The sequence below is a fragment of the Paraburkholderia sp. genome, from assembly GCF_028283785.1.
In the GTDB taxonomy this organism is placed as follows: Bacteria; Pseudomonadota; Gammaproteobacteria; order Burkholderiales; family Burkholderiaceae; genus Paraburkholderia.
The window spans coordinates 112644-162511 of record NZ_JAPWKB010000007.1 but is presented as its reverse complement, the minus strand read 5'-3'; the positions used below and the strand labels follow the sequence as shown (position 1 = coordinate 162511).

Sequence of the window (49868 nt, the reverse complement as noted above, 5' to 3'; positions counted from 1 at the left end):
TCCGAAGCGTGGTTTTACCTCGCTGACGAAGGAGTTCGTTGGTGAAGTCCGCTTGGGCGATCTGGAAAAGCTGCCGGTCGACGAAGTCGATCTGCTGGCTCTGAAGCAGGCTGGTCTGGTCGGTGAGATGATCACCAGCGCCAAGATCATCCTGAACGGCGAGCTGAAGCGCAAGATCGTTGTGAAGGGTCTGGGTGCGACGAAGGGTGCGCGCGCTGCGATTGAAGCAGCCGGCGGCTCGTTCGCCGAGTAACGCGCAAGTCGATTGCCGTCACTAGCATTTGCATCGGAGAAGGTACTTGGCTAACAGCCCGAGTCTCGCAAAACCCGGTCGAAGCGCGGCGAAGTTTGGCGATCTGCGTCGGCGGGCAGTGTTTCTGCTGCTGGCGTTGATCGTCTACCGAATTGGCGCGCACATTCCGGTGCCGGGTATTGACCCGGACCAACTGGCAAAGCTGTTCCAAAGCCAGTCGGGTGGCATCCTTGGCATGTTCAACATGTTTTCGGGTGGTGCACTCTCGCGTTTCACGATCTTCGCGCTTGGGATCATGCCGTACATTTCGGCGTCGATCATCATGCAGTTGCTGGCGATCGTCTCGCCGCAAATGGAAGCGTTGAAGAAAGAAGGGCAGGCAGGACAGCGAAAGATTACGCAGTACACGCGTGTCTTTACGGTCTTGCTGGCGACATTCCAGGCATTCGGCATTGCCGTTGCACTTGAGAATCAGCCGGGCCTTGTGATCGATCCGGGTATGGTGTTCCGGTTGACCACGGTCGTGACGCTTGTGACCGGCACGATGTTCCTGATGTGGCTGGGTGAGCAGATCACGGAACGCGGGTTGGGTAACGGAATTTCGATCATTATTTTCGGCGGGATCGCAGCGGGTTTCCCGAACGCGATTGGTGGGCTGTTCGAACTGGTGCGAACCGGCTCGATGAGCATCATCTCCGCGATTATCGTGGTCGCGCTGATCGCCGCTGTGACGTATCTGGTTGTGTTCATCGAACGTGGCCAGCGCAAGATTCTTGTGAACTACGCGAAGCGTCAGGTCGGTAACAAGATTTACGGCGGACAGTCGTCACATCTGCCGCTGAAGTTGAACATGTCGGGCGTGATTCCGCCGATCTTTGCATCGTCGATCATTCTCTTCCCGGCAACCATCCTGAACTGGTTCAGTTCGGGGTCGCGTACCGGTTGGTTCGCAGACACGCTGCATAACGTGGCTGAGGCTCTCAAGCCCGGTCAACCGGTGTACGTGTTGTTGTACGCGTTGGCGATCGTGTTCTTCTGTTTCTTCTACACCGCACTGGTGTTTAACAGCAGAGAGACGGCCGACAACCTGAAGAAAAGCGGCGCTTTTGTCCCAGGCATTCGTCCGGGCGATCAAACGGCGCGATATATCGACCGTATCCTCACGCGTCTGACGCTGGCTGGTGCGATCTACATCGTGTTTGTTTGTCTGCTGCCTGAATTTCTGGTGCTGCGCTGGAATGTGCCGTTTTATTTTGGTGGAACGTCGCTGCTGATCATTGTCGTCGTCACAATGGATTTCATGGCGCAGGTGCAGTCGTACGTTATGTCGCAACAGTATGAATCGCTGCTTAAGAAGGCCAACTTCAAGGGCGGCGGCGTCCCGATGCGTTGAAAGGACTTATGGCCAAAGACGATGTTATCCAGATGCAGGGTGAGGTCATCGAAAACCTGCCTAACGCTACCTTTAGGGTGAAGCTGGAAAACGGCCATGTCGTATTGGGACACATATCCGGCAAGATGCGGATGCACTACATCCGAATCCTGCCGGGCGACAAGGTGACGGTTGAATTGACGCCTTACGATCTGTCGCGTGCGCGGATCGTGTTCCGGGCGAAGTGATTTGAAAAAAGGGTAATATCATGAAAGTGATGGCATCGGTTAAGCGCATTTGCCGCAATTGCAAGATCATCAAGCGCAAAGGCGTTGTGCGCGTGATTTGCAGCTCTGATCCGCGCCACAAACAGCGTCAAGGCTGAACGCCGCGCTTTTGCTTGCGCTTTTTGTTTGAGGAAAAACAATGGCTCGTATCGCAGGGGTTAACATCCCGAATCACCAGCACACTGAAATCGGCCTCACGGCTATTTACGGTGTAGGCCGCACGCGCTCGCGCGACATTTGCGTCGCTGCTGGTGTGGCATTTTCGAAGAAGGTCAAGGACCTGAACGACGCAGACCTCGAAAAGCTGCGTGAAGAAGTCGGCAAGTTCATCGTTGAAGGCGATCTGCGCCGTGAAACGACGATGAACATTAAGCGTCTGATGGATCTCGGCTGCTACCGTGGCGTGCGTCATCGTAAGGGCTTGCCCCTGCGTGGCCAACGCACGCGTACGAATGCCCGTACGCGTAAGGGTCCGCGTCGTGCAGCGCAATCGCTGAAGAAGTAAGCGGAACTGACAGTTACAGGAAAACGTAATGGCTAAGGCTTCGAACAACTCCGCGGCGCAACGCGTTCGCAAGAAGGTCAAGAAGAACGTCGCCGAGGGCGTGGTTCACGTTCACGCGTCGTTCAACAACACCATCATCACGATCACCGATCGTCAAGGCAATGCGCTCGCATGGGCAACGTCGGGTGGCCAGGGCTTCAAGGGTTCGCGTAAATCGACCCCGTTTGCAGCTCAGGTTGCCGCTGAATCGGCTGGTCGCGTGGCGATGGAATACGGCGTAAAGAACCTCGAAGTGCGGATCAAGGGCCCCGGTCCTGGCCGTGAATCGGCGGTGCGCGCGCTGCATGGTCTTGGCATCAAGATCACCGCGATCTCCGACGTGACGCCGGTCCCGCACAACGGCTGCCGTCCGCCGAAGCGTCGTCGTATCTAAGACGCCGTTTTTGCTAGCGCCTGTTGCCGCCTCGCGCGGCGGCAGGCTGCTTTGCGTTATTGCATTGACTAAGCCCACCGTTCGCCCCAAAGGGTGCGGACTAGCGTGAGTTGTTATCTCACGTGATCAAATATTGAAGGAAGTAACGTGGCACGTTATATCGGCCCTAAGGCCAAGCTGTCCCGCCGTGAAGGCACTGACCTCTTCCTGAAGAGCGCCCGTCGTTCGCTCGCTGACAAGTGCAAGCTTGACAGCAAGCCTGGCCAACATGGCCGCACCTCGGGCGCCCGTACGTCCGACTATGGCACGCAGCTGCGCGAAAAGCAAAAAGTGAAGCGCATCTACGGCGTGCTGGAACGCCAGTTCCGCCGCTACTTCGCTGAAGCTGATCGTCGTAAGGGCAACACCGGCGAAAACCTGCTGCAACTGCTGGAATCGCGTCTCGACAACGTCGTGTATCGCATGGGCTTCGGCTCGACGCGCGCTGAAGCGCGTCAGCTGGTGAGCCACAAGGCGATCACCGTGAACGGTCAAGTCGCGAACATTCCGTCGTTGCAGGTTAAGTCGGGTGACGTGATCGGTGTTCGTGAACAGTCGAAGAAGCAGGCTCGTATCCTCGAAGCGCTGTCGCTCGCTGAACAAGGCGGCATGCCGAGCTGGGTTGCTGTCGATTCGAAGAAATTCGAAGGCACGTTCAAGCAAATGCCGGAACGCAGCGACATTGCTGGTGACATCAACGAAAGCCTGATCGTCGAATTGTATTCGCGGTAATCGGATTAACGGCCGGGGTGCCCGATTGCGTTACGCAAGGGGGAACCTCGGCTGTTTATTTTCAGGTTGTTACCGGTCAGCCTTATCGGTGTAACGAGCCGAGGGTATTGAAAAGGAAAACCTATGCAAACCAGTTTGTTGAAGCCCAAGATCATCGCAGTTGAATCGCTTGGCGACAGCCATGCGAAAGTGGTCATGGAACCGTTCGAACGCGGTTACGGCCACACCTTGGGTAACGCGCTCCGGCGCGTGCTGCTGTCGTCGATGGTTGGCTACGCGCCGACCGAAGTGACGATCGCAGGCGTCGTGCACGAGTATTCGACGCTCGACGGTGTGCAAGAGGATGTGGTCAACCTGCTGTTGAACCTGAAGGGCGTGGTCTTCAAGCTGCATAACCGTGACGAAGTGACGGTTACGTTGCGTAAAGACGGCGAAGGCGTTGTCACCGCTGGCGACATCGAACTCGCGCACGATTGCGAAGTGATCAATCCGGATCACGTGATCGCGCATCTGTCGAAGGGCGGCAAGCTCGACGTGCAGATCAAGGTCGAAAAGGGCCGCGGTTATGTGCCGGGTAACGTGCGTCGTTACGGCGAAGAATCGGCCAAGATCATCGGCCGTATCGTGCTGGACGCGTCGTTCTCGCCGGTTCGCCGCGTGAGCTACGCCGTCGAAAGCGCGCGTGTCGAACAGCGTACCGACCTCGACAAGCTCGTGATGAACATCGAAACCAACGGTGTGATTTCGCCGGAAGAAGCGATCCGTCAATCGGCCCGCATTCTGGTTGATCAACTGTCGGTGTTCGCTGCTCTGGAAGGCACGGAAGCCGCTGCTGAGGCACCGTCGCGCGCGCCGCAGATCGATCCGATCCTGCTGCGTCCGGTTGATGATCTCGAACTCACGGTTCGTTCCGCGAACTGCCTGAAGGCTGAGAACATCTACTACATCGGCGACCTGATCCAACGCACGGAAAACGAGTTGCTGAAGACGCCGAATCTGGGTCGCAAGTCGCTGAACGAGATCAAGGAAGTGCTCGCTTCGCGCGGTTTGACGCTCGGTATGAAGCTCGAAAACTGGCCGCCGGCTGGTCTCGACAAGTAAGCCCAAAGAAATTCGCAGCTGTACCGCGACTGGCAAAGACGCGGATTTTCCTTTAAAATCCGCGTCTTGCTTTTTTAATACCGGCCCGTGCGTCGGACAACTTCGGTTGATCCAGGCGCGATAGAAGAGCTGGACCAAAACTTTGAAACGAAGGAATTAACATGCGTCACCGTCATGGTCTGCGGAAACTGAACCGCACGAGCAGCCACCGTCTGGCAATGCTCCGTAACATGTCCAACTCGTTGATCGAGCACGAAGTCATCAAGACGACGCTGCCGAAAGCGAAGGAACTCCGTAAAGTCGTCGAGCCGCTGATCACGCTTGGCAAGAAGCCGTCGCTGGCAAATCGTCGTCTGGCGTTCAACCGCCTGCGCGATCGTGACTCGGTCACGAAGCTGTTCGAAGTGCTGGGCCCGCGCTACGCAACCCGTCCGGGTGGCTACCTGCGTATCCTGAAGTTCGGTTTCCGCGTTGGCGATAACGCACCGATGGCACTGGTTGAACTGCTCGACCGTCCGGAAGTTGAAGAAACTGAAGTGCAAGAAGCTGAATAAGCTTTGATGCGCGAATGAAAAAGCCAGGCAAATGCCTGGCTTTTTTGTTTTCTGCGCGTCCAGCCTAGGCCGTTTGGCTAGCCTGCGGGGCAACACGTGCAGGTGATACGATTACGGCATCTGAAATGGATTCGCTGGAGCCGTCGTTGTACCTGAACGTGACCTTGATGTTGACGACGGTCCCCGACGCCGACACGGCCAAAGCGCTCGCTGCGGCCGCACTGAACGCTCGCCTGGCCGCCTGTGTTACGGAGTTGGGCGCAGTGCACTCCAGTTACCATTGGCAAGGCAAGATCGAATCCGGTGACGAGATTCAATTGCTGTTCAAAACAAGCGTCGCGCGGGCGTCCGAACTCGAGCAGTTCATTCAAACCCAGCATCCGTACGACACGCCTGAAATCCTCTCCTGGCAAGCCACGGCTTCGGCGGCGTATGCCCAGTGGATTACCGTCGAAACTCAACGTCCTATCCATGTTTAACCGTCCAGATCGGCGCGTATTCGCCATGCTGCGTGCCGTTGCCATTCTCCTGTCCAGCGTATTCGTGATGCTGGCCGCCACCGGCGTCGCTCGCGCGGCGGATGATTTTCTCGATCCGTCGGATGCATTCAAGTTCAGCGCGAGTGAGCAGCCTGGCGAAGTGCTGATCCACTACAAGATCGCGGACGGCTACTACATGTATCGCGAGCGCTTTGCGTTCGAGACGCGGAACGGCACGGCGACCGTTGGCGATCCGCAAATCCCGCCCGGGCACGTGAAGTTCGACGATACGTTCCAGAAGAACGTCGAGACGTATCGCGGTGACCTGACAATTCGTGTGCCGGTCAAGCAGGCTGCCGGTCCGTTCGATATCGCGGTGACGTCGCAAGGCTGCGCGGACGCGGGCATCTGCTATCCGCCGATGGAGCGCGTGTACCACGTGACCGGCGCGGCGCTGCACGCGGCGTCGGCGGCTCCGGCCCCGGCTCCGGCAACGCAATCGCCGAAAGCATCCACGCCGTCGGCCAACACCGCAGCCCCTTGGTATGAGCGTGCCACGAGCGCGGATTACGCGCAGTCGTTGCTCGAAGGCGGCGGCTTTTTCGCGATTGTCGGCTTGTACTTCGTCGCCGGCATGGTGCTTAGCTTGCTGCCGTGTTCGTATCCGATGATCCCGATCCTGTCGGCGATCATCATCGGTGAAGGTGCTCGGGTCACACGTGTCCGGGGTTTCACGCTGTCGCTGGCGTACGTGGTCGGGATGGCGCTCGTCTATACCGCGCTGGGCGTGGCGGCGGCGCTGGTCGGACAAAGCCTCGGCGCATGGTTACAGAACCCGTGGGTGCTCGGCGTGTTCGCCGTGTTGCTTACCGCTTTCGCGATCACGTTGATCGCCGGGATGGACCTGGCGTTGCCGCAACGTTGGCAGGACGGCGTGTCGCGCGCATCGCAAGGCCGTTCCGGCGGCAAGTTCGTGGCGGTGGCTGTGATGGGCGCGCTGTCGGCGCTGGTGGTCGGTGCGTGTATGACGGCGCCGTTGTTCGCCGTGCTCGCGTTTATCGCGCACACCGGCAATGCGTGGCTCGGCGGTGCAGCGCTGTTCTCGATGGGCATCGGGCTTGGCGTGCCGCTACTGATCATCGGCTTGGGCGCGGGCACGTTGTTGCCGCGCGCAGGCGTCTGGATGGACGGTGTGAAGGTGTTTTTCGGCGTCGTGCTGCTGGCGGCCGCGCTGTGGATCGTGTGGCCCGTGCTTGGAGCGGCCGCGCAAATGCTGTTGAGTGCGCTCTGGCTGTTGGTTGCGGCGGCCGGGCTTGGCCTGTTCTCGACCAACGCGACGGCGATCTCGATCTCGCGACGCCTCGGTCGCGGTTTGGGCGCAGCATTCGCTATCTGGGCCGCGGTACTGCTGGTCGGGCTTGCGGCCGGATCGTCGGATCCATTGCGTCCGTTGGCCGTGCTTGCCGCGTCGCGGGGCGACGCGGCGGGTGCCGGGAACGCGTCCACGGGCGCGTCAGCCAATGATTTGACCTTTGCTCCGGTACGCTCATCGAGTCAGCTCGACCAGGCCGTCAAAACGGCGGCGAAACCCGGCTTGCTCGATTTCTATGCAGACTGGTGCGTCAGCTGTAAAGAGATGGAGAAGTTCACCTTCAGCGACCCGCGTGTGCATGCGCGCTTGCAAGCGCTCAACCTGCTTCGCGCGGATGTGACAGCGAACAACCCGGACGATCAGGCGCTCCTGAAGCGATTCAAGCTGTTCGGGCCGCCAGGCATCATCTTCTTCGATCACAGCGGCAACGAGGTATTGCGTGTGGTCGGGTATGAATCGGCGGACACGTTCCTGCGCACGCTCGATCGCGCGGTCGCGACGGCGCCGTCATCGACTTCGACACCCGTGCCTCAGTCGTAACCCGCGCCGGCTATCCGCGCGGAAATAAAAAAACGGAGGAGCCGTTACCGGCCCTCCGTTTTTTTATGCGCATGTCGAAGCGGCACGTGGCCGCCTGGCCAATGCCTACTTTTGCGAACGCAACAACCGGGCGGCGTCGAGTGCGAAATAGGTCAGCACGCCATCGGCGCCGGCGCGCTTGAACGCGAGCAGCGATTCCATCATCACCTTGTCGTGATCCAGCCAGCCGTTTTGCGCGGCCGCCTTCAGCATCGCGTATTCGCCGCTGACCTGATACACGTAGGTCGGGAAACGGAATTCGTCCTTCACGCGACGCACGATGTCCAGATACGGCATGCCCGGCTTGACCATCACCATGTCCGCGCCTTCTTCGATGTCGGCGGCGACTTCGCGCAGCGCTTCGTCCGAGTTCGACGGGTCCATCTGATACGTCATCTTGTTGCTCTTGCCGAGGTTCGTCGCCGACCCTACCGCGTCGCGGAACGGGCCGTAGAACGCCGATGCGAACTTCGCCGCGTACGCCATGATCCGCGTGTGGATCAAGCCGTCGCTCTCGAATGCCTCGCGGATCGCGCCGATGCGGCCGTCCATCATGTCCGACGGCGCCACGATGTCCACGCCCGCTTCCGCCTGTACGCGCGCCTGGTCGACCAGAATCTCGACCGTCACATCGTTGATCACGTAACCGGTTTCGTCGAGCACGCCGTCCTGGCCGTGGCTCGTGTACGGATCGAGCGCGACATCGGTCAGCACGCCGAGATCGGGGAAATGCTTCTTCAGCTCGCGAACGGCGCGCGGAATCAGACCGGCTTCATTGGTCGCTTCGCGGCCGTCCGGGGTTTTCAGCGAAGGTTCGATAGCGGGAAACAGCGAGATCACCGGCACGCCGAGTTCGACGCATTGCGCGGCAACGCCCATCAACAGATCCACCGACACGCGCTCGACGCCCGGCATCGACGGCACGGCTTGCCGCACATTCGTGCGTTCGACGACGAAAACCGGGTAAATCAGGTCGTTGGTAGTGAGAATATTTTCCCGCATCAGGCGACGCGAGAAGTCGTCGCGGCGCATGCGGCGCGGACGGTAATGAGGATAGATGCTCATGGTCGATATTCGTGGAGATGAGAAAAAAACGCCTGCCTCCGCCTCCCAAAAAAACTTTTCGAGACAATGGTATATCATACCGATCGAGCAAGGCGCTCTGCGCTGACCTCCCCGCTTCTCCTCCCTGAGCGGGTGCCTGTCGTTTTTCGATTAGGCTGTTTGGCCCGCCGTCATAAGCGGCGGGTTTTTTTATGCGCGTTCGAAACGCATGTTTCGGCTTTTGAGAGTCGGTAAATTTGACCGGTTCCAGATTTACTGCGCTTCGTCCGAATCCGCTGCCTCGCCCGCGTCTTTGGGGATCAACCAGCCTTCGATCAACGCGTGTGCGTCGTCGAGCCCGACGCGCTTGAGTGCCGAAAACAGCTGCGCCGTCAGTTCGCCCTGGTATCCAGCCGCGCGATATTCCGCCAAACCCTTCTGCGTCGTGCGCAACGCGTTGATGCTTTCTTGCCGCGTCAATTTGTCGCTTTTGGTCAGCAGCGTGTGGATCGGTTTGCCTGTCGGCGCAAACCATTCGATCATCCGGCGATCCAGATCCGTCAGCGGGCGACGCGAATCCATCATCAGGATCATGCCGCGCAGCTGCGAACGCGTTTGCAGGTAACTAGACAGCAGCGCTTCCCAGTGGGCCTTCGCGGCGCCAGGGACTTCCGCGTAGCCGTATCCCGGCAGGTCGACCAGATGCGCGACCGGTTCCGCTTCGGGGCCGACGGAAAAATAATTGATGTGCTGCGTGCGACCCGGCGTCTTACTCGCGAACGCGAGGCGTTTCTGGTTACACAGAATATTGATCGCCGTCGACTTGCCTGCATTCGAGCGTCCGGCGAATGCAATCTCGGGTTGGGGCAGACCGGGCAAATCACGAAGGTGATTGACGGTCGTAAAAAAGCGCGCTTGGTGGAGCAGGAAGGACATGGGGAGACCAGGAGATGAGGCGCCGGGGAACCCGGAGTGGGGACGGGTCAAGCCCGACTGGCGCCTAAGCGATTAGCGAGTTATTGTACAATACGATGGTTTACTGAAGACCTGAGCGGGCCGTCGAGCTTGCTTCTGCGGTAGATCGGTCGCCGTCGTTTTTTGCAGAACCTCTAATTCCCACAAGACGAAACAGGGTGTGCGAATGAATCGACTGTGCAAGTCTCTGATGGTGCTTTCTACAGCGGCGGGTCTTTCAGGTTTGGCAGTTCAGGCACGAGCAGCAGATCCGGCAAAGCCGGACATGAACCGGGGGCAGGCAATCGCGGCGCAGGTCTGCGCGTCATGCCACGGTGCAGACGGCAATAGCGCCGGCGGCGCTTATCCGAAGCTGGCGGGACAGCATCCCGAATACCTCGTCAAGCAACTCAAGGATTTCAAAACCCAGCCCGGCGCGAAGCAGCCCGCTCGCAATAATGCGATCATGGCGGGCATGGTCGCCGCGCTGTCGGATCAGGACATGGTCAATGTCGCTGCCTATTTCGCTTCGCAAACCCCGAAGCCGGGTTACGCGCACAACAAAGATACCGTACCGTTAGGCCAGAAGATTTATCGCGCGGGCGTCGCTGATAAGGGCGTGCCGGCGTGTGCTAGTTGCCACGGTCCGACCGGTCAGGGTATTCCGTCGCAGTACCCGCGGCTGTCGGGGCAATGGGCGGATTACACGGTCGCGCAATTGCTCGCGTTCACGCAAGGGCCGGGCGCACGTAACAACAACGACGCAATGCATATGATCGCGACGCGTCTGTCGGACAGCGAGATCAAGGCTGTAGCCGATTACATCGCGGGCTTGCATTAACGTCCGCGCGCACGTTCAACCGGTTCGTCGAAGCCGGTGAAAAACAAGAAAAGGGTGGGGGCATCGCGCACCGCGATCGCCCTCCACCCTTTTTTGCTGTTCAGTCGGAGTTTGAATGAGCGTCACCACATCGGGTTTGCAGTCGAAGTCAGGTCAACGGTTCACGCGCAGCAGCGTCGAATTGCTGAGTTCGATGCGTTTCGCCATTTCTCTGCTCGTGATCCTCGCGATCGCCAGCATCATCGGGACCGTTCTCACGCAGGACGATCCTTATCCGAACTACGTCAACCAGTTCGGCCCGTTCTGGGCCGACATCTTCCGCGCGCTGAGCCTGTACACGGTGTACAGCGCGTGGTGGTTCATGCTGATTCTCGGTTTCCTGATGGTCTCGGTGTCGCTGTGCGTGATCCGCAACGCGCCCAAGATGATCGCCGACATGAAGAGCTGGAAAGACAAGGTCCGCGAAGCCAGCCTGCGCGCGTTCCATCACAAAGGCGAGTTCGAGGTGACCGGTTCGCGTGTCGACGCTACCGCCGTGCTCGCGAAGCTGTCGGCGAAACTCGGCTACAAGTTCGTCACGCGTGAGTCCGACGGCGCGACGCTGATCGCGGCGAAGCGCGGCGCGCTCACCAAGCTCGGCTATATCTCCGCGCACGTCGCGATCGTCGTGATCTGTATCGGCGGTCTGCTCGACAGCAATCTGCCGATCAAGCTGCAAATGTGGCTGTTCGACAAAACCCCGATCCGCGGCAACACGGTCATCAACGAGATCGGTCCCGAGCATCGTCTGACGCAGGGCAATCCGACCTTTCGCGGTTACGCCTGGGTGCCGGAAGGTCAGCATGTCTCCACCGCCATCCTCAACCAGCCCGATGGCTCGTTGATCCAGGATCTGCCGTTTTCGATCGAACTGAACAAGTTCATCGTCGACTACTACTCGACCGGCATGCCGAAGCTGTTCGCGAGCGACATCGTCGTGATCGATCACAAGACCGGCGCCCGTGTGCCGGCGCGCGTCGAAGTGAACAAGCCGTTCACGTACGACGGCGTGTCGATCTATCAGTCGAGCTTCCAGGACGGCGGCTCGCAAATGCAGATGACCGCGTTCCCGATGACGGGCACGGGCGCGACCGGCACGCCGTTCGGCGGCACGATCGGCGGTACCGCGCCGTTGGGCAAGACCGGCCAGACCGTCGAATTCGCCGATTTCCGCGCGATCAACGTCGAGAACATCTCGAACGGAAGCGGCCAGAACGATGCGCGCGGCGTGGCCGCGCATCAGACGCTGAAGGAAGCGTTCGACGAACGCCTCGGCTCCGGCGCGAAAACCTCGAAGCCGCTCGACCTGCACAACGTCGGGCCGTCGGTGCAATACAAGGTGCGCGACAAGGACGGCCAGGCGCGCGAGTACAACAACTACATGTTGCCGGTGGACGTCGCCGGCGAACGCATGTTCCTCGCGGGCATGCGGATGAATCCGGACGACCCGTTCCGTTACCTGCGCATTCCCGCCGACAGCGGCGGCACCGTCAAGGAATGGATGAACCTGCGCGCGGCGCTCGAAAATCCGCAGATGCGCGCCGCGGCCGCACACAGCTTCGCGCTGCGCTCGGTGCCGGATTCGAATGCCGATCTCCAGCAGCATCTCGAAGAAAGCGCGCTGCGCGTGATGACGCTGTTCGCGGGCGCCGATCCTTCGCTGAGCCAGCCGCCTGCCGGTCAACCGGCCGGCATGGGCCCGGTGGGCGGGTTCCAGGCAGTCGCGTCGTTCATCGATAAATCGGTGCCGAAGAGCGAGCAGGAAAAGGCCGCCGGTCTGCTGTTGCGCATGCTCGAAGGCGCGACGTGGGACCTGTGGCAACTGTCGCGCGCGCAGCAGGGCGAGCCGCAGGCACAGCCCGACGCCGACAACTCGCGCTTCGTCCAAAGCGCAATCAACGCGATATCTGACAGCTTTCTGTATGGATCGCCGGTCTATCTGCAGCTTGACGGCTTCAAACAGATCCAGGCGTCGGTGTTCCAGCTGACACGCGCACCGGGCAAAAAAGTCGTGTATCTTGGCAGCCTGTTACTCGTGTTAGGCATCTTCTCGATGTTCTATGTGCGTGAACGGCGCCTCTGGTTCTGGCTCAAGGACAGTCCGCACGGCAGTCATGTCGTGATGGCGATGTCCAGCGCCCGCAAAACGCTCGATTTCGAAAAAGAGTTCGCTCAAACGCGCGACGCGGTCGGTGGGGCGCTCGACGCTTCGCTGGGCGTGACGCACGGCATGGACGGCCAGGACAGCGCGGCGTCCGACGCCCCGCACGCCGCATCGTCCGCTGGCTCACACGATACAAACCGGTAAGAACATGGACTTGACCTCATCCTCTCCCCGCCCGAAGAACGCGCACGCCGCGTCGGCTTCGGGCGCGTCGCAAGCACCGCAATCCACTCAACCGTCGAATCAGGGTTCGATTCCATCGGACCGCTTCGCGCTGCTCGACGAGCGGCCGTTCCTGAAGCGCCTCGGCGTATTCGACTGGCTGTTCGCGCTCGCGATGGTCGCCGGGGCGGGTTTTGCGCTGTCGCGCTACCACCCGTTCATGAACTACTACGACAAACTGGTGCTGGTGTGCGCAGTGCCGGTGTTCGTGGTGCTCGGCTGGCGCTGGAAACCGGCGCGTCTGCTGATCGCGGGCATCGCGGTGCTGTCGCTGCTGGCCATCCAGATCTATCACGGTGACCTCACGCGCGCCGATCAGGCGTTCTTCCTCAAGTATTTCCTGTCCAGCCAGTCCGCCATTCTCTGGATGAGCGCGCTGTTCGTGCTCGCCACGATGTTCTACTGGATCGGCTTGCTGACGCGTTCGGCGACCGGCGGCTCGATCGGCTCGAAGATGACGTGGGCGGCCGTGCTGATGGGCTTTGTCGGGCTGATGGTGCGCTGGTACGAGTCGTACCTGATCGGCGCCGATGTCGGTCATATCCCGATCTCGAACCTGTACGAAGTGTTCGTGCTGTTCAGCCTGATCACCGCGCTGTTCTATCTGTATTACGAGAAGCACTACAACACCCGTTCGCTCGGCGCATTCGTGTTGCTGGTGATCAGCGCCGCGGTCGGCTTTCTGATGTGGTACTCGATCTCCCGCGACGCGCAGCAGATCCAGCCGCTGGTGCCGGCGCTGCAAAGCTGGTGGATGAAGATCCACGTGCCGGCGAATTTCATCGGTTACGGCAGTTTCGCGTTGTCGGCGATGGTCGGCGTGGCTTATCTGGTGAAGGAGCGCGGCATTCTCGCCGACCGTCTCCCGGCGCTCGATGTGCTCGACGACGTCATGTACAAGTCGATCGCCGTCGGTTTCGCGTTCTTCACGGTCGCGACGATTCTCGGCGCGCTGTGGGCCGCCGAAGCGTGGGGCGGCTACTGGAGCTGGGATCCGAAAGAAACCTGGGCGCTGATCGTCTGGCTGAACTACGCGGCGTGGCTGCATATGCGTCTGATGAAGGGCCTGCGCGGCTCGGTGGCCGCCTGGTGGGCGCTGACCGGTCTGCTGGTGACGACCTTCGCGTTCCTCGGCGTCAACATGTTCCTGTCGGGCTTGCATAGCTACGGCAAGCTGTAACTCCGGTCGCCTCCAACTGTCCGGAAGCAGCACAAAACCGCCGCGTGCGTCGCACCGGCGGTTTTTTTATTGGGCGCGGGAATATTCGTGCATCCATCGTGTTTGCTGAACAGTACCTATGTTCGTCGGTCGAACTGCCATCAACCTCGCAAGGAGCACGCTCATGTGGATCAAGCGCAACGACAGGATCGCGCTGTACGGCGACGATATCGCGCGCAGCGAAATCACGCCGCAACCGGTTTTCGAGAACCGTCGGCGGATTCTGCAAGCGGCCGGCGCGGCTGCAATGGGTAGCCTGATCGGCGCGAGTGACGACGCGCTAGCTGAGATGAGTTCGCCGGACGCGAAGGGCCAGAAGCTCGCCGCCCGCACCAATCCGAAGTTCGTCGCGACGGACAAGGTCACGCCGTTCAAGGACATCACGACCTACAACAATTTCTACGAATTCGGCACCGACAAGAGCGACCCCGCGCAGAACGCGGGCACGTTGCGACCGCGTCCGTGGCGCATCAATGTCGAAGGCGAGGTGAAAAACCCGAAGACTTACGACATCGACGATCTGCTGAAACTCGCGCCGCTCGAGGAGCGCGTGTACCGTCATCGCTGTGTCGAAGGCTGGTCGATGGTGATGCCGTGGATCGGCTTTTCGCTGTCGGAGTTGATCAAGCGCGCACAACCCACGGCCAACGCGAAATACGTGCAGTTCATCACGCTCAACGATCCGTCGCAAATGCCCGGTCTCGCCGATCCGATCCTTCAGTGGCCGTATTCCGAAGGCTTGCGGATGGACGAGGCGATGAATCCGCTGACGCTGCTGACGGTCGGTCTGTACGGCCAGGTGTTGCCGAACCAGAACGGCGCGCCGATCCGGATCATCGTGCCGTGGAAATATGGCTTCAAGAGCGCGAAATCGCTGGTGAAAATCCGCTTCGTCGAGAAGCAGCCGCAGACGAGCTGGAATACGTACGCAACGAGCGAGTACGGTTTCTATTCGAACGTGAATCCGAACGTCGATCATCCGCGCTGGAGTCAGGCCACGGAGCGGCGGATCGGCGAGGACGGTTTCTTCCAGCCCAAGCGCAAAACGCTGATGTACAACGGCTACGGCGATCAGGTCGCGTCGCTGTATCAGGGCATGGACCTGAAAAAGAACTTCTGAGCGACAACGATGGCTTCGAACACGCCTGATACTTCGGATGCGCAACGCCCGTCGCTTGCGCCGGACGGCGCGGGCGCGTCGGCGCATCGGCAACCCGCCAGGGTGACGTCAACGGCGGCATCGGCGGCACGCGTTGCGGCGGGCGGCAATCGCTGGATCGTGCCCGCGAAAATCGCGGTGTTCGTGGCGGCGTGGTATCCGCTCGCGCGCATCGTGCTGTTCGGACTGACCGACCGGCTCGGCGCCAACCCGATCGAGTTCATCACGCGTTCCACCGGTCTGTGGACGCTGGTGTTTCTGTGCATCACGCTCGCCGTGACGCCGTTGCGGCGGCTGACGGGCGTGAGCGCGCTGCTGCGATTCCGGCGCATGCTCGGGCTGTACGCGTTCTTCTACGCGGTGCTGCACTTCACGACGTACATCTGGTTCGACAAATGGTTCGACGTTGCCGCGATGCTGAAGGACATCGGCAAGCGGCCGTTCATCACGGTCGGATTTGCGGCGTTCGTGCTGTTGATTCCGCTCGCCGCGACCTCGCCGCGCGCGATGGTCCGCAAGCTCGGACGACGCTGGCAAAGCCTGCATCGGGCCATCTACGCAGTCGGCGTGCTCGCGATCCTGCATTTCTGGTGGATGAAAGCGGGCAAACACGATCTGCTGCTGCCGAAAATCTACGGCGCGATCATGATCGCGTTGCTCGGCTGGCGTGTGATTGCGTGGCTACGCGAGCGCCGGGCGGCGCGGGCAAGGGCTGCTGGCCGTTGAGCGGGAAGACCGGCGCAAGCGCGCGCGGCCAAACAAAAAAAGGCGATGCTTTTAACGGCATCGCCTTTTTCGTTTCACGGGTTCATCGCGTGAATCGCGATGAATGCCGCGTTTATTCCGGCAACAATGCTTCGCCCGCGAACAGCGCCTTGATCTCTTCGCGCGCGCGGATCACGTGCGCGGTGTCGCCGTCGACCATGATTTCGGCCGGACGCGGACGCGTGTTGTAGTTCGACGTCATCGTGAAGCTGTACGCGCCCGCCGAGCGGATCGCCAGCAAATCGCCGGGTTCGACCGCCAGTTGACGCTCGCGACCGAGCCAGTCGCCGCTTTCGCACACCGGACCGACGACGTCGTAAGTCTGCGCGGGGATCTCGCGCTTCACGACCGGTTCGATGCCGTGATACGCCGAATACATCGCCGGACGCGCCAGATCGTTCATGCCTGCATCGACGATGGCGAAGTTCTTTTCTGCGCCCGGCTTCAGGAACTCGACGCGCGTGAGCAGAATGCCCGCGTTGCCGACCAGCGAGCGGCCCGGCTCGAAATAGACTTCACGATGACCGTGGCCGCGCGACTCGATCCGGTCGAGCAAGGTGGTCACGAACGCGCCGATTTCCGGCGGCGTTTCATCGTCGTACGTGATCCCGAGGCCGCCGCCGACGTCGATATGGCGAATCTTCACGCCGTCGGATTCGATCTGTTCGACCAGTTCCAGCAGCTTGTCGACCGCGTCGAGGTAGGGCGAGACTTCGGTGATCTGCGAGCCGATATGGCAGTCGATACCCACCACGTCGAGATTCGGCATTGCCGCGGCGGCGCGGTACGTTGCGCGCGCGTCGTCGAACGCGACGCCGAACTTGTTCGACTTCAGGCCGGTGGAGATATACGGATGCGTCTTCGCGTCGACGTCGGGGTTCACGCGCAGCGAAACCGGCGCTTTCTTGCCCATCGAGCCCGCCACGTCGTTCAGACGGTCCAGCTCGGGAATCGATTCGACGTTGAAGCATTTGACGCCCGCTTCCAGCGCGATGCGCATTTCGTCGGCCGTCTTGCCGACGCCCGAGAACACGGTGTTTTCCGCTTTGCCGCCCGCGGCCAGCACACGCGCCAGTTCACCTGCCGACACGATGTCGAAGCCCGCGCCGAGACGCGCGAACACGTTCAGCACGCCGAGATTGCTGTTCGCTTTCACTGCAACGTGGACGGTGGCGCGCCGGCCTTTGCAGGCGTTCGCGTAGGCGTTCCATGCGTCGGTCAGCGCGGCGCGCGAGTAGACGTAGAGCGGGGTGCCGAACTGTTCGGCCAGCGTGACGGCGGATACGCCTTCGGCATGCAAAATGCCGTCGACGCTCGCAAATGCGGATTGAGTCATACCTGAGTGTGCTGCTTTTATTGAGCCTGGGCAGTGCCCGAAGCGGGTTGTTGCGGCGCCGACGCGGCGCTGTCCGGTGTAGCGTGCAATTCTGATTCCGGTGCCAGCGACAGCGGTGTGCCCGTCGTATCCGGCACGCTGCCTTGTTCGGCACTGGAAGCGGCCGACGCGGGTTGCGCGGTGGGCACAGGTGTTTCGGTTACGTCGCTGGGTTTGGCCGGCATGGGAGGCACGGTGGGCAGATAGAGCGAACCGCGTTGCCCGCAGCCGCCGAGCGCGCTGCCTGCGAGAATAGCTAAAGCCGCTACAATCGCCCGGGGCGCCGCCGCGCGCATCTGAAAAACGACTCGCATGACTGTCCCTGAATAATTAATCGCTGGAGTTTAGCATGTCCGATAGTGAATACCTGAGCCGTGCCGAGGCCGTTCTTGCGTCGATTGAACGCGCTGTGGACGACATCGAAGCCGATATCGAACTCGAACGCAGCGGCAATGTGCTGACGCTCGAATTCGAGAACAAATCGAAGATCATCGTGAACCTGCAACCGCCGATGCGCGAGATCTGGATCGCGGCGAAAGCGGGCGGTTTCCACTACCGTTTCCTCGACGGTGAATGGCGCGACACGCGCGGCAGCACGGAATTCTTCAGCGCGCTGTCGGAGTACGCAACGCAACAGGCAGGCGAGCCCGTCAGCTTCACGCCCGACGCGTAAAAAAACCGCCTGGCGCTGTGCGCGAGGCGGTTTTCAGCACGCATGAGCCGGATTTCCCGGCTCAGTGCCCCTTGAACAGATCCATGATGTTCTGCTTTTCCTGCTCGCCGACCACCGGCGCCGAGCCCGCTCCGCCGCTTGCTTCTTCGTCGAGCATGGCCTGACTGACGCCCACGGTTGAAACGAAGCCGTGACCCGGCGTGAAGTCGGTGAAATACGGCTCGTCGCCGAGCATCACGATACCGTCGGGCACCGGCATCTTGTACTCCGGCACCCCTTTCAACGCCCGCGCCATGTAGTCGACCCAGACCGGCAACGACAGGCCGCCACCGGTTTCCTTGTCGCCGAGACTGCGCGGATTGTCATAGCCGATCCACGCAATCGCCGTGAGCGTGTGCTGATAACCGGCGAACCACGCGTCGCGCGAATCGTTGGTCGTGCCGGTCTTGCCCGCCAGATCCGTACGCTTGAGCACGTTGGTTTTTGCGCCGGTTCCGCGTTGCGCGACGCTCAGCAACAGGCTGTTCATGATGTACGCGTTGCGCGCGTCGATAGCGTGCGGCGCGCTCCTTCCTGCCACCAGCGGCTGCACGTTCGACACCACGATGCCGCGTTGATCCGTGACTTCCGCTATCAGATACGGATTGATCCGGTAGCCGCCGTTCGCGAATACCGAGAACGCGCCCGCCATCTGCAACGGCGTGACGAGACCCGCGCCGAGCGCCATCGGCAGATAGGCCGGATGACGGTCGGCGTCGAATCCGAAGCGCGTGATGTACTGCTGCGCGTACTTCGTGCCGATCTGGTTCAGGATGCGGATCGACACCAGGTTCTTCGACTTCTGCAACGCGGTGCGCATGGTCATCGGACCGTCGAAACCGCCGCCGTAGTTCTTCGGTTCCCACGGCTGCCCGCCGGTTTCGGCAGCGCTGAAGAACAGCGGCGCGTCGTTGATGATGGTGGCCGGTCCCAGACCTTTTTCCAGCGACGCCGAGTAGATGAACGGCTTGAAGCTCGAACCCGGCTGACGCCACGCCTGGGTGACGTGATTGAACTTGTTCTTGTTGAAGTCGAACCCGCCGACCAGCGCGCGAATCGCGCCGTCCTGCGGCACGACCGAGATAAACGCGCCTTCGACCTGCGGCAACTGCGTGATCGACCAGTTGCCATCGTCGTTTTTCACGACCCGCACGATCGCGCCCGGCCGGATCCGTTGATTCGGTTGGGCGCGCGGTCCGAGCGCCGCGGTTGCGAAGCGCAGGCCGTCGCCCTGAAGGGTGGCTACATTGCCGTCGATGAAACGCGCCTGCACCTGCTTCGGCGACGCCGACGTGACGACCGCCGCGACGATCTCGCCGTTGTCCGGATGTTCGATCAGCGCGTCGTCGATGGCCTGGTCGCGGTCGTCGGCGTCGGCGGGGAGATCGATGAATGCTTCCGGGCCGCGATAGCCGTGGCGCCGCTCATAGTCCATCAGCCCTTTGCGCAGTGCGCGATAGGCGACGTCCTGATCGGCGGAGTCGATGGTGGTGACCACGTTCAGGCCGCGCGTATACGCCTCTTCGCGGTATTGCGCGTACATCATCTGACGGACCATTTCCGCCACGTACTCGGCGTGGACGCTGAACTCCTTGCCCGCGCCCTTGACGACGAGCGGCTGCTGGCTCGCTTCGTTGTACTGCGCCGGCGTGATGTAGCGCAGTTCGAGCATCCGCTGGAGGATGTATTCCTGGCGGATTTTCGCGCGCTTCGGATTGACCACCGGGTTGTACGCGGACGGCGCCTTCGGCAAGCCCGCGAGCATCGCCGATTCGGCGAGCGTCAGGTCCTTCATGTCCTTGCCGAAATAGACCCGCGCCGCGCTCGCAAAACCGTAGGCGCGCTGACCGAGATAGATCTGATTCATGTACACCTCGAGAATCTGATCCTTGCTCAGCTTCGACTCGATCTTGTAGGCGAGCAGCATTTCGTAGATCTTGCGCGTGTAGGTCTTCTCGCTGGACAGGAAGAAGTTGCGCGCGACCTGCATGGTGATGGTGCTTGCGCCTTGCGTCGCATGGCCGGCCGTCACCGCGACGAAACCCGCCCGCGCGATGCCGGTCAGATCGACGCCGCCGTGATCGTAGAAGCGCGCGTCTTCAATCGCCAGCACCGCTTTTTTCAGACTGTCGGGTACGTCCTGAATCCGCACGATGTCGCGACGTTCCTCACCGAACTCGCCGATCAGCACGTGGTCCGCCGTGTAGATCCGCAGCGGCACTTTCGGGCGGTAGTCGGTCAGCGCTTCGAGCGACGGCAGGTTCGGCATGGCCACCACGACTGCGTAGCCGAGCATCAGACCGGCACACACGATGGCGGCGACGATCAGGCCCACGAAGCCCAACAGAAGCTTGAGCCAGAGCGGGCGTTTGCGCCTGGGCGGCGCGGGCGGTGAAGACGTAGGGGACGGTGATTGCATATGGATACCAAAAAACGGTCCCGCGATTATAGCCGTCACGCTTGTCAGCTTTCGGCATGCTTACTGTCCTGCAACACATTTGACGGCCGCTTCAAACCCAGCGCCGCGACGATCCTACTGTAGCCGCTTTGCATTGCGATGCGGCGTAGCGCACGTCGCGTTAGCCATTCGGCTGAATATCGCGCGGACCATCTGCTCAGCACAATCACTTCCACTAAAGCGCGATGTCCGGGGCGAATGGTCGCCCGGAGGATCGCCTTTGCCGGGAGAAAAAACATGATGGCGTTGAGAGCTTCATTGCCGATGACCGTGCGGCGTTTCGCTGCCGGAATCGATGTGTCCGCACAGACGGTGCGGCTGGTTGTATTGAGTCAGCGGTGGCGCGCGCGTGGGCCGGTCCGGATCGAGCATATCGCTGCCGGGCCATTGCCGGAAGGCGCGATGGCAGGTGCCGAGATTCTCGACCGGCGCGCGGTCAGTCAGGCGTTGCGCGATGTGTTTAGCGGTATGCCGCATCTGGTCGCGAATCACGCGCTGCATTGCGCGATGGCGTTGCCGGCATCGGCGACGCTGTTCAGCAAAATGCCGTTGGCGCGAATGATCGCCGCGCATGAAGTGGGCGACGTGGACCGGCGTTCGCTGGACGCGCTCGAGCCGCTGATGCTCGGCGAAGCGGAGCGGATTGCCGGGATCGAGCGGCATGCGCTGGCGGTGGACTGGTTCGTCGAGCGCTCGTCGGCGCATCCCGGCATGGTGACGATCGCGGCGACGGGGCGGCGTCATCTCGAAGCGCGGATCGAATGCGCGGCAACGGCGGGCATTTCGCTGTCCACCATCGACGGCGAGCCGCACGCGGCCCTGCGTGCGATCCGCCATGCCGCACTGCTCGAACTGGAGCTCAACGAATCGTATGTCGCGGTCTGGATCGGTCTGGAAGGCATATTCGGCTGGCGGATCACCGGTCAGATGCTGGCGGCCGAGATGCGTTATCCGTCGCCCGAACATGCGGATCTGATCGACGCGTTGCGCGATCTCACGCGGCATTCGCCGTCGGTGGATTGTGTGCTGGTCGGTGGCGAAATCGAACTGCTCGACGGGATCGGCGTGACGATCGCCGACATGGGCGAGGCGTTGGGCTGCACCGCGCTGCCGTTCGAATGTGCGCCGCTGGTCGAGTGCGACGGGCGTCCCGCCAGCGAGTCGATTCACGATCCGGCGTACGTGGTCGCGTTCGGCCTGGCGTTGCGCGGGGTGATGGAATGACGCGGATGATCGCACCGGAAACGACGGCGGACATGGCGTCCGACGCGACTGCGGACAGGTTGGCGGACAGAACGCCGCGCGACCGCGTGACGGCGGCGCGCGTCGCAAACGGGCGGCGCGCAGAGGTCGGGCCTATCGCGCATAGAGCGGCCGCCGCGCGCGTGGCCATCTGGATTGGTGGCTTCAATCTGTTGCCGCACCGTCAGCGCGACGCCCGACGCGCACGCAAGCGTTGCGTGGTCGAAGGGCTGGCTGCGGCGGCTTTGGGTGCCGTGCTCGCGCTGGGCATCGCCGGATGGCAGGCGGTCGAACGCATGAGGCTCGACGATGCACGCGCCGTCGCGGAACGCACGCTCGCGCAATGGCGCGCGCCACTGGCGGAGCACGCGCGGCTTCTGCTCGAAGCCGACGATCGCCGCACGCGTGCCGCACGTGCCGCATCGATGTCGTTGCCGCTGACGCATCTGCGCGATCTGCTCGACGCGCTGAGTTTCGAACCCGGCGACGGCGTCGTGCTTCAACAGATGCGGCATCGCGAACATGAGACGGCGCTGCTGGCGAAGTCTGCGGATCACGAGGAGCCGGCCGCGTGGCTTGCACGATTGAGCGGCGTTCACGGCGTGTCGGGCGCCGCCGTCGACGACGTGCATCGGGCCGTGGCGGCGACTCGACGCACGCCGCAAAAACCGTCTTTGCCGGTGGTCGCCAATCCGCCGCAAGACGCGGTCGAATTCGCCGCGCGGTTGAACTGGGACGACGCCAGAGACCGATCCAAAGACCGATCGAAAGACACAACCGGCACGACGCGCGCTGCGCACGGCACGCCGACGCGAGGACATCCATGACGACTACATTCGCCACTCAAGTTGGCCCCCGCTTTTCGCCGCATCGAACAGGTGTTTCCCAATGGTTCGCCGAGTTGCGCAAACCGCCCGAAACATGGAGCGGCCGACGGCGCGGGTTGACGGCCGGCGTGATCGCGCTGGCGATCTTCGCGCTCTGCGCGCGCGGCTGGATCGCCGCCGATCTGGGCGGCGTCGATGCGAGCCATGCGGCGCTGGACTCGGCGAACCGGCAGGTCGCGGACGCGCGCGCGTCGATCGCTGCGTTGCCTTCTTTGCGTCGCGACGCCGCGTCGTTTCCCACGCGACGCCCCGACGCGCATTGGACTTCCGCCGACGACGCGCGCGTCGTGTCGCAAGTCGCGGCGCAAAGCGGCATCGAATTGCTCGCGCTCGAACCGGGCGTGGCGAGCGGCATCGGCCTCGACGCGATGCGGCCCATCCAGTTTTCGGCGCGCACCGATTTCGCGCACCTGATGGCGTTCGCGCGCGCGTTGTCGATGAGCGCGCCGGTGCTCGCCGTGCCCGTCGATCTCACGGTGAAGCGCAATGGCGGCGCGCTTTCGGTGAACGGCACGCTGCATGTCTACAACGCGCTATCGCCGCTGGTGGTGACGTCGAGTCCCGCGTCCGGTGACATTGCGCTGGATGACGATCCGGACGAGGAACTGGTGTTTTTCGATCCGTTTTCGGCGCAACAGGCCGGGCCCGGCGAGTTTGTGTCGTCGCGGCTGATGGGTGTGCTGCGCGATCGCACGCGAAGCCTTGCGTTGCTCGAAACGCCGGAAGGCGGCGCGAGCGTCGATACCGGACAGGCGTTCGGCACGGAGCGGGTGGCGAGAATCGACGCGCAAAGCGTCACGCTGACCGGTCGCGACGGCGTGGGCGCGCGGACGCTGGCGCTCGCGGCGGGGGCGCTGTGATGCGGCGTCCGGTTCGACGTCATCCGACGTGGTTGCGGCTTGCGTTGGCGGGCGCGATGCTGGTTGCCGCGTGCGCCGCTCATGCTTCGATTCCGCCGTTGCCGTCGTTGGGCGCTTTGCCTGGCGGAGCACGGCCGATGCAACTGGCCGCGTTGCCGCCGTTGCCTGAGCGCATGCCGTCCGACGATTCGATTTCGCGCGACGAGACGCCCTTGCCGCTGCTCTCGACCTTGCCGCGCAATGTCGCCACGGACGTCGCCAATCCGTTTGTCGCAGCGGAAGAGGCCGCTCCCGCCGATGATGCCGATGCGCGTGTTCCGGTGACGGCATCGGCCGTCGGCGCAGGCGATCCGGTCGAAACGCCGGTTGTCGATGCCACGTCGGGAGTGCAAACCGGCAGTCGCCATGCGTCGCGTGAAGACGCTGTGTCGCCGGCGCTCGAAGGTCCACCGGTCCCGCTGGCGCCGCCGGTGCGTCTGAGCGGGGCGGCGAATGCCGCGTCCTTCGACGGTCTTTCGCCCGACAAGCCGATCACGCTGAACTTTCAGCGCGCGGAACTCGGCGCGGTGCTCGACGCGTTCGCGCGTTTCACCGGCATCAACGTGGTCGCGAGCGAGCGGGTGCGCGGCACCGTGTCGTTGCGGCTCGACAAGGTGCCGTGGCGAACCGCGTTCGATACGCTGCTCGACGTCAACGGACTGGCGATGGAGCGGCGCGGCAACCTGATCTGGGTCGCACCTGCCGCGGATCTGGCGGCGCGCGAGCGGCAACGTTTCGAGGCGCACGCGCGAGCCGCCGACCTGGAGCCGCTCGTCAGCCGCACGTTCGAAATGCGCTATGCGCGGGCCGAAGACGTCCGGAAACTGCTGACGGCGTCGGGAAATCAGCGCGTGCTGTCCAAACGCGGTGCGGCGATGGCCGATTCGCGGACCAATCTGCTGTTCGTCACCGACATCGACGGACGACTCGGACAGATCGCCACGTTGGTGACCGCGCTCGACCGGCCGACCCGCCAAGTGCTGATCGAGGCGCGCATCGTCGAAGGCGAGCAGGGCTTTTCGCGCAATCTCGGCGTGCGGATGTCGATGGCGGCCACCGCTACCGAAGGCACGCCGCGCGGTGTAACGGGCGGCGACGAAGGCGGCGTGTTCGATCTGTCGGCGGCGCCGATCTCCGGCTTCGACGCGGCAACGGCCGGTCTGACGCTGTTCGCTGCACGCGCGACGCGTCTGCTCAATATCCAGTTGAGCGCGCTGGAGGCCGAAGGCCACGGGCAAACCGTGTCCAGTCCGCGCGTCGTCACCGCCGACCGGATGAAGGCCGTGGTCGAGCAGGGCACCGAGCTGCCGTATCAGGCGAAGGTCGGGCAAGGCGTGTCGGGCGTGCAGTTCCGTCGCGCCAGCCTGAAACTGGAGGTCGAACCGCAAATCACGCCGGACGGCCGCGTCGTGCTCGACCTCGACGTCGCGAAAGACAGCGTCGGCGAACAGACGGCGGCCGGACCGGCGATCAACACGAAACACGTGCAGACGCGGGTGGAAGTGGAGGACGGCGGAACGGTGTCGATCGGCGGAATCTACGCAACCGATGACCGGGATGATGTGACGCGAGTGCCGGTTCTGGGCAAAATACCGGTTTTGGGGGCGCTTTTTCGCAACCGTGCGCATCGGGACAAGCGCAGCGAACTGGTGGTTTTCATCACGCCGCGCGTGGTGCGAAACGACTGAATTGCCGCCCGCGCGCCCGTCTGCACGCTCGACAAGGCAGCCGCTTTGCCAGTAAGCTGCGGCACGAACTATCACACCGGACTAGTCAGAGGATACCGTTGCAAGCGCGGGACGCACACGCCAATGTGTTTTTTGTTGGGCTCATGGGGGCAGGTAAGACCACCGTGGGCCGGGCGGTCGCGCGCCGGTTGGATCGTCCGTTCTTCGATTCCGACCACGAGATCGAAGTCCGCACGGGCGCCCGGATCCCGACCATTTTCGAACTGGAAGGCGAGGCTGGCTTTCGCGATCGCGAGGCTCAGGTCATCGCCGATCTGACCGGTCGGCCTGACATCGTGCTGGCAACCGGCGGCGGCGCGGTGCTTCGTCCGGAAAACCGCGAAGCGCTGCAGAATCGTGGTCTGGTCGTGTATCTGCGCGCCAATCCGCACGATTTGTGGCTGCGCACGCGGCGCGACAAAAACCGTCCGCTGCTGCAAACCGAAGACCCGAAAGGCCGGCTCGAACAGCTTTACGAAGTGCGAGACCCGCTGTACCGCGAGTGCGCGCATTTCGTCATCGAAACCGGCCGTCCGTCGGTCAATGGGCTCGTCAACATGGTGCTGATGCAGCTCGAGATGGCAGGCGTCGCCAAACATCCTGCGTCATAATGAGGGTTCGCCCCGCCCAATGCGGCGCCGGGCGATCCGTCTTCGCGGAGTTTTCGACTGCCGTTCGACGCGTACGCCGGCCTTGAGCGTTGGCTTCGAGCCTGCCCCTACGCTTCGCTCCCAAGCTTTGTTTCGACGAGCTTTGTTCCAAGTTACCCAGCGGTTGCCTCGTGATTACTGTTAACGTCGAACTGGGCGATCGAGCCTACCCCATCCATATCGGCGCCGACCTGATCGGCCAGACCGCGCTGTTCGCGCCGCACATTGCCGGCTCGTCGGTGACGATCGTCACCAACACCACGGTCGATCCGCTCTACGGCGATACCTTGCGCGCGGCGCTCGCGCCGCTCGGCAAGCAGGTATCGACGGTCGTGCTGCCCGACGGCGAAGCGCACAAGAACTGGGAAACGCTGAACCTGATTTTCGACGCGCTGCTGAACGCGCGCGCCGACCGCAAGACCACGCTGATCGCGCTGGGCGGCGGCGTGATCGGCGATATGACCGGCTTCGCGGCGGCCTGCTACATGCGCGGCGTGCCGTTCATCCAGGTGCCGACCACGCTGTTGTCGCAAGTGGATTCGTCGGTGGGCGGCAAGACCGGCATCAATCATCCGCTCGGCAAGAACATGATCGGCGCGTTCTACCAGCCGCAAGCCGTGATCGCAGATATCGGCGCGCTGAACACGTTGCCGCCGCGCGAACTGGCCGCCGGTCTCGCCGAAGTCATCAAGACCGGTGCCATCGCCGATGCTGCGTTTTTCGACTGGATCGAAGCCAATATCGGCGCACTGAACCGTCGCGAGCCGGATGCGCTCACTGAAGCGGTCAAGCGCTCGTGCGAGATCAAGGCGTCGGTCGTGGCGTCGGACGAGCGCGAAGGCGGTTTGCGCGCAATCCTCAATTTCGGCCACACGTTCGGCCATGCAATCGAAGCCGGTCTCGGCTACGGCGAGTGGCTGCACGGCGAGGCGGTCGGTTGCGGGATGGCCATGGCGGCGGATCTGTCGGTGCGCGTCGGTCAACTCGACGAAGCGTCGCGCAAGCGACTCGTCGATGTGATCGTCGCCGCGAAGCTGCCGGTCCGCGCGCCCGCGTTGGGCGAAGCGCGCTACGTCGATCTCATGCGCGTCGACAAGAAAGCCGAAGCCGGCGCGATCAAATTCATTCTGCTGAAGCGTTTCGGTGAGACGCTGATCACCCCGGCGCCCGACGCCGCCGTGCTCGACACGCTCGTCGCTGCTGTCTGAGCGTCGCTGACGGTAGTCGGCCCGCGCGAGCGGCCGTGCGTCGCCCATGATTCGGAGATTCCGGTGAGCGACAGGCCAAGTGACACCCTGAACGACCCTTCACGCGCGGCGTCCGGCGACGCCGCGTCGCATTCGCATCCGTTGTCGGCGCAGGTTTCATCTCAAGGTTCATCTCAAGCGGCCACGCATGTTTCGCCTGATCAGGCGTCGGCCGCGCTCGAATCCCATCTCGCACCGTATGCGGCGCACGCGTCGCAATCGCGCGGCCGCCGCTATCCGGAAACGCCGCCGAGCGCGCGCACCGAGTTTCAGCGCGACCGCGACCGGATCGTCCATTCCACCGCATTTCGCCGCCTCGAATACAAGACGCAGGTCTTCGTCAATCACGAAGGCGACCTGTTCCGCACGCGTCTGACGCACAGTCTCGAAGTGGCGCAAATCGCGCGCTCGGTGGCGCGAAATCTGCGCGTGAACGAAGATCTGGTCGAAGCGATTTCGCTTGCCCACGATCTCGGACACACGCCTTTCGGCCATGCCGGACAGGACGCGTTGAACGATTGCATGCGCGAGCACGGCGGCTTCGAGCACAACCTGCAAAGTCTCGCGGTGGTCGACGATCTGGAGGAGCACTACGGCGCGTTCGACGGCCTGAATCTGTGTTTCGAGACGCGCGAAGGCATCCTGAAGCACTGCTCGCGCGACAATGCGCGGCGTCTCGGCGCGTTGGGCGAGCGGTTTCTGGACGGGCGGCAACCGTCGATCGAGGCGCAGATCGCCAATGTCGCGGACGAAATCGCGTACAACAATCACGACGTGGACGACGGTTTGCGCTCCGGCCTGATCACCGTCGAGCAACTCGCCGACGTCGAATTGTGGCGTACCCATCACGCGTCGGCGCGCAGCGACTTTCCGCTGATCGACGGACGACGGCTGATTCACGAGACGGTGCGGCGAATCATCAACGCTCTGGTCGTGGATCTGATCGACACGACCACGCAAAATCTGGCACGTTACGCTCCGGGTTCGCTCGACGAGGTGCGCTCGGCACCGCCGATCGTCGCGCACAGCGAATCCATCGCCGCTCAGGCTGCGGCGCTCAAGCGCTTTCTGTTCAAGAACCTGTACCGGCATTACAAGGTGATGCGGATGGCGAACAAGGCACGGCGAGTCGTGACCGGCCTGTTCGACGCATTCACCGACGATCCGCGGCTGTTGCCGCCGCCCTATCAGACAGCCGACGCCGCGCAGCAGCCGCGGCTGATCGCGCATTACATCGCGGGCATGACCGACCGGTACGCGCTGAAGGAGTATCAGCGCCTGTTCGTGATCGCGGATAACTGAACGAGGTGGAGCGGCAAGGCGGCGCGCGCGTGCAACTCATAATCACGCCGCGCCGTCAGCCCGCTCGATCCGTATCCGTTAACCCGACACGCTGGCGTCAGCGCGCGCGAGCCAGAAACGCGCCGGCAACCAGCGCCAGTCCGCCAACGATCGCCAACGTGCGCCACGGGTTTTCATGCACGTACGAATCGGCGTCGGAGATCGCAGTGCCTGCGCGCTCGCGCACGGCGTCGCGCGTGTCGTTCAGACGCGCACGCGCCTGATCCAGCTTCTTGCGCATCTGGGCGCGCAGTGCCACGGCGTCGGCCTGCGTGCCGTCCGACAACGTGTCTTCGAGTTCCGACATCAGCGAGCGCAGCTCAGTGGCAATGTCTTCCGCGGCATGGCGGCTGTGGCGGGCAATACGGCGCGCACGGCGTCCGGTCGTGTTCCAGGAATCGCCGAGGGCGTCTCGCGTATTCGGTAGTGCGGTCATGGTCGCTCCGTCAAGTTCGAGTGGAAGAAGACCTCGCGCGTTGCCGCGAGGAAACGCCTTGTCACGCAACTTCGGTGCCACGGTCCCGAGCCTTTGAAAGCGTTGCCGCTATCGTCTGACTTCAGAAGAAATTGCACTGCAATACGGTGTCATTGGTCATATTTACAAGCGCGACACGCGTTTTGTACCGGATTTGCAGCGTTAAAAACAAAACGCCGTCACGAAATGTGACGGCGTTGTTCAAGCCGCGAAAACTCGACTAACCTTACGTTGAAAGATAAGGTTTCGTCGTGGATGACGGTGGGATGTGACTAGCGGTGAATCGCTGCTACGTCAGAAGCGATATCCGATATTGATGAACGTGACGATCGGGTTCAGCTTGATCTTGGTTTGCGTCTTCACGGTCAATGCAGTGGACGATGGCGTGGCGGCCTGCGTGGTCAGCTTGGCCGTGGTGCTCAAAGGCAGATAGGAGATCGAAAAACCTGCGAACCAGTGGTCGGTGATGGCATAGGTAAAACCCCCATTAAACACCGGCTCCCACGAACTATCCGTAGTCACGCTGGTCGGACCATGCAATGTGTTTTGCTCGAAAGCGCTGTTGGTGATCTTCTCGCCGGTGAACCAGATCCGGCTGACGCCAAGGCCCAGATACGGACGGAACTTCGATTGCGGAGAATTGAAGTAGTACTTGAAGAGTAGCGTCGGGCTCCATTGCTTCGCCTCGCCGAGCTTGCCGTAAGCAGACAGGACGCCGGTGCCGTTAAGATCGAACGAAGGCGGAATGCCGATGACGAATTCGGTGGCGATGTGGTCGGTGACGAAGTAGCCTGCTGTAAAGCCAACCGTATCGCCCTCGCTCAATTGGGCGCCGGTGTTGGGAACGGAATAATTGACGGGCGAGCCGCCCACGCTGGTAACGGTCAGCGGTTGACTGCTCGATTGCGGTGCTAGGTGAAGCCAGCCTGACGTAACGTAAAAGCTACCGGCCGATTGTGCGTGTGCGGCCGTCATGCAGGCGACTGCGGCGATCCCCGATATGCCCTGTTTTAATTTCATTTGTGCTCCTCCAAAAAAGGCCCGCTCATTATGACTATTACGTTTGAAACAAACCATACAAGGCGGTTAGAGCTTTCTCCCTAAGCGCCACGCGGTTTTCCGGCTTAGCCGCGTCGCGCGGAACCTTGCGTGCGGACAGCCTTTCGGACCTTCGGGTATATACCAACGCGACTATTGGATACTCCAGCATGGCACGGCTAGCACGTCTCTACGTCCCCGAACAGCCGCAGCACGTGATACTGCGCGGACTCGACCAGCAGCCCGCTTTCGTCGATGAACAGGATTACGACCTGTTCATCGATTGTCTGAAGGCGGCTTCGCGCGATCACCATCTGTCGATTCATGCTTACGCGCTGATGCCCGGCGCCGTTCAGCTTCTCGTCACGCCCACGGAGGAGTCGAGCCTGCCTAAAGCTATGCAGGCCGTCGGGCGTCGCTACGTCGCGCATTTCAACCGTCGCTATGCGCGGCGCGGCACGTTGTGGGAAGGCCGCTATCGCGCGACGGTCATCGAGGGCGAGCGTTACTTTCTGCTCGCCAGTCGCGTCGTCGAGATGTGTCCGGTGCGCACCGGGCTCGTGAATCTGCCCGAAGACTACCGGTGGTCGAGCTATCGCCATCACATCGGCCTGACGCTCGACAGCCTGATCACCGACCATCCGCTGTACTGGTCGCTCGGCAATACGCCGTTCGAGCGGCAGCGCGCGTATCGCGAACTGTGCGAGCAACCGCTCGACGAACGCGAAGCCAGCCAGCTTCAGCAAGCCACGCTCAAAGGCTGGGTGCTGGGCAGCGAAACCTATCGGGAATGGGCGTCGCGGGCGGCAAACCGGCGTGTATCGCCGTTGCCGCGTGGCCGTCCCAGGAAAGTGCGCGAGACGCCGCAGCAGCAATAAACGGTTTCCGATCAACGCTTTGCGTACAAACGGCATCTGCGGATGCCGTTTTTTGGGTCTTAAATTGATACGGCACCAATTAAATAGTGCGCAAATGCACCAATGCGATAATAGGTGCCAGAACACCACGATTTATTTGCTATTCCATTGATTCGTCGCGTATATTCCGAATTCCGGCGGTTTTTGAAATTGCGCTTTGTGTAGCGCCCGCCCGCACCGGTTGCAGTCGTGTACTGCGAGCGACAAGAAAATGGTTAAACGGCCGCCTCGGCCTCCTCACAGAGGGTGTCCCCATGAACGACCACCAGCAACCGACTCGCTCGGTTCCCGCCGCGCAAGGTCTCTACGACCCGCAAAACGAGCATGACGCCTGCGGCGTCGGCTTCGTCGCCCACATCAAGGGCAAGAAGAGCCACGAAATCGTTCAGCAAGGTCTGAAGATCCTCGAAAACCTCGATCACCGGGGCGCTGTCGGCGCCGATCCGCTGATGGGCGATGGCGCGGGCATCCTGATCCAGGTTCCGGATGGCTTCTATCGTGAGGAAATGGCGAAGCAGGGCGTGACGTTGCCGCCCAACGGCGAATACGGCGTCGGGATGATCTTCCTGCCGAAGGAACACGCATCGCGTCTCGCGTGCGAACAGGAACTGGAGCGCACGGTCAAGGCCGAAGGCCAGGTCGTGCTGGGCTGGCGCGACGTGCCGGTCGACCACACCATGCCGATCTCGCCGACGGTCAAGGCCACCGAGCCGCTGATCCGCCAGATCTTCATCGGTCGTGGCAAGGACATCATGGTGACGGACGCGCTGGAGCGGAAGCTGTACATCATCCGCAAGACCGCGAGCCACCGCATCCAGGCGCTGAAGCTGAAGCACGGCAGCGAATACTTCGTGCCGTCGATGTCCGCGCGCACGGTCGTCTACAAGGGTCTGCTGCTGGCCGGTCAGGTCGGCGTGTACTACCGCGATCTGCAGGACGAGCGCGTCGTGTCGGCGCTGGCGCTGGTGCACCAACGCTTCTCGACCAACACCTTCCCGGCATGGGAACTCGCTCACCCGTACCGCCTGATCGCGCACAACGGCGAAATCAACACGGTCAAGGGCAACGTCAACTGGCTGAACGCCCGTACCGGCGCAATCGCGTCGCACGTGCTCGGCGACGACCTGCCGAAGCTGTGGCCGCTGATCTACCCGGGCCAATCCGACACAGCATCGTTCGACAACTGTCTCGAATTGCTGGTGATGGCCGGCTATCCGCTCGTCCACGCAGTGATGATGATGATCCCGGAAGCGTGGGAACAGCACACGCTGATGGACGAAAACCGTCGCGCGTTCTACGAATATCACGCTGCGATGATGGAGCCGTGGGACGGCCCCGCCGCGATCGCCTTCACCGACGGTCGCCAGATCGGCGCGACGCTCGACCGTAACGGTCTGCGTCCGGCGCGCTACATCGTCACGGACGACGACCTCGTCATCATGGCGTCGGAAGCGGGCACGCTGCCCATTCCCGAATCGAAGATCGTCAAGAAGTGGCGTCTGCAGCCTGGCAAGATGTTCCTGATCGACATGGAACACGGCCGCATCATCGACGACAAGGAACTGAAGGACAACCTCGCGAACGCGAAGCCGTACAAGAGCTGGATCGACGCGGTGCGGATCAAGCTCGACGAAATCGAGCCGAAGGCGGAAGACGTCGTCACGGAACGCCGTGAGCCGGCGGCGCTGCTCGACCGTCAGCAGGCGTTCGGCTACACGCAGGAAGATCTGAAGTTCCTGATGGCGCCGATGGCGCAAGCCGGTGAAGAAGCCGTCGGTTCGATGGGCAACGACTCGCCGCTGGCCGTCATGTCCAACAAGAACAAGACGCTGTATCACTACTTCAAGCAGCTGTTCGCGCAAGTGACGAACCCGCCGATCGACCCGATCCGCGAAAACATGGTGATGTCGCTGGTGTCATTCGTCGGTCCGAAGCCGAACCTGCTGGACACGAACAACATCAACCCGCCGATGCGCCTCGAAGTGTCGCAGCCCGTGCTCGACTTCAAGGACATCGCGAAGATCCGCGCGATCGATCAGTTCACTGGCGGCAAGTTCAGTTCGTATGAACTGAACATCTGCTATCCGGTCGCCTGGGGCAAGGAAGGCATCGAAGCGCGCCTCGCGTCGCTGTGCGCGGAAGCGGTGGATGCCGTCAAGTCCGGCTACAACATGCTGATCGTGTCCGACCGTCGCACCGACCGCGACAACGTCGCGATTCCGGCGCTGCTGGCCACGGCCGCAATCCACACGCACCTCGTGCACCACGGTCTGCGCACCAGCGCGGGTCTGGTCGTGGAAACCGGCTCGGCGCGTGAAACGCACCACTTCGCGTTGCTCGCGGGCTACGGCGCGGAAGCCGTTCACCCGTACCTCGCGATGGAAACGCTCGCGCAGATGGCGTCGGGCCTGAAGGGCGACCTGTCGGCCGACAAGGCGATCTACAACTTCACGAAGGCAGTCGGCAAGGGCCTGCAGAAGGTCATGTCGAAGATGGGCATTTCGACGTACATGTCGTACACCGGCGCGCAGATTTTCGAAGCGGTCGGCCTGTCGAGCGATCTGGTCGGCAAGTACTTCCACGGCACGTCGTCGAAGGTCGGCGGTATCGGCCTGTTCGACGTCGCGGAAGAAGCCATCCGTCTGCATCGCGACGCGTTTGGCGACAACCCGATCCTCGCGAACATGCTCGACGCCGGCGGCGAATACGCGTACCGCGTGCGTGGCGAAGAACACATGTGGACGCCGGATGCGATCGCCAAGCTGCAACACTCGGCGCGCAGCAACTCGTATCAGACGTACAAGGAATACGCGCATCTGATCAACGACCAGACCAGGCGTCACATGACGTTCCGCGGTCTGTTCGAGTTCAAGCTCGATCCGTCGAAGGCGATTCCGCTCGACGAAGTCGAATCGGCAAAGGAAATCGTCAAGCGTTTCGCGACGGGCGCCATGTCGCTCGGCTCGATCTCGACGGAAGCGCACGCCACGCTGGCAGTCGCGATGAACCGGATCGGCGGCAAGTCGAACACCGGCGAAGGCGGCGAAGATTCGAACCGCTATCGCAACGAACTGCGCGGCATTCCGATCAAGAACGGCGACACGATGAAGTCCGTGATCGGCGACGAAGTGATCGTCGACATTCCGCTGAAGGATGGCGATTCGCTGCGCTCGAAGATCAAGCAGGTGGCGTCGGGCCGCTTCGGCGTGACGGCGGAGTACCTGTCGTCGGCCGACCAGATCCAGATCAAGATGGCGCAGGGCGCGAAGCCGGGCGAAGGCGGCCAGCTGCCGGGTCACAAGGTTTCCGAGTACATCGGCAAGCTGCGTTACTCGGTGCCGGGCGTGGGCCTGATCTCGCCGCCGCCGCACCACGACATCTACTCGATCGAAGATCTGGCGCAATTGATCCACGATCTGAAGAACGCGAACTCGGCCGCCAGCATCTCGGTGAAGCTGGTGTCGGAATCGGGCGTCGGCACGGTTGCCGCGGGTGTTGCGAAGGCGAAGGCCGATCACGTCGTGATCGCCGGCACCGACGGCGGCACGGGCGCATCGCCGCTGTCGTCGCTGAAGCACGCCGGCACGCCGTGGGAACTCGGCCTGGCCGAAACCCAGCAAACGCTGGTGCTGAACCGTCTGCGCGGCCGTATCCGCGTGCAGGCCGACGGCCAGATGAAGACCGGCCGCGACGTCGTGATCGGCGCGCTGCTGGGCGCGGATGAATTCGGCTTTGCGACGGCGCCGCTGGTCGTCGAAGGCTGCATCATGATGCGCAAGTGCCACCTGAACACGTGCCCGGTCGGCGTCGCGACGCAAGATCCGGTGCTGCGTGCGAAGTTCTCGGGTCAGCCGGAACACGTCGTGAACTTCTTCTTCTTCGTTGCCGAAGAAGCGCGCGAACTGATGGCGCAACTGGGTATCCGCAAGTTCGACGACCTGATCGGTCACGCCGAACTGCTCGACATGAAAAAGGGCATCGAGCACTGGAAGGCGAAGGGTCTGGACTTCTCGCGCGTGTTCTATCAGCCGCCCGTCACGCCGGACGTCGCGACGAAGCACGTCGACGTGCAGGATCACGGCCTCGACAAGGCGCTGGATCACGTGCTGATCGAGAAGTCGAAGAACGCAATCGAAAAGGGCGAACACGTTTCGTTCATCCAGCCGGTGCGCAACGTGAACCGTACGGTCGGCGCGATGCTGTCGGGCCTTATCGCGAAGAAGTACGGCCACGACGGTCTGCCGGACGACACGCTGCACATCCAGTTGAAGGGCACCGCAGGTCAGAGCTTCGCCGCGTTCCTCGCGAAGGGCGTGACGCTGGATCTGGTCGGCGACGGCAACGATTACGTCGGCAAGGGTTTGTCGGGCGGCCGCATCATCATCCGTCCCACCAACGACTTCCGCGGCAAGTCCGAAGAAAACATCATCTGCGGCAACACGGTGATGTACGGCGCGATCGAAGGTGAAGCCTTCTTCCGCGGCGTCGCGGGCGAGCGTTTCTGCGTGCGTAACTCGGGTGCGACGGCGGTTGTCGAAGGCACGGGCGACCACGGCTGCGAATACATGACGGGCGGCACGGTCGTCGTGCTGGGCGAAACCGGCCGTAACTTCGCCGCCGGTATGTCGGGCGGTCTGGCTTACGTGTACGACCCGGACAACTCGTTTGCCGGCAAGTGCAACAAGTCGATGGTCGCGCTCGACCCTGTGCTGCAACAGGCCGAACAGGAACGCACCGTGGATAAGGCCCTCTGGCACGCCGGTCAGACCGACGAAGTGTTGCTGAAGGGCTTGATCGAACGTCACTTCCAGTTCACCGGTTCGCCGCGCGCGAAAGCGCTGCTGGAAAACTGGGACGCCGCACGTCGTCAGTTCGTGAAGGTCTTCCCAACCGAATACAAGCGCGCGCTGGGCGAAATGGGCGCGAAGAAAGCGAACCAGACGGCGATGGCAGCCTGATTCCGGTCCGATCCCGGCTTCGACCGGGACGACATAAGAGACTGCATACCCGCCGCACCGCGTGCGGCGGGGAGCGATTCCCCACCTGTTCAAGATAGAGAAGAGAACCACATGGGCAAGGCAACCGGTTTTCTCGAGTACGAGCGCCGCCACGAGGCGTATGAAGCTCCGCTCACGCGTGTAAAGCACTACAAGGAATTCGTCGCGGCACTGACCGACGAAGACGCGAAGGTTCAAGGCGCACGTTGTATGGATTGCGGCATTCCGTTCTGCAACAACGGCTGCCCGGTCAACAACATCATCCCGGACTTCAACGACCTGGTATTTCATCAGGACTGGAAGAACGCGATCGAAGTGCTGCACTCGACCAACAACTTCCCGGAGTTCACGGGCCGCATCTGCCCGGCGCCGTGCGAAGCGGCATGCACGCTCGGTATCAATAACGACCCGGTCGGCATCAAGTCGATCGAGCACGCGATCATCGACAAAGCGTGGACCGAAGGCTGGGTTGCACCGCTGCCGCCGACCCACAAGACCGGCAAGAAGGTCGCCGTGGTCGGTTCCGGCCCCGCAGGCCTCGCAGTCGCGCAGCAACTGGCGCGCGCCGGCCACGACGTGACGGTGTTCGAGAAGAACGACCGGATCGGTGGCTTGCTGCGTTACGGCATTCCCGACTTCAAGCTCGAAAAGTGGCTGATCGATCGCCGGATGCGTCAGATGGAAGCCGAAGGCGTGACCTTCCGCGCCAACGTGTTCGTCGGCAAGGCGGGCACGCTGCCGGCCTACATCGGCAACACGGCGAAGGACACCATCACGCCGGACGAACTGAAGGAACAGTTCGACGCGGTCGTGATCGCGGGCGGTTCGGAAACGCCGCGCGATTTGCCGGTGCCGGGCCGCGAGCTGGAAGGCATCTATTACGCGATGGAATTCCTGCCGCAGCAAAACAAGGTCAACGCCGGCGACAAGGTTCCCGACCAGCTGCTGGCGAAGGGCAAGCATGTGGTCGTGATCGGTGGCGGCGACACGGGTTCCGACTGCGTCGGTACGTCGAACCGTCATGGCGCGAAGAGCGTCGTGCAGTTCGAACTGCTGCCGCAACCGCCGGAAGAAGAGAACAAGCCGCTGGTGTGGCCGTACTGGCCGATCAAGCTGCGCACGTCGTCGTCGCATGACGAAGGGTGCGAGCGCGATTGGGCGGTCGCGACCAAGCGTCTGGAAGGCAAGAACGGCAAGATCGAGAAGCTGATCGCCGCCCGGGTCGAATGGAAGGACGGCAAGATGCAGGAAGTGCCGGGCTCCGAGTTCGAAATGAAGGCCGATCTGGTGCTGCTGGCGATGGGCTTCACGCAACCGGTGTCGCCGGTGCTGGAAGCGTTCGGCGTCGACAAGGATGCGCGCGGCAACGTGCGTGCTTCGACCGAAGGCGACAAGGCGTATTACACGTCGGTGGACAAGGTGTTCACGGCGGGCGATATGCGCCGTGGTCAGTCGCTGGTGGTGTGGGCGATCCGCGAAGGCCGTCAGTGCGCACGCTCGGTCGATGCGTTCCTGATGGGTCATTCGGAGTTGCCGCGCTAAGCTCGGTTGTCCGCGTTACCGCGAACGCCGCATAGCCGTATCGAAGCCGGGCACCCGCAAGGGTCGCCCGGCTTTTTTCATGTGCGAGGCATAGTCATGAACGCCGAGCGCTGGCAGCGTTGCTTTATCGCGCTCTCACCGGATTCGCCGACACGCGAGCGGCTCGCCGCGTTGCCGGTGCCGCAGGCTGCACGACGCGTTCCGTCTGCGCAATTGCATCTGACGGTGGCGTTTATCGGCGAACTGTCCGCCGCCGGTGCCGACGCGCTTGCCGGTGCGCTGTCGGCGGTGCCGGTTCCGCACGTCCCACCAACGCATATCGAGCGCGTCGAACACTGGCCGAACCCGGCGCGGCCGCGCCTGACCGTCGCGCTGTTGCCGATGTCGGACGCGTTCGTCGCGCTCGACGGGCGTGTGCGTTCGGCGCTGCTCGCGCTCGGCTTGCCCGTGGACGCGCGAGCATTTCGCCCGCATCTCACGTTCGCGCGCTATCGTCGCGCGTCTGCTTCCGTGGCAGTCGAGACCGCCATCACGCCCGATCCGCCCACGCCCGTGCGTTTTAATTCGCTCGTTCTGTACGCCAGCACGCTGACCCGGCAAGGTGCCCGTTACCAGCCGCTGTTCACCGTGCCGTTCACGTAATACAAAACTCGCATCCCGCGCAATGAAAAAAATCCGGACTGATTAAAACGCTGCGACAACTTTGCAGCAAATGCTGGGTAAAACGTTTGCGGAGTAACTTTTATATGACATTTAAATAGTGCGATGAAAGCGGTAAAAACGACCATAAAATATCGGCTTATATTCGCGCCGATTTGAAAATTCAAACGTCGGATTGAAACCGGTTTTTGTTTAAATCAGACGAAAAGCGGCTTCCAGCTTGGCTTTTCGCTGAAAATCTTTTTTACATCTTCGTCGTTCGCGCCTGTTTAGGCGCTGCCTAGAATCGGAGTCCATTAAAGTCCAGAAACGCCACCGACAATGAATAAAAATGGGTTGATTCAGCATTTCGAGGTTGGGGGCAGCGTCACCGGAAAACCTGTCCCGGCATTGCCAAAACGATTAAAGCGTTCTCTCGCCGTCGGGATTTTTTCAGGCACGGCAATCGCGTCTGCATCGGTGTCGATCCATGACGCCACTTCCGCCATCGAAGTGCATTCCGGCTGAATTCGCCGCCTGCCGTTTCGCGCGTCCCGACGCGGCGCAGCAAGACGATTCGATCGCCACGCGCGCCAGCGTGTTCATCCTGCATTCACCGAGATTCCGCTTTGATCATCGACACCTCCCGGCTGCGCAATCCGCAGGTTCGCGCGGCAGTCCGCGTCGGCGCGCCACTGGCCGCTGCTTTCGTGCTGCTCCATGCAGGCGTCGCCGGGGCGGCGAGCGCCGACCTCGCGAGCGGATTCGCCCAACTCGGCCAGGGCGAACTGGAAACCCGCACCGCGACGCTGAAGCAACTCGGCCTGCTGCAAAGCGTCACGCTGACCGCGCCTGACACACGCCGCGAATTCTTCCTGCCGGTTCCCGCCGACATCCCCATCAGCGATGCCACGTTGCAATTCGACGGCGCCTATGTGCGCGGCGACGGCGGCCGCACGACCATGCTGCTGTCGCTGGACGGCTCGCCGGTGGCGTCGCGCTCGTTCACGCAGGACGAAGGCAATGTGTCGATGAATCTCGGCGTCGATGGCGCGCCGCGCGCCGCAGGGTTCGTGCGCGTCGGACTCGGCTATGCGTCGGTGATCAGCGATAACGTTTGCACCGACCAGACCGCAATCGGCAATGTGTTGCGGGTCGATCCGAGCACGCGTCTGTCGTATCGCTTCAATCCCGCCGACGTGAAGGATTTGCGCAGCGCGTGGAGCGCGTTGCCCTACGCGCCGGTGCTGACGATTGCCGGCACGCGTCTGGGCGCGGCGTCGCTCGACACCGCATGGCGCACGGATGCGCTGCTGCAACGCGACGGCAAACGCCCGGTCACGCAGGCGATCCCGGCGGTCGGTGCATCGGTGGATCTGGGCGGGCTCAACGTGCCTGCGTCGCTGCAAGGCGTGCCCGCGTTCGACGCGCTCGCCAGGGCCGCGAGCGCGGGCGGCAAGCTGACGATTGCGAATCCCGCCGAACTGGGTGCGCTGATCGCGCTCGCGCCGCGCCAGGCATTCGGGCCGGACGTGGTGGTGGCCGATGCGCCGTTGCGCGATACGCTGAACGGCGCGCTCGACGCGTTGCGCGCGCAGATCGCCAGCGCCGGCGCCGCCGACGCCACCAGCGCACTGGCCGCGTTCGACGCATGGCGCGCGCGTGCCGTCGCGCCGGTCACGACGCCGCTCGCGCGTGGCGAAGTGCGGGTTGCGCATCTCGGCGCGCGTGCGGTGATCGTGGTCGGCGACAACGACGGCGTCGCCGTGCTCGGACAAGGCTGGCGTCCGATCGACGTGTCGAACCGCGTGGTCGTCCATCAGATCGATCCGGGCGCGCGCACGCAGGGCGATGCGATCCTGCTGTCCGACCTCGGCGGCGATCCGCGCAGCGTCGATGTGCACGACACGTCGTCGTGGTCCGCGAGCTTCGATCTCGCCGCCGCGTCGGGCAAAGGTCAGCTGCCGGCTGAAGTCGTGCTCGACCTCGCGTCGTCGCCGACGCTGTCGGGTGGCGGCGCGACGGCGACCGTGTACTTCAACGACGTGATGATCGGCGCGAAGCTGCTGGACACGGGCGGCACGCGTCAACGACTGGCAATGGAGATTCCGCGCTACGCGCTGGCACGCACCAACGATCTTCGCGTGACCTTCCGCCGTCAGCCGGACGCCGGTTGTCAGGCGCGGCAGGCGTATCCGGTCGCGGTCCTGCCGAGCAGTTTTCTGCGTCTGTCGGACGGCACGCCGGACAACGACTTCGTCGGCATGGCGGCGCGCTATGCGAGCGCCGCGACGGTGATCGTGCCGCAAGCCTATCTCGACGACGCGGTGAACAGCATTCCGCGCCTCGCGACGCTGACCGGCGCAACCGGTGTCGCGCCGCTGCCGGCGAAATTCCAGGTGATGCCCAACGGTGAGACCGCGCATCCGGACACGCCGTTTCTGGCCGTCGATGTACCGGTTGCCGACGAAAAGAATCACGCGGGATTCTCGAAAGACCGGCTGACGCTGACCTCGGCGGCGGGCGACCGGCTGATCGACGTGTCCGGCTTGAGTCATCTGGCGGTGCTGAGCGTCGCGCAATCCGGCGACCAGAGCGGCATCGTGTTTCGCTCGACCGGGACGCCGCCGGTGCTGACCGACAAGCTGCAACTGTCGCGCGGCGATATCGTGGTGGTGGACAGCAGCGGTGTGCTGAAGCGTTTCGATACCGTGCATCCGGACGATCTGTCGGCGGGCGGCGGAAGCAGCACCGAATGGGTCACGCGACACTGGGCGCGCTGGGGCATTCCGGCTTTGTCGTTGCTGCTGCTGATTCTGCTGATCCTGCTGGCGCGCGCCGCGCGGCGCAAGGAACGCCGTCAGCGTGACGATGGCAGCGGGCCGGGCGGAGCGGGCGGCGGGTCCAACGGTTCGGTTGCACCGACCGGCGTGACCGGCAGCGGCACGAACGGCAGCGGCACGAACGGCGCCAGTGGCAAGAACGGGACGAACGCGCCGTGAGCGTCGTCATGGTCAAGTGGTACGGCGCCATCCTGCTCGCGGAGTATTACCAGTTGCTCGAACACATGGCCACGCTGGTGGCCACGATCATCCTGATTTCGAGTCTGGACGATCTGTTCATCGACCTCTGGTACTGGGTGCGCGAAGCGTATCGCCGTTTCGGACCGCCACGCCAGTACAAGCCGCTGACGATGGAGCAGCTGTACGCGCGCACCGAGCAACCGATCGCGATCATGGTGCCCGCGTGGCACGAGGACGACGTGATCGCCGCGATGCTGGAAGACATGGTGCGCGTGCTCGACTACCGGATGTACACGGTGTTCGTCGGCACGTATCAGAACGATCCGGCGACCATCGCCGAAGTGGAGCGGATGCGGCATCGCTACAAGCATCTGCATCGGGTCGAGGTGCCGCACGATGGACCGACGTGCAAGGCCGACTGCCTGAACTGGGTCGTGCAGGCCATCCTGCATTACGAGTTCGAAGCGGGGGTCGAATTCGCCGGGATCGTGATGCACGACAGCGAAGACGTGCTGCATCCGGCCGAGCTGAAGTTCTTCAACTATCTGTTGCCGCGCAAGGACATGATCCAGTTGCCGGTGGCGTCGCTGGAACGCGACTGGTACGAACTCGTCGCCGGCACGTACATGGACGAATTCGCCGAATGGCATGCGAAGGATCTGGTCGTGCGCGAAAGCCTGGTCGGGTCGGTGCCGTCGGCGGGTGTCGGCACCTGCTTCTCGCGACGCGCGATGCGCGCGCTCGTCCAGGAGACGCAAAGCCAGCCGTTCAACACCGAAAGTCTCACCGAAGACTACGACATCGCCACGCGTATCGCGCGGCTCGGTATGCAGTCGATCTTCCCGCGCTTTCCGGTGCAGTTCACCACGCGCCGGCGCGGGTGGTTCGGACTCGGACCCGAACGCGAAATCGTCGTGACGATGCCGCTGTGCGTGCGCGAGTTTTTCCCCGACACGTTGCGCACCGCGTATCGCCAGCGCGCACGCTGGACGCTCGGAATCGGTTTGCAAGGCTGGGCGCAAACCGGCTGGAGCGGCTCGATCGCCAACCGGTATCTGCTGCTGCGCGACCGCAAGGGCGTCGTCACGGCATTTATCGGCATGCTCGCGTATCTGCTGGTGTTGCAGTTTCTGATGTTCGCGCTGGCGTCGTTCGTCGGGTGGGCGCCGGAGCTGTTTCCATCGCCGTTTATCGATTCGCCGTGGACCCAGGCGCTGCTGGTCGCGAACTTCGTGTCGCTGACGCTGCGGGTGGTTCAGCGGGTGATTTTCACCACGCGTCTGTATGGCTGGGAGCATGGCGTGCTGGCCGTGCCGCGGATGGTGATCGGCAACTTCGTCAATTTTCTCGCGGTGTTTCGTGCATGGCGGCTATTCCTCGTGCATCTGGCGACGGGCCGTCCGCTGGTCTGGGACAAGACGATGCACGACTTTCCGAGCGAAAGCGGTTTGCGCGATACGCGTCAGAGTCTGGGGGAATTGCTGGTGTCGTGGCAGGCGATCGACGAAGAAAAACTCGAACTCGCGTTGCAGTCCGATCACGCGCGCGAAGCGCCGTTGGGGCGCGTGCTGATGGCGCGCGGCTGGCTCGACGAAGAGACGCTTGCCGAAGCGATTGCGTTTCAGGCAGACTTGCCGCGCGGCGCTTTCGACGAACTGCTGCTCGAAAACGATACGTCGGGCGTGCCAGTCGACATGCTGGTGCGGATGCGTGCGTTGCCGCAGGGCGTCGATGAAAGCGGGCATATGGTGTTCGTGGCAGCCAGCCAGATCGACGATCCCACGCTCGAACAACTCGGTGAACTGACCGGCGCGCCGGTTGCGGTGCAGATCGTGCGCGAAAGCGAAGTGACGGCGGGTTTGCGGATTCTCGGTTATGCCGACGAAGCCGATCGGGCGGCGGTCGAAAGCGTCGAGCCGGGCGAACCGGCGGAACGCCACGACGCGCGTGAGCGCAGCGGCAACGGCCGTGGCGACTGGCGGCATGCGGGCGAAGGCCGGGGCAGCGCGCGATTGTCCGGCCAGAACGCCGACAATCCCGACAGCCACGCCGCGCGTCAAGCCGACGGCACCGAGCCGCAGCAAGACGCGCCGCATCCCCGGCGTGGCGTGCCGCTGATCGGCGATCTGCTGATCGAAATGGGCCTCGTCACGCGCGAAGCGTTCGAAGCCGCGTTGCAGGATTACCGTCCGGATCGCGACGGACGAATTGGAGATTTCATGGTCGCGAGCAATGTCATCACCGCCGACGCGTTGAGTCGCGTCACGGCGGAGCAGCGTCGGTTGCGACGCGAACTGTCGGAGCATCGATGACGCGTGCGGTGATGGGTTCAGTGGGTTCATCTCCGCCGACGCGTCCGTTCGCGCGTGTCGCAAAAGCCGGTGCCGCGTGCGCGTTCACGTTGATGGTGTGCATCGCGCCGTCCGCCGCGCACGCCGACGAGACCTTGCCCTTGCCGTTGTCCGGTGCGGCCTATCGGGTCGCGCAGCAGGCCTATGCCGCGTACAACGCGCATCGTTACAGCGAGAGCATCGGCCTCGCGCGCGAAGCGATCCGTCAGCGTCCCGATGTTGCCAGCTTGCGTGTGTTGCTGGCGAATGCGCAGGCCGCGAGCGGTCAACGCACCGACGCGCGCCGCACGTTGTCGGATGCGATTGCGCAACTGGGCGCGCAGCGCGCGCTGGTCGAGCGGCGTCGGCAGATCGACGTGCTGATCGCGAGCGGCGCAAGCGGCGCGGGCGGCGAAGCCAGCGATCTGTCGCCCCGCGCGACGAAGTCGGCGCGCCGCGCGTATGCCGCGTATGCCGACAAAGACTACGACGCGGCCATCGAAGCAGCGCGCGAAGCGATTGCCGATGCGCCCGATGTCGAACGTCTGCGTTATCTGCTGATCGACGCGCTGGTCGCGAGCGGACAGGACGAACCGGCGTATGCAGCTGCGCGCGACAGCGCGGAGCGCTTCGGCGACAGCGAAGCATTGCGCACGCGGCGAACCTATATCGGCGCGCGACTCGGCCAGCAGGCGTCGATCGATGCGGCGGCGGCGCTTGAGCGCGGCGATCCGGGCGACGCGGCGCGGCTTGCGCAACAGGCCGTGACGTACGCGCCGGACCGCAGCGGTTTCCGGATGCAGTGGATCGATATCCTGTTTGCCGAAGGCGATATCGCAGGTGTCGAGGCGGCGGCGGGCGGCGCGATTGCGCAGAATCGCGACGATCCGCTCGCGTGGGCGTTGCGCGGCTATGCGCGCGCGGCGCAGGGCAAACCGGATGCAGACGCTGATTTCACGCAGGTGCTGGCGATGACGTCGGCGGCGTCGCAGGCGCAGGCCGCACCCGCGGCAACTGCCGACGCAAGCAGCGACGCCGACGCGACCGCGAAGCGCAAGACGCATGACGCACGCGAAGCGCGTCTGATCGTGGCCGATGTCTACCTCGCGCAGCATCGCACGGCCGACGCGCAGAACGCGCTTCAGCCGCTGACCGCGCAGCACGACGACACCGATGCCGCCATCGCGTTGCGTCGTCAGCGACTCGCGCGTCTGAACGGGCAACGCGACACGCAGAATCCGGCCGCCGGTCAGCTTGCAGCTTCGAGTACATCGGCGACCTCGCGCGCTTCCGCTGCTTCCACCACACTCGACCCGCACGCGCGTCCCGTTCTCGATTGCCGAAGCAGCGAGTACGGCGCCGCCTGCGATGTCTATGCCGCCGACCCCGGCTTCGCGCTCGCCCGCCAGTCGCGCGATGCGAGCCAGCGCGGCGACCGTCGCGCGGCCGTCGATTACGCGCGACAGGCATCGGCCGCAGTGCCTGACGATCCGCAATACCGGCTCGCCTTGATCGATGCGCTCGCGGCCAATCACGACGACGCCGAAGCCGCCCGCGAAGCGCACGCCCTGATCGACGCGGGCTTGCTCGACGGGATGAGCGATCTGCAAGCCGCGTTTATCGCGCAGCGCGCGGGAGACACGACGCTCGCGTTCGAACGCTTCCAGCAAGCGGACCGCAACGGCGAGTTGCCGCGCACGTCGCTGGCCGACGCGGGTTACGCAGGCATCCAGACGCATCACAACCGGGAAGGCGCCCGATACCTCGAACGAGCGATCGACGCCGGCACCGATCCGGTCGGCGACGAACCGGCGGTGTCGCCGGAAGCGCTTCATGACGAACGCGCCGCGCATTCGGAAGCGACCCGCAACTGGGGTGTCAGCGCATCGGTGAGTTACCGGAACGGCGGCGGCCAGCAGGCTGGCTTCGTGTCGAACCCGACGCCCGGCATCGCGAACAACTGGCAAGCCGGCACCGAAGCGTACTGGCGTCCGTTCGGCAGTCTCGGCGAGCGGATGTTCGAGGTCTACGCGCGCGGCTACGACAGCTTCGGCGTGAAGGGCGACAACCCGTCGGGCATCGAAACGCTGGAGGCGGCCATCGGCGCGCGGGTGAAACCGTTCCGGTCGGTGAATGCAGTTTTCGCGTTCGAACGCATCCTGCCGATCGGCTCGGCCGTGCAGGGCGACTGGCTCGCGCGCGCGGCGTGGTCGGGCGGTTTCGGCACCGAGCGCCGCCTCGATGTGCCAAGCTGGTGGACGGGCGTCGCCTATGGCGAAGCGGGGCACTATATCCAGCAATCGACGAATTACGCGACCGCCAATGTGCGGCTCGGACGCACGTACCGGCTCGATTCGGTGGACCCGAACCTGACCGTGTTTCCGCATCTGGTGGTGGGCGCCGACTACGATTCGACCATCAGTCACAGCGTGCCGGTCGGGATCGGCGTGGGCGTCGCAACGCGCTACTGGTTTCGTGGCGGCCCGTACGATACCGAGCGCTCGTATGTCGATCTGTCGGTGCAATACCGGCTGAAGGTCGCGGGCGACGATCGCGCGCGCGGCGTGTTCTTCGGCGCGGTGTTCTCATACTGACGGCACGCTTGCCTCACGTTCACACGACGTTTTCGCCACGTTCAGCCGTCCGCCGATGATCCGTCCTCCGCTCGATCCGGGTTCACGTCCGATCCGCCGATTCGCACTCGGCGCGGTGGCCGCGCTCGCGCTGACGTTCACGACATTCGCTGCATTCGCGACGGACGTGGCCCAAGCCGCTGACGTCACACAAGCCACGCAAGCCCCGCAAGCTGCGTCGGCGGTTCGCACGCGTCAGCCGCTCGCGGAAGGCGTCGTCTGGCAACCGGACAACGACCACGCCAATCCACACGGCATCTGGGATCAGCTCGGCGTGCGCGATCTGCTGGTGCAATGGACCGCGGTGGACGGCGTCGCTTTCGTGCCCGCGACCGGCATGCCACGCGCCGCGCGTCAGCCGGACTGGACGCGGATCGCGCGCGAGCCGTGGGCGCGCGATGTGATCGTCGGGCTGGCGGGCCGGTTCGACGAAGCGTCGGCGCGGGCGGGCGCGGCGCAGCTGATCGCGGAGTCGGTATCGCTCGCGGCGGCACGGCCGCCGGTTCATATCACCGGCTGGTATTTCCCGGTCGAAATCGACCCGACGTGGAAAGACGCCGACACGCTGCGCGCGCTGCTGGCGAGTTTGCCGCGTCCGTTGTGGATCAGCGTCTACGATCGCGCGAACGTCGGCGGCGCGGCGCTCGCGGATTGGCTCGATACGTGGTTGCCGCGCGATGTCGGCGTGTTCCTGCAGGACGGCTGCGGCGTCTATGCACGCGAGCCGCGAATCGCGCGTCAGTATGCGGACCAGCTATCGGCGAAGCTTGGGCGCAACCGCGTCAGGATCATCGCCGAAGCATTCCGGCCGAAGCAGGGCGGCGGCTTTCGCGCCGCGAGCGTCGATGAGCTGAAGCCGCAACTGGACACGTATGAAGGGTATCGCGTGTACCTGTTCGACGGACCGCACTACGTCTCCGACGATCTCGTGCATCAATTGCTGAACAGCCGCTAGGCGCGCGCAACCGCTAGCTGCGCCGCCGGTAACGTTCGACCGTCAGTCCGTCGAGATCGATTTCGGGCTTCCTGTGCGCGACCAGATCGGCGACGACCTTGCCCGAACCCATCGACATCGCCCAGCCGGTCGATCCGTGCCCGACGTTCAGCCACAGATTGCCGACACCCGATGCGCCGAGCAACGGCGCGCCGTCGGGCGTCATCGGGCGGCGGCCGACCCAGAAATGCGCGGACGACGACTGCGCCGCGTGAGGAAACCAGTCGGTCAACACCTTCAGCAGTGTCTGCAACGCCTGCTCGCGCAGCGTCGAGCGACGGTTGCCGAGTTCCGCCGTGCCCGCCACGCGCAGATTCGGACCGAAGCGCGTGATCGCCGTTTTCAGCGATTCGTCCATCAGCGCGGCGCGCGGCGCTTTCTCGTCATCGACGATCGGCAGCGTCGCCGAATAGCCCTTGACCGGATACAGCGGCACTTTCACGCCGAGCGGCGCGAGCAGGTCCGCGCTATCGACGCCGAGCGCGACGATCACCGCGTCGGCGGTCAACGTTTCTTCGGCGCGTGTGCTGTCCAGCGTGTCCTGCACCCGCACGCCGCGCACGGCGCCGCCTTCGATATCGAGCGCGGCGATGTGCGTGTCGAAGCGGAACTGCACGCCGTTGGTTTCGCAGATCGCGCGCAGCTCGCGGGTGAAGCGCGCGCAGTCGCCGGCTTCGTCGTCGGGCAGATACAGTCCGGCGAGCGGCGTCTGACGCGCCCAGCGCAAGCCGGGTTCGATCTCGACGCATTGCGCGGCGCTGACTTCGCGATGCGCGATGCCCGCGTCGCGCAACACCTCCAGCGCCGGTTGCGCGAGCTCGACGTCGTACTCGCTGCGAAACAGTTGCAGATAGCCTTTGCTGCGGCCGTAATCGAACGGATACCGGCCGCGGAACTCGTGCAGACACGAGCGGCTGTAATACGCGACGCGCTGCATCCGTTGCTTGTTGACGCGAAACCGTTCGAGATCGCATTCGCGCAGCCACCGCGAGATCCAGCGCCATTGCGCGGGATCGAAGGTGGGACGGAAGATCAGCGGCGAGGCCGGCTTGAACAGATATTTCAGGATCTTGGCGGGCATTCCCGGCGCAGCCCACGGCGTTACGTAGCCCGGCGCGATCACCCCGGCGTTGCCGAAGCTCGTGCCGAGCGCGACATCCGGTTCGCGCTCGATGACGGTCACGTCGCAGCCGTTCGCGCGCAGGTAGAAGGCGGTGGCGACGCCGATCACACCGCCGCCGAGAACGATCGTTTTCATGTGGGTACTGCCTCGGGTAGAGCCGCGAGTGCCGCGTGGATGACGGTATCGTCCGGCGCGCGTCGGAATGCGTGAATCAACCGTCGGACGAAAGCCCGCATTATTGCTGCTGACGCCCGTGCGTGCATCGAAGCGCGCATCGGCCCGCGCTCGCGACGCGGCGGCGTCACGACGCTTGCGCCGTCGCCGACAGCGATTTGCCCTTTGTCTCCGGCAGACATAAGGCCGCGACGATCACCAGCAGATATCCCGCGCCGGCCACGATCCCCATCGCCTTCACGAGCGCCATCTGCTGCGCGAAGGTGCCGACGAGAATCGGGAAGAACGAGCCGAGTCCACGCCCGAGGTTGTAGCAAAAGCCTTGCCCCGAGCCGCGAATCGCATTCGGATACAGCTCGGACAGATACGCGCCGACGCCCGCGAAAATACCCTGCACGACGATGCCGAGCGGAAAGCCGAGCAGCAGCATCGCGTTGTCGGTGATGGGCAGCATCGTGTAGGCCATGCCGAGGACGAACGACCCGATCGCGAACAGCATGAACGACGCGCGCCGGCCGATCTTGTCGCAGAGAATCGCGCCGACGATATAACCGGTGAACGACCCGACGATCAGCACGATCAGATAGCCGCTGGTGTTGAACACCGACAGGTGACGCACCGTCTTCAGATACGTGGGCAGCCAGGTGGTGATCGCGTAATAGCCGCCGAGCATCCCGGTGCACAACACGCTGCCGAGGATCGTCGTCTTCAGGTGCGGGCCGCTAAAGATCTGCAGGAAGTGCGAGGTGTCGAGGCCGCTGTCGCGGGCGCGGCGCGTAGTCAGATAAATCTCGGGATCGCTGACGTTGCGGCGGATATAGATGATCCACAGCGCGGGCAACAGGCCGATCCAGAAGCACGCGCGCCATGCGTATTGTTCGGGCAACAGCGCGAAGAACGCCCAGTACAGAATGGCCGCCGCCGCCCAGCCGACCGACCAGCTGCTCTGCACCGTGCCGACCGCCTTCGCGCGATGCTGCGGCGAACGGATCGTCTCGGCCATCATGATCGTCACCACCGACCACTCTCCGCCGAAACCGATCCCTTGCAGCGTGCGGGTGGTCAGCAATTGCCAGAACGAATGGGTGAAGCCGGACAGACAGGTGAAGAGGGCGAAGGTGGCGATGGTCCATTGCAGCACGCGGACCCGGCCGTAACGGTCGGCGAGAATGCCGGCCAGCCATCCGCCGATCGCCGACGAGATCAGCGAACTGGTGGCGATCATCCCGGCTTCGCTCCTGGTCATTCCCCACGTGGCGATTAGCGTAGGAATCAGAAACGAGTAGATCATGAAGTCGAACGCGTCGACTGCGTAACCGCCAAAGCCTGCGT

41 protein-coding genes and 1 pseudogene (1 of these 42 only partly in view) are annotated in these 49868 nt (G+C 63.1%); 32 read left to right on the top strand and 10 right to left on the bottom strand.

What is annotated here, in order from left to right:
* The 11 genes from PW947_RS09625 to dsbD form a co-directional block, all read left to right on the top strand.
* Positions 1-253 (top strand): uL15m family ribosomal protein (locus PW947_RS09625; protein ID WP_299631201.1); only part of this gene is annotated, 253 nt, incomplete at its 5' end.
* Positions 254-299: 46 nt separating this feature from the next.
* Positions 300-1646 (top strand): preprotein translocase subunit SecY, encoded by a 1347-nt coding sequence (secY, locus tag PW947_RS09620; protein ID WP_299631200.1) that lies wholly within the window; start codon positions 300-302, stop codon positions 1644-1646.
* A gap of 8 nt (positions 1647-1654) precedes the next feature.
* The gene (gene infA, locus PW947_RS09615; protein ID WP_004521905.1) at positions 1655-1873 is read left to right on the top strand and encodes a translation initiation factor IF-1; all 219 of its coding nucleotides are present in this window, start codon (positions 1655-1657) and stop codon (positions 1871-1873) included.
* A gap of 20 nt (positions 1874-1893) precedes the next feature.
* Positions 1894-2010 (top strand): 50S ribosomal protein L36, encoded by a 117-nt coding sequence (rpmJ, locus tag PW947_RS09610; protein WP_004199844.1) that lies wholly within the window; start codon positions 1894-1896, stop codon positions 2008-2010.
* 41 nt (positions 2011-2051) lie between these two features.
* The gene (gene rpsM / locus PW947_RS09605; protein ID WP_012434566.1) at positions 2052-2417 is read left to right on the top strand and encodes a 30S ribosomal protein S13; all 366 of its coding nucleotides are present in this window, start codon (positions 2052-2054) and stop codon (positions 2415-2417) included.
* A gap of 28 nt (positions 2418-2445) precedes the next feature.
* A complete protein-coding gene (gene rpsK / locus PW947_RS09600; protein WP_006052224.1) occupies positions 2446-2850 on the top strand; it encodes a 30S ribosomal protein S11 in 405 nt (134 codons plus the stop codon).
* A 147-nt stretch (positions 2851-2997) separates the two neighbouring features.
* Entirely contained in the window at positions 2998-3621 is a 624-nt protein-coding gene (gene rpsD / locus PW947_RS09595) for a 30S ribosomal protein S4 (protein ID WP_299631147.1), read from the top strand.
* Positions 3622-3744: 123 nt separating this feature from the next.
* Complete coding sequence (gene rpoA / locus PW947_RS09590) at positions 3745-4722, top strand: DNA-directed RNA polymerase subunit alpha (RefSeq protein ID WP_299631146.1); 978 nt, start codon at positions 3745-3747, stop codon at positions 4720-4722.
* A gap of 161 nt (positions 4723-4883) precedes the next feature.
* The gene (gene rplQ / locus PW947_RS09585) at positions 4884-5276 is read left to right on the top strand and encodes a 50S ribosomal protein L17 (protein ID WP_299631144.1); all 393 of its coding nucleotides are present in this window, start codon (positions 4884-4886) and stop codon (positions 5274-5276) included.
* Positions 5277-5428: 152 nt separating this feature from the next.
* Complete coding sequence (gene cutA / locus PW947_RS09580) at positions 5429-5755, top strand: divalent-cation tolerance protein CutA (protein ID WP_299631210.1); 327 nt, start codon at positions 5429-5431, stop codon at positions 5753-5755.
* A complete protein-coding gene (dsbD, locus tag PW947_RS09575; protein WP_299631142.1) occupies positions 5748-7667 on the top strand; it encodes a protein-disulfide reductase DsbD in 1920 nt (639 codons plus the stop codon). The genes cutA and dsbD overlap by 8 nt, the downstream gene beginning before the upstream one ends.
* Before the next feature lie 105 nt (positions 7668-7772).
* Here dsbD and hemB read toward each other — a convergent pair whose 3' ends face one another.
* Positions 7773-8771, bottom strand: a complete 999-nt coding sequence (gene hemB, locus PW947_RS09570; RefSeq protein ID WP_299631141.1) for a porphobilinogen synthase — start codon at positions 8769-8771, stop codon at positions 7773-7775.
* 252 nt (positions 8772-9023) lie between these two features.
* Complete coding sequence (gene yihA / locus PW947_RS09565) at positions 9024-9686, bottom strand: ribosome biogenesis GTP-binding protein YihA/YsxC (RefSeq protein ID WP_299631139.1); 663 nt, start codon at positions 9684-9686, stop codon at positions 9024-9026.
* A gap of 205 nt (positions 9687-9891) precedes the next feature.
* On the opposite strand from yihA, the gene PW947_RS09560 reads away from it, so the two are divergent.
* The 5 genes from PW947_RS09560 (at position 9892) to msrQ (ending at position 16074) form a co-directional block, all read left to right on the top strand.
* Complete coding sequence (locus PW947_RS09560) at positions 9892-10545, top strand: c-type cytochrome (RefSeq protein WP_299631138.1); 654 nt, start codon at positions 9892-9894, stop codon at positions 10543-10545.
* 115 nt (positions 10546-10660) lie between these two features.
* A complete protein-coding gene (locus PW947_RS09555; protein WP_299631137.1) occupies positions 10661-12892 on the top strand; it encodes a cytochrome c biogenesis protein ResB in 2232 nt (743 codons plus the stop codon).
* 4 nt (positions 12893-12896) lie between these two features.
* A complete protein-coding gene (ccsB, locus tag PW947_RS09550) occupies positions 12897-14150 on the top strand; it encodes a c-type cytochrome biogenesis protein CcsB (protein ID WP_299631136.1) in 1254 nt (417 codons plus the stop codon).
* A gap of 163 nt (positions 14151-14313) precedes the next feature.
* Positions 14314-15309: a protein-methionine-sulfoxide reductase catalytic subunit MsrP gene (gene msrP, locus PW947_RS09545; RefSeq protein ID WP_299631134.1), complete on the top strand. Its 996-nt coding sequence runs from the start codon at positions 14314-14316 to the stop codon at positions 15307-15309.
* A gap of 9 nt (positions 15310-15318) precedes the next feature.
* Positions 15319-16074: a protein-methionine-sulfoxide reductase heme-binding subunit MsrQ gene (gene msrQ, locus PW947_RS09540; protein WP_299631133.1), complete on the top strand. Its 756-nt coding sequence runs from the start codon at positions 15319-15321 to the stop codon at positions 16072-16074.
* 112 nt (positions 16075-16186) lie between these two features.
* Here the strand turns inward: msrQ and lysA are convergent, their stop codons facing one another.
* Both lysA and PW947_RS09530 read right to left on the bottom strand, forming a co-directional pair.
* On the bottom strand, positions 16187-17449 hold the full coding sequence (lysA, locus tag PW947_RS09535) for a diaminopimelate decarboxylase (protein ID WP_299631132.1): 1263 nt from the start codon (positions 17447-17449) through the stop codon (positions 16187-16189).
* Between the two features lie 17 nt (positions 17450-17466).
* Positions 17467-17802, bottom strand: a complete 336-nt coding sequence (locus PW947_RS09530) for a lipoprotein (protein WP_299631131.1) — start codon at positions 17800-17802, stop codon at positions 17467-17469.
* A gap of 35 nt (positions 17803-17837) precedes the next feature.
* Between PW947_RS09530 and cyaY the strand changes: the two genes are divergently transcribed.
* A complete protein-coding gene (cyaY, locus tag PW947_RS09525; RefSeq protein WP_299631130.1) occupies positions 17838-18161 on the top strand; it encodes an iron donor protein CyaY in 324 nt (107 codons plus the stop codon).
* A gap of 61 nt (positions 18162-18222) precedes the next feature.
* Here the strand turns inward: cyaY and PW947_RS09520 are convergent, their stop codons facing one another.
* A complete protein-coding gene (locus PW947_RS09520; protein ID WP_299631128.1) occupies positions 18223-20619 on the bottom strand; it encodes a penicillin-binding protein 1A in 2397 nt (798 codons plus the stop codon).
* 279 nt (positions 20620-20898) lie between these two features.
* Between PW947_RS09520 and pilM the strand changes: the two genes are divergently transcribed.
* The 7 genes and pseudogenes from pilM to PW947_RS09485 form a co-directional block, all read left to right on the top strand.
* Positions 20899-21882: a pilus assembly protein PilM gene (gene pilM / locus PW947_RS09515; RefSeq protein WP_299631208.1), complete on the top strand. Its 984-nt coding sequence runs from the start codon at positions 20899-20901 to the stop codon at positions 21880-21882.
* 5 nt (positions 21883-21887) lie between these two features.
* A complete protein-coding gene (locus tag PW947_RS09510) occupies positions 21888-22727 on the top strand; it encodes a fimbrial assembly protein (RefSeq protein WP_299631126.1) in 840 nt (279 codons plus the stop codon).
* Positions 22724-23647 (top strand): hypothetical protein, encoded by a 924-nt coding sequence (locus PW947_RS09505; RefSeq protein WP_299631125.1) that lies wholly within the window; start codon positions 22724-22726, stop codon positions 23645-23647. The genes PW947_RS09510 and PW947_RS09505 overlap by 4 nt, the downstream gene beginning before the upstream one ends.
* Positions 23647-25374, top strand: coding sequence for a type IV pilus secretin PilQ (pilQ, locus tag PW947_RS09500; RefSeq protein WP_299631123.1), 1728 nt, complete (start codon positions 23647-23649; stop codon positions 25372-25374). Before PW947_RS09505 ends, pilQ begins: the two co-directional genes overlap by 1 nt.
* Positions 25375-25472: 98 nt before the next feature.
* Positions 25473-26024, top strand: a complete 552-nt coding sequence (locus PW947_RS09495; RefSeq protein ID WP_299631121.1) for a shikimate kinase — start codon at positions 25473-25475, stop codon at positions 26022-26024.
* 170 nt (positions 26025-26194) lie between these two features.
* Entirely contained in the window at positions 26195-27271 is a 1077-nt protein-coding gene (aroB, locus tag PW947_RS09490) for a 3-dehydroquinate synthase (protein WP_299631120.1), read from the top strand.
* 210 nt (positions 27272-27481) lie between these two features.
* Positions 27482-28612 (top strand): annotated as a pseudogene (locus PW947_RS09485) (deoxyguanosinetriphosphate triphosphohydrolase); the annotation flags it as partial.
* A gap of 97 nt (positions 28613-28709) precedes the next feature.
* On the opposite strand, the gene PW947_RS09480 reads toward PW947_RS09485, so the two are convergent.
* Both PW947_RS09480 and PW947_RS09475 read right to left on the bottom strand, forming a co-directional pair.
* A complete protein-coding gene (locus tag PW947_RS09480) occupies positions 28710-29087 on the bottom strand; it encodes a DUF883 family protein (protein WP_299631117.1) in 378 nt (125 codons plus the stop codon).
* Positions 29088-29420: 333 nt separating this feature from the next.
* Complete coding sequence (locus PW947_RS09475; RefSeq protein WP_299631115.1) at positions 29421-30146, bottom strand: OmpW family outer membrane protein; 726 nt, start codon at positions 30144-30146, stop codon at positions 29421-29423.
* A 188-nt stretch (positions 30147-30334) separates the two neighbouring features.
* Here PW947_RS09475 and PW947_RS09470 point away from each other — a divergent pair, with 188 nt between their 5' ends.
* The 4 genes from PW947_RS09470 (at position 30335) to thpR (ending at position 38262) form a co-directional block, all read left to right on the top strand.
* A complete protein-coding gene (locus tag PW947_RS09470; RefSeq protein WP_299631114.1) occupies positions 30335-31042 on the top strand; it encodes a transposase in 708 nt (235 codons plus the stop codon).
* Between the two features lie 293 nt (positions 31043-31335).
* Positions 31336-36039: a glutamate synthase-related protein gene (locus PW947_RS09465; RefSeq protein WP_299631112.1), complete on the top strand. Its 4704-nt coding sequence runs from the start codon at positions 31336-31338 to the stop codon at positions 36037-36039.
* A gap of 111 nt (positions 36040-36150) precedes the next feature.
* On the top strand, positions 36151-37620 hold the full coding sequence (locus PW947_RS09460; RefSeq protein ID WP_299631110.1) for a glutamate synthase subunit beta: 1470 nt from the start codon (positions 36151-36153) through the stop codon (positions 37618-37620).
* A 96-nt stretch (positions 37621-37716) separates the two neighbouring features.
* Entirely contained in the window at positions 37717-38262 is a 546-nt protein-coding gene (thpR, locus tag PW947_RS09455; RefSeq protein ID WP_299631108.1) for an RNA 2',3'-cyclic phosphodiesterase, read from the top strand.
* Positions 38263-38621: 359 nt separating this feature from the next.
* Here the strand turns inward: thpR and PW947_RS09450 are convergent, their stop codons facing one another.
* Entirely contained in the window at positions 38622-38768 is a 147-nt protein-coding gene (locus PW947_RS09450) for a hypothetical protein (RefSeq protein WP_299631107.1), read from the bottom strand.
* Between the two features lie 120 nt (positions 38769-38888).
* Here PW947_RS09450 and PW947_RS09445 point away from each other — a divergent pair, with 120 nt between their 5' ends.
* Genes PW947_RS09445 through PW947_RS09430 form a run of 4 tightly spaced genes read left to right on the top strand, consistent with a single transcriptional unit; the run spans position 38889 to position 47200 of the window.
* Positions 38889-41261 carry a cellulose biosynthesis cyclic di-GMP-binding regulatory protein BcsB gene (locus PW947_RS09445; RefSeq protein ID WP_299631106.1) on the top strand — a complete coding sequence of 791 codons (2373 nt, stop codon included), beginning with the start codon at positions 38889-38891 and terminating at the stop codon, positions 41259-41261.
* Positions 41262-41269: 8 nt separating this feature from the next.
* Positions 41270-43594 carry a glycosyl transferase family protein gene (locus tag PW947_RS09440; RefSeq protein ID WP_366146105.1) on the top strand — a complete coding sequence of 775 codons (2325 nt, stop codon included), beginning with the start codon at positions 41270-41272 and terminating at the stop codon, positions 43592-43594.
* A complete protein-coding gene (locus PW947_RS09435; protein ID WP_299631103.1) occupies positions 43591-46206 on the top strand; it encodes a bacteriophage N4 adsorption protein A in 2616 nt (871 codons plus the stop codon). The genes PW947_RS09440 and PW947_RS09435 overlap by 4 nt, the downstream gene beginning before the upstream one ends.
* Positions 46207-46261: 55 nt before the next feature.
* A complete protein-coding gene (locus PW947_RS09430) occupies positions 46262-47200 on the top strand; it encodes a hypothetical protein (RefSeq protein WP_299631100.1) in 939 nt (312 codons plus the stop codon).
* Positions 47201-47213: 13 nt separating this feature from the next.
* Here PW947_RS09430 and PW947_RS09425 read toward each other — a convergent pair whose 3' ends face one another.
* Both PW947_RS09425 and PW947_RS09420 read right to left on the bottom strand, forming a co-directional pair.
* On the bottom strand, positions 47214-48566 hold the full coding sequence (locus PW947_RS09425) for a D-amino acid dehydrogenase (protein ID WP_366146104.1): 1353 nt from the start codon (positions 48564-48566) through the stop codon (positions 47214-47216).
* Between the two features lie 97 nt (positions 48567-48663).
* Positions 48664-49868 carry the 3' portion of an MFS transporter gene (locus tag PW947_RS09420; RefSeq protein WP_299631090.1) on the bottom strand. 55 nt of this gene lie beyond the right edge of the window, so only the last 1205 of its 1260 coding nucleotides appear in the window; its start codon lies off the right edge, out of view — the gene reads right to left on this strand; its stop codon occupies positions 48664-48666.

What these genes read in the sequence shown, in the direction of transcription:
- PW947_RS09505 (WP_299631125.1), top strand. Translation starts at nt 22,724, where the DNA reads ATGACGACTACATTCGCCACTCAAGTTGGCCCCCGCTTTTCGCCGCAT.
- thpR (WP_299631108.1), top strand. Translation starts at nt 37,717, where the DNA reads ATGAACGCCGAGCGCTGGCAGCGTTGCTTTATCGCGCTCTCACCGGAT.
- rpsM (WP_012434566.1), top strand. Translation starts at nt 2,052, where the DNA reads ATGGCTCGTATCGCAGGGGTTAACATCCCGAATCACCAGCACACTGAA.
- PW947_RS09520 (WP_299631128.1), bottom strand. Translation starts at nt 20,619, where the DNA reads ATGCAATCACCGTCCCCTACGTCTTCACCGCCCGCGCCGCCCAGGCGC.
- PW947_RS09530 (WP_299631131.1), bottom strand. Translation starts at nt 17,802, where the DNA reads ATGCGAGTCGTTTTTCAGATGCGCGCGGCGGCGCCCCGGGCGATTGTA.
- yihA (WP_299631139.1), bottom strand. Translation starts at nt 9,686, where the DNA reads ATGTCCTTCCTGCTCCACCAAGCGCGCTTTTTTACGACCGTCAATCAC.
- cyaY (WP_299631130.1), top strand. Translation starts at nt 17,838, where the DNA reads ATGTCCGATAGTGAATACCTGAGCCGTGCCGAGGCCGTTCTTGCGTCG.
- PW947_RS09460 (WP_299631110.1), top strand. Translation starts at nt 36,151, where the DNA reads ATGGGCAAGGCAACCGGTTTTCTCGAGTACGAGCGCCGCCACGAGGCG.
- PW947_RS09560 (WP_299631138.1), top strand. Translation starts at nt 9,892, where the DNA reads ATGAATCGACTGTGCAAGTCTCTGATGGTGCTTTCTACAGCGGCGGGT.
- infA (WP_004521905.1), top strand. Translation starts at nt 1,655, where the DNA reads ATGGCCAAAGACGATGTTATCCAGATGCAGGGTGAGGTCATCGAAAAC.
- rpmJ (WP_004199844.1), top strand. Translation starts at nt 1,894, where the DNA reads ATGAAAGTGATGGCATCGGTTAAGCGCATTTGCCGCAATTGCAAGATC.
- pilQ (WP_299631123.1), top strand. Translation starts at nt 23,647, where the DNA reads ATGCGGCGTCCGGTTCGACGTCATCCGACGTGGTTGCGGCTTGCGTTG.
- PW947_RS09435 (WP_299631103.1), top strand. Translation starts at nt 43,591, where the DNA reads ATGACGCGTGCGGTGATGGGTTCAGTGGGTTCATCTCCGCCGACGCGT.
- PW947_RS09555 (WP_299631137.1), top strand. Translation starts at nt 10,661, where the DNA reads ATGAGCGTCACCACATCGGGTTTGCAGTCGAAGTCAGGTCAACGGTTC.
- rplQ (WP_299631144.1), top strand. Translation starts at nt 4,884, where the DNA reads ATGCGTCACCGTCATGGTCTGCGGAAACTGAACCGCACGAGCAGCCAC.
- PW947_RS09470 (WP_299631114.1), top strand. Translation starts at nt 30,335, where the DNA reads ATGGCACGGCTAGCACGTCTCTACGTCCCCGAACAGCCGCAGCACGTG.
- rpsK (WP_006052224.1), top strand. Translation starts at nt 2,446, where the DNA reads ATGGCTAAGGCTTCGAACAACTCCGCGGCGCAACGCGTTCGCAAGAAG.
- PW947_RS09480 (WP_299631117.1), bottom strand. Translation starts at nt 29,087, where the DNA reads ATGACCGCACTACCGAATACGCGAGACGCCCTCGGCGATTCCTGGAAC.
- msrQ (WP_299631133.1), top strand. Translation starts at nt 15,319, where the DNA reads ATGGCTTCGAACACGCCTGATACTTCGGATGCGCAACGCCCGTCGCTT.
- ccsB (WP_299631136.1), top strand. Translation starts at nt 12,897, where the DNA reads ATGGACTTGACCTCATCCTCTCCCCGCCCGAAGAACGCGCACGCCGCG.
- PW947_RS09440 (WP_366146105.1), top strand. Translation starts at nt 41,270, where the DNA reads ATGGTCAAGTGGTACGGCGCCATCCTGCTCGCGGAGTATTACCAGTTG.
- PW947_RS09430 (WP_299631100.1), top strand. Translation starts at nt 46,262, where the DNA reads ATGATCCGTCCTCCGCTCGATCCGGGTTCACGTCCGATCCGCCGATTC.
- PW947_RS09450 (WP_299631107.1), bottom strand. Translation starts at nt 38,768, where the DNA reads ATGGCGGAAGTGGCGTCATGGATCGACACCGATGCAGACGCGATTGCC.
- lysA (WP_299631132.1), bottom strand. Translation starts at nt 17,449, where the DNA reads ATGACTCAATCCGCATTTGCGAGCGTCGACGGCATTTTGCATGCCGAA.
- PW947_RS09475 (WP_299631115.1), bottom strand. Translation starts at nt 30,146, where the DNA reads ATGAAATTAAAACAGGGCATATCGGGGATCGCCGCAGTCGCCTGCATG.
- pilM (WP_299631208.1), top strand. Translation starts at nt 20,899, where the DNA reads ATGGCGTTGAGAGCTTCATTGCCGATGACCGTGCGGCGTTTCGCTGCC.
- PW947_RS09510 (WP_299631126.1), top strand. Translation starts at nt 21,888, where the DNA reads ATGATCGCACCGGAAACGACGGCGGACATGGCGTCCGACGCGACTGCG.
- hemB (WP_299631141.1), bottom strand. Translation starts at nt 8,771, where the DNA reads ATGAGCATCTATCCTCATTACCGTCCGCGCCGCATGCGCCGCGACGAC.
- dsbD (WP_299631142.1), top strand. Translation starts at nt 5,748, where the DNA reads ATGTTTAACCGTCCAGATCGGCGCGTATTCGCCATGCTGCGTGCCGTT.
- msrP (WP_299631134.1), top strand. Translation starts at nt 14,314, where the DNA reads ATGTGGATCAAGCGCAACGACAGGATCGCGCTGTACGGCGACGATATC.
- PW947_RS09465 (WP_299631112.1), top strand. Translation starts at nt 31,336, where the DNA reads ATGAACGACCACCAGCAACCGACTCGCTCGGTTCCCGCCGCGCAAGGT.
- rpoA (WP_299631146.1), top strand. Translation starts at nt 3,745, where the DNA reads ATGCAAACCAGTTTGTTGAAGCCCAAGATCATCGCAGTTGAATCGCTT.